This window comes from Deinococcus sp. NW-56, assembly GCF_002953415.1.
In the GTDB taxonomy this organism is placed as follows: domain Bacteria; phylum Deinococcota; class Deinococci; order Deinococcales; family Deinococcaceae; genus Deinococcus.
Map to the genome: position 1 here is coordinate 2474215 of NZ_CP026516.1, position 56460 is coordinate 2530674.

Here is a 56460-nt window from a genome sequence, read left to right on the forward strand (position 1 = left end):
GGCGTGCCGCTGCTGCCCTGGCTCTCGCTGATGGGTGTGGGATTCCTGACCGCCCTGGGCCTGCGCTGGGCGCTGCGCGAGGTGCCCACCCGCGAGCAAGTGGGAGGCTGATCCCACACCGAAAAGCCCCCTCCTGGCGGGAAGGGGGCCAGCCGTTGGGCGGAGGTCAGGGCGTGTTGGGGGTCGCGGGGGCAGCGGGCGCCGTCTGGCTCTGGGCGGTCGCCAGCAGGGTCTGCGCCTCCTGGAAGTGGCGCTCGATCAGCGGGAGGTTCTGGGTGGCGAAGGCCACGACCCCCGCGTCCCGGCCCGCCGTCTGCTCGTTCTGGAAGAGGCTGACGGTGAACTGGTGCCCCAGCACCTGCTCGCGCAGGTAGGCCACGTCGAAGGCCGAGCCGCTGAGGGTATTGAGGGTATTGACCTTGAGCTGCAACTCGGGCGGCAGCATCTTGGGCAGCGGCACGCCCCGGGCAGACGCGAGCGCCGTGACCTGGGCCTGCGCTGCCGTGTGCTCACCGATCATCTGCTGCGCGAAGGCCCGCACCTGCGCGTTCGTCGAGCGGTTCAGCGCCACCTGCGACGACTGGATCTCGAAGAGGTTACTCCCCGTCACCGACTGGAGGAACAGCCCATCCACCGTGGCCGCGTTGGGAGCCATCAGGGTGCAGGAGCCGAGGGCGAGGGGAAGCAGAACCAGGGCTGAGCGTCGGTGCATGTCGTTCCTCCAGGGAAGATCAGGGACGGGCGGCGCCCGTGCTGCCCCCAGTGTGACCGCCCTCCTCACCCGGCTCATGGCAGTCTGCCGAAGGCCTCACCATCCGGCTCTCAGGTGAAGGCCAAGGCTTCTTGAGGTCCCGTTGAGACTGCCGCTGCGCCTACACTTGAGCCATGCTCTGGGTTCACGTCCTGATGCTGCTGCTCGTCGCCCTGCTGGTGGGCTGGCTTCCGGTGCTGGGGCCGCTGGCGCTGGGCTTTCTGGCTGGCCGCGCGGTGCGGGGACCGGGCGCGGTGCTGGTGCTGCTCCCGGCCCTCGCCCTGCAAACCCTGGGGCTGCTGGGCGTGCGCTGGCTGGAGAATGCGGTAGAGGCGCGGGGGCTGGAAGGCGGCCTGTGGACCGCCCTCGCCTGGCTGGGCAGCCCGGTCAACGTGGCGCTGGGAAGGCCGCTGGGCAACCTGATCGGGGACAGCGACGTGCTGGGGTTTCTGCTGCTGTTCACGCTTCCCGCCGTGGTCGGCCTGATCCTGGGATGGGTCACGGGCAAGCCCTCCCGTCGGCTGTGAACCGGGCAGGAGGGCTGGAAAGGGGGACGTTCAGCGGGCGGTCTGGGGGTCCAGGGTCAGGGGCGGGGCCGTCACCAGGGCCTGTACCCCGGCGGCGAGCAGGGTGTCCTGGCCGCGCGTCAGCAGGCGCACGTCCTCCTCGGTCTGCTCGCGAGGCTGGTCGGGCTTCACCCGGTCGGGGTAGAGCGTTCCGCCGGGCTTGGCGTAATTCAGGATGGTGAGTTGCAGGGCGGCGTCCTCGCCCACCGGAAAGACGCGGGTGGCGGTGTTGCCCACGCCCGCCGTCGTCTCGCCGATCACCGGGCCGCGCCCGGCATGCTGAATCTCGAAGGCGAAGAACTCGCTGCACGAGGCGCTGCCCCGGTCCACCAGCACCGCGAGCGGCCCGGTCCACAGTTGCGGACTGCGCACCCCCCCCGCGTTGCGGCCATTTTCCAGGCGCGTCCCCCGGCTGACCACTGTGCGGCTCTCGCCCTGTGCGCCCCGCGCCACCCGCGCGAAGGAGGGCACGAAGGCGCTCACGGCGCTGTCGCACTCCGCGAGGCTGCCGCCCGGATTGCCGCGCAGGTCCACGATCAGGCCGGTCGCCCCGCCCGCGCGGGCCTCGCCCACGAGGTCGTGCACCCGCTGCGCGATGCCGCCGCCCGACAGGAACGTGGGAATCCGCAGCACCGCCACGTTGTTCGCCGCGCCCGCGAAGCTCAGCCGGGGCAGGTCACGGGTGCTGCTCTCGCGCGACTGGAGGGTCAGGGTCAGGGACTGCCCGGCCCGCTCCACGCCCAGCCGAATCTGGCGCCCATCGCGCCGGGCCTGCTGCAAGGCCGCGTAGGTGTAGGGGCGGCCCTCCAACGTCCGCAGCAGGTCGCCGCGCTTCAGGCCCGCCTCCTCGGCGGCGCTCTGGGGAACGACCTCCAGCACCACCCGGTTCTCGCCGTCGAGCCGGGTGAGTTTGACGCCGAACTGCAACCGGTTGCCGCCCGTGGCGCTCGCCAGGAAGTCCTGAAAGTCCTCCGGAGTCTGGAAGAAGCTGTGCTCGTCCCCCAGCGCCGTGAGCTGCGCCTCGATCACCGGATAAGCCTTCTCGACCGGGCAGTTGAGGGGAGTCGGGGCACACACCGCGTCGAGCCGGGCCTGGTACTCGCGGCCCAGCGCGGCCCGGTCGACGGTGGAGAGGCCGCCGTATTCCTCCAGAATCAGGCGGTTGACCTTGTCGAACGCCTCCTGCGCGGGCGAGGGTGCGGGCTGCGCGAGCGCCTGTGCGCCGGGCCACAGGGGCGCGGCGAACGAGGCCGCCACCAGCAGGGTGAGGGCACGGAGGGCCGGGAGGCCGGAAGCCGGGGCACGGCGCAGGGTGGCGTTCATGGGTCCCCCCATTCTGCCCTGGGCAGATGGGAAGTTGGTGGGGCAGGAATGCCGTGCAGGTCACAAAAAAGCGGCCAGCGGTCACCTTCCAGCCGCCAGCGGGAGAGCACCGGAGGGGACGGCAAAGGGGCGGCGGGAGGACAGGGGGAGGGCGGTGGGCGACCCCGTCCCCGTGCGGGAGAGAGCGTGACTCTGGTTGACCGGCTGGCCGCTGGGGGCTGGCGGCTGACCGCGCCCTCAGGCCACCGGGCGCCGCTGGTAGAGCGCAACCACCCGCGACAGGAAGCGCAGGCCCGGCCCCAGGCTGCTGGCCTGCACCCACTCGTCCTCGCGGTGGGCATTGCCGCCCCGGTAGACGCCGAGGGCGATGGCGGGGAGGCCGTGGGGGGCGGCGGCGTTGGCGTCGGTGCTGCTGGACGCCAGCCGCAGTTCGGTGCGCCCCTCGCGGGCGGCCTCGCGGGCGAGGTCGAGGAGGGGGCCAGCATTCAGCTCCCCGCCGGGGCGGTCGCCTACCCGCTCCAGCCGCAGCCCGACGCCCACCGCGCGGGCCGCCGCGTGCAGCACACCCTGTGCCCGGCGGTCGAGGTCGCCCAGCAGCTCCGGGTCCAGCGAACGCAGGTCAAGGAGCAACTCGGCACTTCCGGCGATGGAATTCACGCTGGTCCCGCCCGACGCCAGCCCCACGTTCAGGGTGGTGCGCGGCGCGGCGGGGCGGTGCAGGGCATAGAGGTCGTGGATCGCCATGCCCAGCGCGTGCAGGGCACTCGGCGCCTGATCGCCCCAGGAGTGTCCCCCCGGTCCCAGGAAGGTGGCCCGGTAACGCCGCACCCCCACCGCGCGGGTGACGGCGACCCCCAGGTAGCCGTCCACCGCGATAAAGGCCCCCAACCGCTCGCGGTGCGTGGCGATCAGGTGCTTGGCACCCCGCAGGTCGCCCAGGCCTTCCTCCGCGACGTTGGCGGCGACCCACAACGGGCGGCGCAGCCCTTCCCCGGCCTCCCCGCGCAGGTCGCGCAGCAGGGCGGTCAGCACCGCGAGGCTGGCGCTGTTGTCGCCCACGCCGGGGCCGATCAGCTTGCCGCCCTCCTCGCGCACGGTCACGTCGGTGGCGCGGGGGAACACGGTGTCGAGGTGCGCGGCAAGCAGCAGCGCGGGCTTCCCCTCGGTGCCGGGCGGGGTCAGGCGGGTCAGCACATTGCCCACCTCGTCGCGCTCGGTGCGGTAGCCCAGTTCCTCCCACAGCCCCGCCATCAGCGCTCCCCGTTCCCCCTCATCGAAGGTGGGCGCGGGGGTCTGCGCGATGCGCGTGAGGTAGGAAAGGGGCATGTCGCGGGCGATTGTAGCGGGCGGGGACCGGGACCTGATCTCCCGGCAGCCTTCATGAACCGCTCCACGTCAAAGCGCCCCCGGCAGGGAGGCCAGGGGCGCGGGGGGCGGTCAGGAGGTCAGCGGCGCAGCATCCGGCTGCCGATCATCCCGGCCAGGCCAACCAGCCCCGCCTTGACGAGCGGGTTGCTGAGCGCCCCACCCTGCCCGAAGGCGGCTTCCAGTGGGCTGCGGCCGTCTTGCACCGGGGCCTGCGCGGTGCGGGTGTAGGCGTCGGCCATGTCGTCGGGATCGTCGTAGCGCACGTTCTGCACCGGGCTGTAGGGGCTCTGCACCATCGCGTCGCCCATCTGCTGGCGCTCCTGCGGGCTCATCTGCGAGAAGTACTCGCGCATGATCTGCTGGCGCTCCTGGGGCGAGGCGTGCTGCATGTAGTCCTGGATGTAGGCCGCCGCCTCCTGCGGGCTGACCACCCCGTCCATGTTGGTGTCGCGGGGATCGAGGCGGGCCATCTGCTCGTGGCGGTCGCGTTGCTGGAAGAACATGGGATACCTCCTGGGGAATGGGGGGGAAGGGACCGAGCTGCCTCCCCACCCTAAGCAGCCGGGACCGGACGTGCGTGAGGCGAGGCTGGGGGAAGATTCATGCCGGGGTCACGTTCCGGCGCGGGGCCACAGGAGCGCGGCCAAACCTGAGCCGGAGGGACATTCGCGCGTCGGGAGCGCTGCTAGAGTGCCCGCCGTATGCGTTCGCTCGTCCTGATCGGCCACGGTTCGCACCTCAACGGCGAGTCCGCCGGAGCCGTCTACCGCTACGCGGAGTTGCTGCGGGAGCGCGGGCTCTACGACGAGGTGGTGGAAGGCTACTGGAAGGAGGAACCCTCGCTGCGGCAGGTGCTCAGGACCGTGCGCAGCACCGACGTGACCGTGATCCCCATGTTCATCTCGGAGGGCTACTTCACCGAGACGGTGATCCCGCGCGAGCTGGGGCTGGGCCACCAGGGGCCGGTGCCGCCCCAGGGCGTGGCCCGCGTGCTGGGCGGCAAGACGGTGCGCTACACGCTGCCCTACGGGGTCCACCCCGCCATGAGCGAGGTGATCCTGGCCCGCGCCCGCGAGGCACTGCCCGACCTGAACCCCGCCGACACCGCCCTGATCGTGCTGGGGCACGGCACCACCCGCAACCAGAACTCCAACCGGGTGATCTACGAGAATGCGGGCCGCCTGCGCGAGTCCGGCCACTTCGCGGAGGTCCACGCCCTCTTCCTCGACGAGGACCCCAAGGTGGGCACCTGGCCGGAGCTGGTGCGCTCGCCGCGCGTGGTGGTCGTGCCCTTCTTCGCGTCGGAGGGGTGGCACACGCTGGAGACGATTCCGGAGGACATGGGCCTGACCGGGCAGGTCACCGAGTTCGCGGACACGCCGAATGCCCCGCAGACCGTCTACTACGCCGCGCCCGTGGGCACCCACCCCGACGTGGCCGAGGTGGTGTTGCAGCTCGCGCAGGAGGCGCGGGGGGCGTCGGGCGCGGGGGGCGACGAGGACCACGGCCACGCGGAAGCCTGGACCGCCTTCCTCGCCCTGGCCCGCCGGGGCACCCGACTTGGGGAAGCGATGATCACCCCGCAGGCAGGCATGTTCGAGCTGCGCCACGCCCTGGACGAGGGCCGCCCCGCCGCCGACCTCCAGACGCTGGTGACGGTGGAGGGCCTGCGCGACCGCACCCGCCGCGACGAGGGCGGGCACCACCGCCCGGTCCACACCCTGCGCAACCTCCCGCGCGGCTGGCGGGCCATCCTGACGGAAGCCGAGCTGCCCCGCGCGGTCCACAACCTCTACCCCGCCGTCGTGGAGGAGAGCTACGCCCACCACACCCACAACCTGCGGGCGACCCCCTGGCCCACGACCGCCCGCCGTCAGACCGGCATCTACACCAAGGTCACCCGCGCCACCCCCGAGCAGGTGGAGGAGGTGGCGAAGGACGTGTGCAGCAAGTGCCTCAAGACCCGGCTGTGGGCGGGCGAGCGCCTGGGCTCCACGGTGTTCAGCGGCGTGCCGGGCGCGATTCCCTGCCCGGAGGCCTGCACCCTCTTTATCGCGGAGGTGCGCGAGGAGGTCAGCGGCAAGCGCGGCCAGGGCGGGCACGGACACGACCACTGAGGGGCGGCGGGGACTTCCCCTTCCCCTCACCCGCAGATGAGACAATGCGCCCCATGACCGCCCCCTCGCCCGCCGCCCGCCCGCGCACCGGGGTCCCCAAGACCGTCTGGGACCTCGTCTTCACGCTCATCATTCCCATCCTGATCCTGAGCCCGAACATCTTGACCAGCGGCCTCAGCGTGGCGGACCTGCTGGGTGGGGGCACGGCGGGGAACATCAAAGCCTACGTGATCGCGGCGCTGATTCCGGTCGTGTATGTCCTCGTGGACCTCATCGTGAACCGCAACGTCAGCCCGGTGGCCTTGATCGGCGGGGCGGGCGCGATCTTCTCGGGAGCCCTGGCGTTCTGGTACGTGGACGGCTTCTGGTACGCGATCAAGGACAGTGCCAGGTCGTACCTCGTCGGCCTGTTTTTCCTGATCAGCGCGGGGACGCGGGTGCCCCTCTTCCGGGTGTTTCTGGACGCCGCGAGCCTCGGCGAGAAGCCGGAGGAACGCGCCGCGACCCAGCAGGCGATGCGTGACCCCGTGGTTCACCGGGGGCTGGTCGGGGCAACGGTGGCCTTCGCGGTGGTGGACCTGATCGGCGGGGTGGTCAACAGCGCCGTGAACTACGCCCGCGTGACGGCCAAGTTCGGCTCGGACGCCTTCAACGCGCAGGTCGCCGAGGTGAACGCCCTGATGCGGGTGCCCAGCCTGATCATCAGCCTCGCGGGAGTGGCGCTGGCGCTGTGGCTGGTGCAGAGTGCCGTGAAACGCCGCTACGGTCGCGGCGCGAGCCTGCTGGAGCCGACCAAGCTGCGCGAGGCGATGCGGGAGAAAGGCGAGCTGCCGGTCTGAGCGGAGGAGTTCCCGCGCAAGCAACGCGAAGACCCCGCCTCGTGCGGGGCCTTTGTTTGAGCGGTTCAGGCTATTCCCCCGTCCGCGCTCGCCGTTTCTGGTACGCCCCCGTCAGCAACTCCGCGATGTACTCGCGGGTAAAGGGCATCCCGCTCGCTTCCGCCGCCGCGATCTCCGCGTCGCGGTTGTAGGTCAGCCGTACGAAAGTCGCGCTGTGGGCGGGGCTGTTCGGGTCGAACTCCAGAATCAGGTAGCTGGGCAGGGTGCTGTCGAGGGGATTGCCCACCGACCCCGTGTTGATCAGGGGGCGGCCCTCCACGTCCAGCATCAGCGTCTCGTGGACATCGGCGTAGACGAGGGCGTCGGCGTGCGCCTTCAGGCCGAACTGGGGGTTGGGCAGATAGGCGTCGAGCTGCTCGGCGAGGCTGGAATGGGGGTACAGGCGGTGAAAGAGGCCCTTGCTGGAGGCGTGGACAAACCGCCACCACGCCCCCCCGAACTGTTCCTCGATGCCGTAGGGCAGCCCGGCGAGATACGCGAGCTGCTCGGAGGTGAGCCGGGAGCGCGGCCAGAGGTCCTGCGGCCGGTTGGTGGCCCCGGCGACGCGGGCGTCCCAGTTGCCCTGGATCACGCGGGTGGCGTAGGCCTGGGTCCATTCCACGACCTCGCGGGGACGTGGCCCCTTGCCCACGAGGTCCCCCAGGACCCAAAGTTCGTCCAATCCGCGCTTTTTCACGTCGGCGTGTACGGCCAGCGTCGCCTCCAGATTGGCGTGCAGGTCCGAGAGCACGGCGAGGCGAATCATGCGGGGCAGTCTAGCCCAGCGGGACAGGGAGCCGGGAAAAACTCAAGAAAAGGGTCAGGCCGGGGGGCAGAGCCGCAGTGCCCCCACCTCCCCGGCCCGGCAAAGCCCTTCCTCAGTTGCGGTAGTAGCTGGCAGGCACCTTGAGCAGCAGTTGGTGCACGGCGTCGTTCAGCATCGCGCTGATGGCCGCCTCGATCTGCGGGCTGGACTTCACGCCCAGATTCATCGGGAGCAGGCCGCTCATGCTGAAGCTGTTGCCCTGGGCCTCGCCCTTGACCTGGGTGCCGCCGATGATGCGGCGGGTCTTCACGTCCACGATCCGCAGGTCCATCGCGATGGTGCTCTTTTTCTGACCCAGGGACATGCCCATGAAGCTGACCCCACCGCCCGACGCTTCCGGCTCGTACTGGGTGATCGAGCCGAAGATCAGCAGCTCCGCGCCCTCGAAGGCGGCGCCCCCGCTCAGGAAGGCCTCCTCGGTGAGCTGCCCGGTGTTCTCGCGCTCGTAGACGGCGAACTTGCCGGTGTTGAGCAGGGCGGTCGTCAGGGCGTCGGAGATGCCGTCGCCGAGGTCTGAGGAGCACTTGGCCGCCTTGCAGCGGAAGGTCCCCACGGCGATGTTGACCTGCCCCTGCGGCAGGGCGGGCGCGGCGGTGACCGGGGCGGGCGTGGCCGGAGCCGCCGGGGTGGCCGTGGTCTGGGCGGCGGCGGGCGCGGCGAGGGCGAGGGTCAGGGCGAGCAGACGCAGGTGGGACATGGAAAACTCCTTGAGTTTGGGAGAGGGACGGGAGACGGAGGGGGTCAGAAGTCGCCGCTGGTGCCGGGCGGGGGCAGGGGGAAGCCCGAACCCACCGGAGCCGGGCCACCCGGCAGGGCGGCGCCGCGCGGGGCGGGCGAACCGGCCCCGGCCGAACGCTGATCGAGCGGCAGTTCGTAGCGGGCCACCACACACAGCCCCTGGGTGCCCAGGCTGACGAGACGGTGCCCGGTTATCCGGCCGCCGCGCAGCACGGCCTGGGCACCCGTGCGGATGCTCTCGCGCACGGTCTCCACGGCGAGGTTGGAGAGCTTCAGGTCGCCGCCGTCCACGACGCTGGCGGTGGTGTCCTGGGTGTCCAGGCCCCGCGCGACTGCCGTCCGCAGGCCTCCGAAGAATTCGGCGGCGGCTCCGTTGGCCCGCAGCTCCGCCTTTTGCATGGCGGGAGCCAGTGCCGTGACGCCCCGCGCCTGATACACCTGCGCGGACACGATGCCGAAGCCGTACACGCGCAGGGTGTCGTTGCGCCCGTCGCGGTTGGTGTCGACGGGCGAGGCCCCCGACAGGGTGCACTGCCGCATCAGCGCGAGGGCGTCCACCGGGCTGAGCTGGTCGCCCCGCACGGTGTAGGCCGCCTGCACCCCCTCGGTGGTCACGAACTGCTGGGGGGTGACGGGCGTGTCGGCGGCCTGGGCGAGTGCGGCTCCCGCGCACAGGGCCGCCGTCATCAGAAACTTTTGCATGGGTTCTCCTTGGGTTGGGGCGTCAGCGGTACGAGACGGTGATCTCGCCCGCACTGAGGCCCGTCACGGACAGGCCGAGGTCTTCGAGCAGGCCAGCGAGGTCCTCGGGGGAACCGCTGTACTCGACCTCGACCTGCGCCCCCGCCGCGTCGAAGTGACGGTTAAGGGCCGCCGCCACCCCGGCACTTGCCCGCAGCGAGGCCAGCGTGTCGTTGAGGGCACGGAAACTGGGCACCCCCACCAGCCGCACGCTGAAGGTGCGTCCGGCGGCCTTGCCGCTGCCGCTGAGCCATCCCAGCAGGGCAGCGGGAAGGGCGGGCACCGCCGTCTTCGCGACGTTCTGGAGGGCCGCCTTGCCCGCCACCGCGTCGGTGGGCGCCGTGCCCGTCCCCGTGAAGGCGTCGCTGAAGATGATCTGCCCGGTGGCGAGGTCCACGATCTTCAGTTCGAGGCGGGACGTGTAAGCCCGCTGCGAGAGCACCGTGCCGTACTCCTCCGCGAAAGCTTCCCCGGTGATCAGCAGGTCGGCCCCAAAGCGGGTGGCGAGGTCCCCCAGCGCCTGACTGCTCAGGCTGCCGCCGCGCAGCACGTCGCGTAGGGCGTTCTGCTCGGTCTGCTTGAGGTCGACCACCCGGTACCCGGCAGCGATCAGTGCCCGCTGCACCTCGGTCTCGGCGGCGGGGTCGGGGACGACCCGGCGCAAGATCACCTCGGGAATCGCCACGATGATGCGCGGGTCGCCCTTTTGCGCGAGGAACGCCTTGAGTTCCTGCTCGAGGCTGGGGCGGGCCACAGCCACCCGGACCGTCACGGTGTACAGGCTGCCCTGCGGCCCCTCGGCCAGCACCTGCGTGACCCGGCCGAAGCCGTCCGAGCGCTTCATCAGGCGCTGCTGGAACTGCTCGAACTCGTCGGTGCTGCGCAGGGTGCTCGACGTGCTGATATAGGCGCCGAGCACCTGCTCAATGGCCGCCCGCACCGCGTCGTTGATGGCCGCCTGCCGGGCCGCCGCGACATTCCCGGTAAAGGGAGCTTGCCCCTGCACCTGCACCGACTGCTCGGCCTGGGTCGCCGCAAACGCCACCGCTCCCCCTGGGAGGGGCGACCCCACCGGCAGGACCAGTGCGAATGTCAGGAGGAGGGGGCGCCACGAGCCTCGCTGTGGGCTTCTTAATCTCACATCAGCAGTCTCTCAGACATCGCTTAGCCCCAGGCCACAAATAAGGACCCCCCTGTTGGGGGGTGTGAGCTAGACCTTACCCAAAACTACAACCCTCCCCGCGGATTCACGTCCACCCGCACCCGCGCCCGCCAGGGGCGGTCCAGCGTGGCGAGCAACTCCGAGAGGCGGGTGTCGTTCCGTGCCCGCAGCAGCAGGTGGTAGGGGTAGACGCCGCGCAACCGGGCGACCGGGCTGGGGGCCGGACCCAGGACCTCCCCCTCGGTGGCCCCGGCCCCGTGCAGGGCGTCGAAGACCTCGGCAGCGACCTCCTTGGCGCGGCGGGCCTCGCGGGCGGCGACCTCCACCTGGGCGAGGCGGGCGTGGGGCGGGTAGCCCAGGGCCTTGCGGGCACGCTCCTCGGCGGCGGGGTAGGCCAGGGCGTCCTTGCCGTCCACCATCACCCGCAGGGCGGGGTGCTGGGCCTGGAAGGTCTGCACCACCAGCAGCGGCGGGCGCGTGACGTGCCACTCGCCGAGTTGCCGCAGCAGGCGGTGGTAGCGCTCGGAGGCGCGGAAGTCCGAGACGTTCAGCCAGGTGTCCGCCAGCGTCACCCCGATCAGGGCGAGATTCGGCGGGGCCTCGCCCGAGAGCAGGAGCTGGGTGCCCACGACCACGCCGCCCTCCCCCGCGTGCAGAGGCGAGAGGTCGTCCTGACGGTCGCGGTCGCAGCGGTAGACGGGCAGGCCGGGCACCAGCCGGGCGACCTCGGCGGCGATCCACTCGGTGCCGGGGCCACGGGCCTTCCACATCTGCTCGCCGCATTCGTCGCAGCGGTCGGGGACAGGCTCGTGGTAACCGCACTGGTGGCAGGTGAGCTGCCGGGTGCCCTGGTGAAAGCGCAGCGGCACGTCGCAGTTGCGGCACCCCGGCGTGTGGTCGCAGGAGGGGCAGCGCAGCAGGGCCGAGTAGCCCCGCCGGGGCGCCAGCAGCGCCGCCTGCCGTCCCCGCTCCTGCACCTGCCGCAGGAGGCGCACGAGGTCGTGGCTGAGGGGGTAGCCCAGGTCGCCGGGCGTCAGGTGAACGGACGACAGCGGCCCCAGCTCGGGCTGTTCGGGCGGGTTGGCGTAGTCCACCACATGCAGCCGCAGTCGGGGCGGGGGCAGCACGGCGCCGGGGAGGGGCACGCTCTCGGCGGCGGGGGCCACGCCGACCAGCGCGAGGGCCGCGTCGTGACAGGTCGCCACCCGCGCGGCCACGTCGGGGACGAAGGCCCGCGAGCCGGACTGGAGCTTGTAGGCGTCGCTGCCCTCCTCCAGCACCACGATCAGGGCAGGGTCCTCCAGGGGGGTGACAAGGGCGAGGTAACTCCCGACCACCAGCCGGGCCGCCCCCGTGCGGATCAGGTGCCAGGTGTGCTCGCGTTCCTCCGGGGTCAGCGCCCCGCTGACCTGCACCGCCCGCGTGCCCGCCGCCGCCGCCAGCCCGGACAGGCCCTCCCAGGCGCGGCGCAGGGTGGCGTGGTCGGGCGCGAGGACGAGGACCCCGCGCCCCTGCTCCAGCAACCGAGCAATGCGGGGCGCCAGCGTGCGGAAGCGCGAGGCCGGACGCCCGCCGTGCAGCCGCCACGCGGCGGACTCGGGGAGGCGGTCGGGGTCAGCGGGGCTGGGGGCCGGAACGGGAGGGGCCAGCGTGGGAGGCGGCGCGACCTCCTGCACCGTGTCGGCCCAGCCGCGCAGGGCCAGGGTGCCCGCCGCCGTGGGAGTCAGCCCCACCCCGTCCGCCGAGGCGAGGGAGGCCCACGCACTCAGCGAGTCCACCGGGCCGTGGTCGTGGAGCCAGGTCCAGGCGGGGGGTGGTGGAGCCTGTTCGGCCGCGTAGAACGCCCCGCCCGCGTTCAGCACGCCGTTCACCACCCCGCCGCTCACGCCCGCGCCCCTGGCCCACGCCGCCAGGGTGGGCTGAGGGCCATGCCCGGCCAGCCACGCCCACGCCTCCCGGCCTTTCGGGGTCAGGGTGGGGGGCGGCTCGGCCGAGGCCCGCAGCACGGTCACCGTGCGGGCGGCAGGCGGCACCTCTCCCAGCGGCCGTGCCCGCACCACCCCGCGCAACCGGGGCCGGGGGCGGAAGGCTTCTTCCAGCAGGCCCTGCTCGCGGATGGCGTCCAGCAAGGGAGGCGAGTAGTCGGCGGCATCGGTCCAGGCGGTGCCCGGCACGTGCGACCCGAAGGCCCCCAGGTCCGCGTCGGGCACCGCCCGGACCCGGTGGTCCAGCCGAACCTCCCACCCCACCCCGAGGAGGTCACTCCAGACCAGCCCGGCGGGCAGCCGCGCCTCCCGCGCCCAGGCGGTCACCGCCTCCACGGTGGCGGGGGGGACCCAGGGGCCGTCCTCGTCGTCCAGCAGATGCACGGCCTCGCGCAGGCGGGAGCTTCCGGCTCCGCCCTCGCCCGCCCCCACCACCAGCCCCACCGACAGCCCGCCGCGCCAGGGCACCAGTACCCTGCAGCCCACCGGCACCGCGCCCCCGAAGCCGTGTGGGGCGGCGAAATCCAGCGCCGGAACGGGCAACGGAAGCGCCACCCGCCAGGGCACCGGGGGGAGGGTGGGGGCGGGCAGCATCACGGGGCCGACCCTACCGCACGGGGCCAGGTGGGGGAGGTGGGGCGGGTCGCAGACAACTCCAGACCGGGCCGACCTGCGCCGCGTTACGCTGCCCTCCATGCCCACCCCCGCCCGCTCCGGCCTCCTCCTCGCCCTGCTTGCCGCGCTGAGTTTCGCTACGCTGGGCATCTGGGGCAAGCTCGCGGGGGAGGTGGAGCTGGGGACGTTTGAAGTGCTCGCGTGGCGCTTCGGGCTGGTCGCCGCCGTGCTGCTGCCGTTCGCGGGCCGGGGAATGACCTTGCGGGAGCGGGGGCCGTTGCTGGGGGCCGGGGTGGTCTACGTGCTGGCGACCTTCTGCTATTTCGGGGCGCTGGGGCGCATCACGGCGGGGGCGACGGGGCTGCTGCTGTACCTCGCGCCCGCCTTCGTGATCCTGTTCGGATGGCTGGCGGGGCGGCGACCGGACGCGGCGCGGTTGGGGGCGGTGGCGCTGGCCGCCCTGGGATTGGGTCTCGTCGTGGGGCTGCCGGGGGCAGGCGACCGGGACCCGCTGGGGCTGGCGCTGGGGGCCGGGGCGGGGGCGCTGTACGCGGCCTATCTGCTCGCCTCCGAACACTGGCTGCGGGGGGTCACGCCGCTGGCCGCGACCGGACACCTCGCGCTGGTGGGGGCGGTCGCCTTCGGGGGGCTGGCCGGGGCGCGGGGCGAACTGGGGGTGCCGGACACCGCTGCGCAGTGGGGCGTGGTGTTGGGCATGGCCGTGCTGCCCACCCTGATCGCGGTGCCCGCCCTGTACGGGGCCGTCGCCCGGCTGGGGGCGGCGCGGGCCAGCCTGCTGGGGACGTTGGAGCCGCTGTTCACGGTGGGACTGGCCTTCCTGGTGCTGGGGGAACCCCTGCGGCCCGCCATGCTGCTGGGCGGGGCGCTGATCCTGGCGGGGGCGGCGCTGGCGCAAAAGCCCGAGCCGATCACCGCTTCCGCGCCCTCCCCGGCCCCGTCTCCCCTATCCTGACGGCCTAGACAAAGGAGGCAGGATGCGCTTGATGGGACGGGTAGGCCGGGGCCTGCTCTGGGTGGTGTTGGTCGTGCTGCTGCTCGCGCTGGCGGCGGTGCTGTGGCTGCGGGGCACGTCGCGGCCCCAGGTGACGGGCGAGATGCGGCTCGCGGGCCTCTCGGGGCCGGTGACGGTCACGCGCGACGCGTGGGGGGTGCCGCATATCCGGGCCGAGGCGTCGGACGAGGACGCGATCTTCGCGCTGGGCTTCACCCACTGGCAGGACCGGGCGTGGCAGATGGACTTTCAGCGCCGGGTGACCCAGGGGCGGCTCTCGGAGGTGCTGGGCGAGGCGGCCCTCTCGCAAGACCGCTTTCTGCGGACGTGGGGCTTTTACCGGGCGGCGCAGTCGGCCCTCCCCGCCCTGTCGGAGCGCTCTCGGCGGATGATTCGGGCGTACACGGCGGGCGTGAACGCGGCGATGCGGCAGGGGAAGGTGGCCCCCGAATTCCGGATTCTGGGCTATGCGCCCGAGCCCTGGACCGAGGTGGACGCCATCGCCTGGAGCAAGCTGATGGCCTACGACCTCGGCGGCAACTGGGACGAGGAACTGCTCGCGGCGCGGGTGCAGGAGAAGCTCGGGGAGGGCAGCCTGGACGCTATCCGGCCCCCCTACCCCCAGGGCGCGACCACCATCCTGAGCGGGAACGAGGTGGGCGAGGAGAACGCGGCCCCGGCGGGCGCGAGCGCCGTCACCCTGCCGGACGCGACCCTGGCCGCCCTGCGGACCCATCTGGAGGCGGCCCGCTCGCTGGGGATGGAGCGGGTGCCCGGCAAGGGGAGCAACAACTGGGTGATCTCCGGGAGCCGCACCCAGAGCGGCAAGCCCATCCTGGCCGACGACCCGCACCTCGCGCTCAGCAGCCCGATGCTGTGGTACCTCGCCGACCTGCGCGGGCCGACCCTGCGGGTGATCGGGGCGAGCATTCCGGGCCTCCCCAGCATCGTGATCGGCCGCAACGACCGCATCGCCTGGGGCGTGACGAACGTGAACCCCGACGTGCAGGACCTCTACGTGGAATCGGCGTCGGCCCGCCTGACCGAACGCACCGAGATCATCAAGGTCAAGGGCGGCGAGGACGTGCGCCTCGTCGTGCGCGAGAGTGAGCACGGGCCGATCATCTCGGACGTGGGGGCGGGGGCGCTGGGGCCACGCGTGGCGCTGAAGTGGACCGCCCTGCAACCCGGCGACACCACCCTGGACGCCTTCCTGGGGCTGAACTACGCGCAGAATTGGCAGGACTTCCGGGCGGCGCTGCGGCCCTACGTGGCTCCCAGCCAGAGCTTCGTGTATGCCGACGTGGACGGCAACGTGGGGTATGCGGCGCCGGGACGGGTGCCCGTGCGCGAAGGCTGGGACGGCTCCCAGCCCGTGCCCGGCGACGGCTCGCGCGAGTGGCAGGGCTTCATTCCCTACGAGGAACTGCCCGCCACCCTCAACCCGCAGGACGGCCTCGTCGTGACCGCCAACAACAAGGTGCTGCCGGGCGGGGCCGATCCCCTCGGCAACATTCGCAACTGGGCCGAGCCGTACCGCGCCGAGCGCATCACCGCGCTGCTGACCGCCAAGCCGCAGGGCCTGACGCTGGACGACGTGAAGGCGGTGCAACTGGACACGGTGAGCCTGGTCTGGCGCGACCTCCAGCCCCTGCTGCTCGCCACCCAGCCGGACGGGGACCTCAGCCGGGCGGCGCTGGAGCAGTTGCGCGGTTGGAATGGGAACCAGACCACGAACAGCGTGCCCAGCACGATCTACGAGGCGTGGCTGGCCGAGTTGCAGGCGATGGCGGGGGATGAACTGGGCGACGACACCCGCCTGAACTCGCTGGCGGTGCGCGAGCAACTGCGGGAAGACGGCGAGCTGTGCCGCTCGCAGGCCACCCGCGTGGAGAATTGTGCCGACCTGCTGCGCGTCAGCCTGAAGGCGGCGGTGGACGGCCTCGCCGGGCGGCTGGGGGGCGACATGGACGGCTGGACCTATGGCCGGGTCCACACGGTCGCCAGTGACCACGTGATGGGCGAGGACGCCCGCGTCGCGTGGCTGTTCAACCACGCCGCGCCCACCCCCGGCGGCACGAACACCGTGAACGTGGCCCGCCCCGATCCCCAGACGCTGCGCCAGACGCACGGCCCGAGCTACCGCCACATCGTGGACCTGGCCGACATGAACCGCAGCCTCTATATCGGCAGCCTGGGCCAGGGGGGCAACCCGCTGGGCGAGCACGTCAGCGACCAGCAGGGCAAGTGGGCCTCGGGCGAGTACCTCCCCATGAGCACCGACGAGGGGGACTGGGGCCGCACGGTGACGCTGACGTTGCAGCCGGGCGAATAACACTCCCAGAGCGGCGGCGGAGTGGCGCTTCAGTCCGCCGCTGCCCCTTGCAGCCTCCCGGTAAAGGGGCAGACGGCCTCCACTCGTTCCTCCTGCCACGCGGGGGGCTGGGGAAAGAAGCCGGGCCGTTCCTCCCGGTCGGTGTACTGGCGGTGCCACACCGGGGTGGTCGCGGGCGAGAGGGGCGGAATCAGCCACGACCAGCGGCCCCGCACCGCTCGCCCGGCCCGCTCCTCCTCGGCCTCGAAGCGGACGAATTGCCGGGTGACCGCGTGGTGGTCGGTGATGCGGACCCCCGCCCGGTCAAAGGAGTGCAGCACCGCCACATTCAGTTCCACCAGCGCCCGGTCCCGCCACAGCCGCCGGGGCGAGAGGTCCAGCCCCAGCGCCCGCGCCACCCCCGGAAGGGCGTCGTAGCGCCCCTCGTCCGCGAGGTTGCGGGCGGCGATCTCGGTCTGGAGGTACCAGCCGTTGAAGGGGGCGGCGGGAAAGCTCAGGCCCCCGACCTCCAGCGTCATGTTGCTCAGGACCGGGAGGGCGAACCAGCGCAGCCCCAGCTCGCCCACGCCGGGGCAGTCGGGGTGGGTGATGGGCACCTGACAGGTCGCGTCCCCCGGCAGGCAGTAGAGCTGCACCCGGCCCCGGCCCTCGATGGCGAGCGGCAGCACATCAAAAGCGGTGCCGGGGCCACCCGCCCACCCCAGGCGACGCAGGTGCCCCGTGAGGGGCACGTTCTGCGGGTCGCCCACCACCGTACCGTCTGGCTGGCGGTAGCCTGCGTAGCGCAGCAGTTGGTCGTTGTGAACGCGCACGCCGGGACCGAAGATGCTGATAACCGGCCGGATGCGCCCACCCCCCAGCGCGTCGTGCAGGTGCGCCATGAGGTAGGCGAACACGTCGTCGGGGTGGGTGACGTGCCGCAGGTCGCGCACCTCCAGCGCCCGCCAGGGCAATCGGCCCACGCAGCGGCTGCTGTTCCGCCACGCCACCCGCGCCCCGTGCGCGAGTTCCGCCGTGCGGAGGGTGTACGCCCCCGTGCGGGCCACCTCCGCCTGGACCTCGGCCAGCCGCGCCTCCCGCTCGCGGGGACCGTGCCCGTGCTCGTCGGCATAGAGGCGCAGGAAGCGTTCGGCCTCGGCCAGCAGCGCGTCCGGGGCCGGTCCAGTCGGCGGGGAGACAGCGGCGGCAGACATGGCCCCATGCTGCGGCCCCCGCCTCCCGCCGAATGTCCCCGCCCAAGTGGCTGGCGGCTCCGGTTCCGCGCATCCGAGAAAGGCACCCGAATGCTCTCCACCTTCGCCGCCAGCCACTCCCTGCTTCTCGCTTCGCTCGGGGTGATGACCGAATCATCACCCGCCAGCTCCTTACCCCTCCTCGCCCTGCAAGGTCAGCACCAGCCGCCGCGCTCCCCCGTCGTCCCGGTGCTCGCACAGGTAGATCCCCTGCCACGTCCCCAGCGCCAGCCGCCCCGCGCGTACGGGCAGGGTCAGGGACGGCCCCAGCAGGCTGGCCTTGATGTGCGCGGCCATGTCGTCGGGGCCTTCCAGGGTGTGCTCGAACTCCGGCCAGCCGTCGGGCACGAGATGATTGAAGTACCGCTCGAAGTCCCGCCGCACGTCCGGCGAGGCGTTCTCGTTCAGGGCGAGGCTGGCCGAGGTGTGCTGAACGAAGACGTGCAGGAGGCCCGCCCGCACCCGTGCGAGTTCGGGCACGGCGGCGACGACCTCGCGGGTGACCAGGTGAAAGCCGCGCGGGAGGGGGCGGAGGCGCAGGTCGTGTTGGGCCCACATGCCCGCAGCGTAGCCGTTGCCTGTGGCCCGGCGCTCATGGCCCGGCCCTAGCCTGAACCCCACCCCATGCGACGCCTTCTCATCCCCCTGCTGTCCACTGCCCTGATGACTGCCCCTGCCGAAGCCCAGAGCGTGCCCCGTTCCTCGCTGGTGCTGCCCGTCACGGTGCCGCTCTCCGGCGTGCAGGCGGCGGCCAATGCCCGTGTTCCGGCCGAGTTCGCCCGGCTGGACGAGACGCGGCCCCTCGCGGGCGGGCTGCTCACCGTGCGGCTCACGGGCACGGTGACGCGCACCGGGCACGTGCGGGTGGGGGCCGCGCCGCAGGGAGACGCCCTGATCGTGCGCGTGCCGCTGCGGGCCGCCTTCCGTGCCGAGGGGCAGGGCCTGGGATCGGCGCTGGGTCGCGACTTCGGCGGCGAGGCGACCGTGAGCCTGCGCCTGACGCCCACCCTCGGGGCCGACTGGCAGGCCGGGGTGAAGGTCGCGGGGACGGTGGAGTGGACCGACCCCCTGAACGTGGAGCTGACGCCCGGCGTGCGGGTCAGCGTGCAGTCGCTGGTGGACGGGCAGGTGCGGGCGGCGCTGGACCGCGTGACTGCCGACATCGAGCGGGCGGTGCGCGAGGGGGCCGACCTGCGGGACCGGGCCGGGGCGCTGTGGGCACGGGCGGGGCAGCCCTGGACGCTCCCCACGCCTGAACCCGCCTACGCCCGCGTGACGCCGCGCACCCTGACCGTCAGCCCGTTCCGCTTCACGGGGGACGCGCTGAAACTCACCGTGGGCGCGACCTTTGACCTTTCCGCTGGGCTGGGCCGCGCCCCGGCTCAGGCCCCCGCGCCGCTCCCCCCGCTGCGGGTGGCCGAACCGCCGCAGCCGGGCGTGGCCCTTGCCCTCCCCGTGCGCCTGCCCTACCCGGACCTGTCACGGGCGGCCACCCGCGCCGCCGCGCGGACGGTGACCCTGCCGCTGCCCCTCTCCCCCACCCTGCGGGTCGAGAATGTCGTGGTGACGGGCCGGGGACCGCGCCTGAACGCCGCCGTCACCGTGCGCGTCTCCGGGCCGCTGGGGCTGAACGTGCGGGCCACCGCCGATGTGTCGGGTGTGCCCACGCTGGATGCCTCCGGTCGGGTCGTCACCCTGCAAGGCGCCACCGTCGTCACCCGCCGCGAGGGGCTGACCGGGCGGGTGGTGGGTTGGCTGGCCGATGCCCGCGCCCAGGCGTACCTGCGGCAGGCGGCTCGCTTCGACCTCAGCCCGCAACTCACCCAGGCGCGGGGGCAGGTGCAATCCCGGCTGCCCTTCATGCCCGTCCCCGGCGTCACCCTGACCGGCAAGGTGGGCGAGTTGCGGCTGACCGGACTGAGCGTGACGCCAGACGCCCTCGTCGTGACGGCCGCCGCCGGAGGACAACTCGCGGCGGCGGTGGATGCGGGGAAGGTGCGGTAGGCGCGGGACCTCAGCGCCGCCCGAACTGCGTCTGGGTCGTGCCCGACTGGGTCGTGGTCGTACTCGTCCCCGTCGCCGTGCGCCCGAGCGCCGCGCCTGCGGGCTGGGCGGGGGCAGGCGCCGCTGGAGCCGTCGGCGGCGTGTAGGTCGCGCCGCCCACCCCCGCGTTGGGGTCGTTGGCGAGGCGGGCGAATTCCTTGGGGTCCACCGCGCGGGCCACGCCCGTCTCGTAGGAGATGACCCGGCGGCGGTAGAGGTTGGCCAGGAAGGCGTCCATCGTGACCATGCCCTCCCGCGCCCCGGTCTGCATGGTGGAGACGATCTGGAAGGTCTTGCCCTCGCGGATCAGCGCCCGGACGGCCGGGTTGGCGATCAGCAGTTCGTAGGCGAGCACCCGCCCCGGCCCGTCCGCACGGGGCAGAAGCTGCTGGGTCATCACGGCGACGAGGTTGTTGGCGAGCTGCACCCGGATCTGCTCCTGCTGCTCTTCGGGGAACACGTCCACGATGCGGTCGATGGATTCGGGCGCCGAGTTGGTGTGCAGGGTGCCCATCACGAGGTGCCCGGTTTCGGCGGCGGTCACGGCGGCGCGGATGGTCTCGTAGTCGCGCATCTCGCCCACCAGAATCACATCGGGGGCCTGCCGCAGCGAGGCCCGCAGCGCGTCCGCGAAGCTCATGGTGTCCGACCCGATCTCGCGCTGGTTCACGATGCTCTGCTTGTGCGAGTGCATGAACTCGATGGGGTCCTCGATGGTCACGATGTGCAGCTTCTTGGTGACGTTGATGTGGTCGATCATCGCGGCGAGGGTGGTCGACTTGCCCGAGCCGGTCGGCCCGGTCACGAGGACCAGCCCGCGCGGCGCGTTGGCGATGTCGGTGATGTTCTGCGGCAATCCCATCTCGGCGGCGCTGCGAATGGTGGTGGGAATCAGGCGCATGACCCCGCCCACGAATCCGCGCTGCATAAAGGCGTTCACGCGGAAGCGGGCTTTTTCCCCCAGGGCGAACGAGAAGTCCAGCTCGCGCTTTTCCTCGAAGGTGCGCTGCTGGCGCTCGTTCATCATCGAGTACATCAGCTTGCGGGTCTCGGTCGCGGCGAGCGGGGCCATCCCCTGCTGCACCTCGTAGTTGCCGCTGAGCTTGAACTGCGGGGGCAGGCCCACCGTCAGGATGATGTCGGACGCGCCCTTCTCGGCGGCGAAACGCAGGATGTCGGTGATGTCGGGGGCAGCTAGGGTCATGGGGTACCTCGGGGAGGGAAGGGAGGGAGGGGAGGCTGAGGGCGGCTTAGCCCGCCGTCACTGCGAGCACTTCTTCCAGGGTGGTCATCCCCGCGAGCGCCTTGTCGATGCCGTCCTGGCGCAGCGTCTTCATGCCGCTCTCGGCCAGGGCCACGTCGCGCAGTTCGGAGGCGGTCTGCCCGGCCCCGATGGCGCGGCGCAGGGGGTCATCGATCACCATCAGCTCGTGAATCCCCATGCGGCCCTTGTAGCCGGTGCCGCCGCAGCGGGGGCAGCCTGCCCCGCGCACGAGCGAGGCGCCGCGCACCTCCTCCTCGGCCAGCCCCAAGCGGCGCAGCACGTCGGGGTCGGCGTTGGTGGGCTGCTTGCACTCGGAGCACACCCGGCGCACCAGCCGCTGCGCGAGCACCCCAATCACCGAGGCTGAGATGTTGAACGGCTCCACGCCCATCTCGTCGAGGCGGGTGATCGCTCCCGGCGCGTCGTTCGTGTGCAGGGTCGCCAGCACGAGGTGGCCGGTGAGCGCCGCTTCGGTGGCAATCTTGGCGGTCTCGGTGTCGCGGATTTCGCCCACGAAGATGATGTCGGGGTCCTGACGCAGGAAGGCGCGGAGGGCACGGGCAAAGGTCATCCCCGCCACCGAGTTGACCTGCGACTGCACGATCCCCGGAATCTCGTACTCGATGGGGTCCTCGATGGTCGTGGTGTTCTTCTCGGGCCGGGCGATGCGCTTGAGGGTCGAGAAACTGGTAAAGGACTTGCCCGACCCCGTCGGCCCCGTCACCAGGAAGATGCCGTTGGGCTTTTCGATCACGTCGAGGTAACGCTGGAAGTTGTGCGCGGAAAAGCCGAGCTGCTCGACCTCGGGGATGTTCTCGGCCTTTTGCAGGAGGCGCATCACGGCCTTTTCCCCGTACACGGTGGGCAGGGTCGAGAGCCGGAGGTCGATGTCGATCGAGCCCTTCTTGAAGCGCACGCGGCCGTCTTGCGGCAGGCGGCGCTCGGAGATGTCGAGGTTCCCCATGATCTTGATGCGGGCGAGCACGCTCTGGGCGCTGCCGCGCGGCAACTCGGGCTGTTCGCGCAGCACGCCGTCGATGCGGTAGCGGACCCGCAGGGCCGTCTGGGTCGGCTCGATGTGGATGTCCGAGGCGTCCTGCAGGGCCGCCTCCCGGATGATCTGGTCCACCACCCGCACGACGGCGTTGTCGTCGAGTCCGGCGGAGAGGTCCACGTCCTCGCGCTTGGCCTCCCGCGCCTTGCTCTCGGCGGCGAGCTTCTGGTTCAGGGCCGCCATGTCCTTGTTGCCGTGGTAGCGCTCCAGCAACCGGGTGATGTCCTTTTCCGCCATCACGGCGGGAACGATCTCGCGGCCCGTCATCAGCTTAAGGTCGTCGAGCGCGAAGACGTTGCGCGGGTCCTTCATCGCCACGATCAGCGACTCGCCCTGCAGCCGCACGGGCACCACCCCGTAGCGCCGGGCGGTCGCCTCCGGGATCAGGAGGGCCACCGCCGCGTCGGGCGGGTTCTGGCCGGGGTCGAGGTACTCGTAGCCGAGCTGCGCGGCCAAGGAGCGGGCCAGCATCTCGGGGCTGAGCTTGCCCGACTGCACCAGCGTGTCTTCCAGCCGCCCGCCCCCCGCGTTCTGCTTTTGCAGCGCCGTGTCAATGTCGCCGGGGTTGGCGAAGCCCAGTTCGACGATCACCTCACCCAGTGGTTTGACCTTGCCGCCCCGCGCCTGCACCTGTAGGGCCTCGCGCAGTTGTGCCCGCGAGAGCGTCCCCTGCTGCACCATCTGCTCGCCCAGGCGGGTGCGCTGGGGATAGCAGCGCTCGATCAGGGCCTCGACATCACGCGGGCGGGCCAGGATCAGGCTGACCGGGCGACCGATCAGGGCTTCGAGTTCCTCGCGGCGGCGGGGATCGCTCGTCAGGACCGTCACGGCGGCGGCCGTCTCCTCGACCGGGACCGCCGAGAGCCGCAGCGCGTCTGCCCGCAGCAGCGCTCCCAGCACGTCTTCCGGGGGCTGCAGGCCGCGCGTGTCGGGGAGGTAGGGGGCGCCCGCCTGCTCGGCCAGCACCTCGTACAGCCGCTCCTCGGTCAGCGCCCCCTGCGTCACCAGCGTCGCCCCCAGCGACTCGCCGGTCTGCTGCTGGGCATCGAGTGCCACCTGAAGTTGCGCGTCGGTGATCAGCCCCCGTGTGGTGAGCAACCGGCCGAGTTGCCCGCCGTTCGCGTCGCCGCCCTCCTCGCCGGGCAGGGGCACGTCCAGCCCGAGTTCGGGGTAGTAGGTCCCGATGGCCCACAGCACCTGATCGCGCAGCGCCTGATACGGCTCGATGTTCAGGCCCGAGTCGTCCTCCAGCGCCTCGATGGCAAGGCTGGACAGGGGATCCACAAAGGCCACCCGCAGCGTGTCGCCCTCCCGCGCGAAGGGAAAGGCCGCCATCGCCTGCGCCGTCTGCGCCCGCACCGCCGACACCGCCCGGGCCTCCGGCGTGACCACCAGCAGGTTGACGAGGGGAATGCCCAGCGCTTCCTCGATGGCCCGCGCGATGCGCTTCTCGCCGACCTGCCCGGAGTCGATCAATATGTCGGCCAGCCGCCCGCCGACCTCGGCGTGCCGGACGAGCGCCTTTTGCAGTTCGGTGTCACTGACGTAGCCCTGTTCGAGCAGGATCGCTCCGAGTCTCCGGTCGCCGATGGAAAGTGCCACTGTGCCTCCTGGGTGGGGTGAGAGCGGGGTCAGGCCCGCCAGTCGTGTCCGTAGCGTTTGAGAACCGCGCGTTCGAGCTTGCGGGTCACGCGGGTGTGCGGCAGGGCGTTGTCGGCCAGCGGGTGAACGAGGATGGTGTGCATTCCCGCGAGATTGCCGCCCAGCACGTCGGTGAAGACCTGATCGCCCACCATGCCGACCTGATAGGGCGGCAGCCCGAGCTTGGCGAGCGCCTGACGGAACGCGCGGGGATTGGGTTTGCCCGCCATCCCGACGCCCTCGAAGCCGAGCTTGTCGAGCCAGAAGCGGGCACGCCTCCCCGTCGCGTTGCTCAGGAGGTAAAGCCGGATGCCGGAACGGCGCAGGTCGGCGGCCCAGGCCATCACGTCGGCCCGTTCCTCATAACTGCCGTAGGGAATCAGGGTGTTGTCGAGGTCGAGCAGGAGTCCACGCAGGCCCCGCGCGGCCAGGAACTCGGGGGTGATGTCGTGGACGTGGGGCAGCACGTCGCGGGGGCGCAGCAGGCTCACGCGTCCACCCCCGCCGAGCCGGACGCGTCCGGCAACCCGATCACGGCCCACATTCGCCCGGTGCGGCCCGCGTCCCGGCGGTAGGAGTAGAAGTCTCCTTCGGTCGAGCAGCGCCCGCTGACCCAGAGGTGCTCGGGATTCAGCCCCGCCGCGAGCAGCACCGCCCGGTTCGCCCCGGCGAGGTCGAGGTGCGGCCCTCCCTCCCGCTCCAGCACGAAGTCTCCCAGCCCCGCGTCCCGGAACTGCTGCGCCACGTCCCCGCCGACCGCATACCGCTCGCCGCAGATGCCGGGGCCGACGGCGGCGCGGATACTCGCTGGATTGGCTCCCCGCTCCACCATCGCCTCCACCACCTTGGCGGCGATGCGGCCCAGCGTGCCGCGCCAGCCCGCGTGCGCGGCCCCGACCACCCCGGCCCCCTCGTCCGCGAGGAGGATGGGATAGCAGTCGGCGGTCCCGATGGCGAGGAGCAGCCCCCGCTCGGTGCTCACCAGCGCGTCGCCGTCCTGCACGCCGGGCTGCGCCTCGCGCACGTCGGTGCCGTGAACTTGATTCAGCCGGGCTACCCGCGAGGAGGCGAAGCCCAGGGCCTCGGCCACCCGGCGGCGGTTTTCCGCCACGGCCTGCGGATCGTCCTCGCGGTCGTCGAGGTTCAGGCCCTGGTAAGCCCCCAGCGACACGCCGCCCGCCCGCGTGGTGAACGCGTGGGGCAGCGGCAAGGCGGGGGAACGCAGGAACATCAGGGGGTCAGTATCGGGTCGCATGTCTCACCGAAGTCTGACGGGTGTACCCCCGGCGGGGGTGTGGAGGGGTCAGGGGGCCAGGACTGTCATCTCAATGGTGAGTGATCCGGTCCGGCACTGTGCTCCCTGGGCACGCGTGATCACCCCAAAGGAAGAGGTGCCGGGCCGGGCCGTCTCAGGCACCCGCACCCGCACCGTGACCTGGGGACCGCTGAAGCTCAGCGAATCGCGCAATACGTCAACGGGCTGAATCACGCCCCCCGTGAAGAGTGCCCCCGGAGCAGAGCTAGAGCGTATAAAACTCACTTCGCCCTGGTTGGGTTGACCATTGACCAGCACCGATAGGGTGACCTCGCGGGTCTCGCCGGGGCGCAGGGTGACCGTCCCGCCTCCGCTCACCGTGCGCTCCTGGCCTGTCGGGATGCAGACTTCCGAGTCGGGAATGGGAATCCGCAGGGGCTGCGAGCAGGCGGGTAGGGCCAGCAACAGGACCAGGGGAAGCCAGAGGGGGCGAGGCATGGCTGGGAGTATAGGTGTGTCCGACGCGGGCGACCTGACCACTTTTGCACCCACTCCAACCCGCACCCCCCCCACGTTGCTACAGTCCCCCCCATGAGTCTGACGATTGACCTCTCCGGCAAGACGGCCCTGGTGATGGGCGTGGCGAACGCCCGCAGCCTGGGCTGGGCCATCGCCGAACCCCTCCTTCAGGCCGGGTGCCGGGTGGGCTTTTCCTACCAGGGGGAGCGCCTGAAGGGCGAACTCGACAAGCTGCTCGTGGGCCGTGAGGGCGTGTGGACCCAGCAGGCCGACGCGACCAGTGAGGACGACCTGACGGCGCTGTTCGCCCGCGTCCGCGAGGAATTCGGGCATCTGGACTACCTCGTGCATTCCATCGCCTACGCGCCCCGCCCCGCGATGGAAGGCCGCTTTATCGCCACCACGCCGGAGGACTGGAACACCGCGCTCAATGTCAGCGCCTACACGCTGGTGAGCGCGGCCCGCCACGCCGAGGGGCTGCTGCGCCCCGGCGGCAGCATCGTGAGCCTGACCTACCACGCCTCGCAGCAGGTCGTGCCCAAGTACAACGTGATGGGGGTGGCCAAGGCGGCGCTGGAGGCCGCCACCCGCTACCTCGCCGCCGATCTGGGCAAGGCGGACGTGCGCGTCAACACCATCAGCGCCGGGGCGATGCGGACGGTCGCGGCCCGCTCCATCCCCGGCTTCAGCGGCCTGTACGACGAGGCCGGACGCCGCGCCGCCCTGGGCCGCCACGCCACCCCCGAGGAGGTGGGCAAACTGGCCCTCTTCCTGCTCTCGGACCTGGGCAGCGGCGTGACCGGGCAGACGGTCTATGTGGACGCCGGGGCGAACATCATGACCATGCCGCTGGAGTAGTCCCCCCGCCGCGCCCAGCCTCAACCCTGCTTTACTTCCCACAGTGGCCCCCGGTTCACGCGCTACAGTGGCGGGCGTGACGTGGCTGAAGCCGGTGAGCATCGATGGAGACGCGCAGGCCGCGTATAACGAGTTTCTGCGGAATCTGGAATCCAGGCTCGCGGACCCGGCGACCGACCGCAACGTGGTGGCCCGCGAGGTGCTCGCTCAGGCGATGTACGGGCGCGAGTACGGGCAACTCCTCGCGGACGCGCCTCTCGCGGCCCTGAACCTCGACGCGCGGAACGTGACCTTTGAGGCCGAGTATTACCTCGCCACCGACGCCGAGCAGTTTGCCCGCGTCAAGCCGCTGCTGTGGCTGTGGAAGAACCTCGACCTCACGCCGGTCGGGCAGAATCCGGTGACCGGCATCCCGGTGCGCCGGATTCTCGCCGGGCACATCTTCCGGCGGGTCGGGCGCGACTTCAAATGCTGGCAGAACGTGGAGTTCAGCGTGGGCTACAACATGGAGGTGGGGGACAACGTGGTCGTTCACCGCCACGTCCTGCTCGACGACATCGGCGGCATCGAGTTGCAGGACAATGCCTCGGTCAGCGACTACGTGAATATCTACAGCCACACGCATTCCGTGCTCGACGGCCCGGACGTGACCCTGCGGAGGACCGTGATCGGCCGGGGAGCACGGATCACGTACCACTCCACCATCCTGGCCGGGAGCGTGGTCAGCGACGACGCGATGCTCGCCACCCACGCCCTGCTGCGCGGGGACATCCCGCCGCACGGCATCGCGATGGGGCTGCCCGCCCGCGTGACCCGCTTCAAGGAGCGGCCCCGGCCGGAAGCCTACGGGGTGGACTCGCGCACCCATCCGCACGACGCGGGGCGCAAGGCCAACCCGCAGTTTCCCGACCCCACGCCCAACCAGACCCGCGTGCCGGGAGACGGCGACCGCTAACCCCGCGCCGTGACCCTCCCCGGTGCCCACCGTGAGGCCATCTGGACGCGGCTGCTGCGCGAGCGGGCCTGCGCGTACCCGCTGCCACCGCATGGGCACCACCCCAACTTCATCGGGGCTGCCCAGGCGGCACGGTCACTGCTCTCGCACCCGGAGGTCGCCGGGCACCGCACGCTGATCGTGGGCGGCGACCGGGTGCTCTATCCGCTGCGAAAGCTCGCGCTGGAGGCAGGCCTGACCCTCTACGTCCCGCACCAGACGCGCGAGGGGTGGTACTGGCGGCTGACCGACCCGGCGGGGGCGCAGCTCCGGGCCATGCCCCGCGTGGGCGAGCCGAGGCTGCATCCGGAGGGGGCGGGGGCCGTCGTCCTCGCCTGCGTCGCTGTGGACCGGGCGGGCGGGCGGCTGGGCAAGGGCTTCGGCTGGGGGGCGCGGGGCCTGGGCCTCGGCCTGCCCGAATACACGCTGGCGCACCCGCTGATGCTGGCGGACGCGCTGCCGTGCCCGCCCGACTCGCGAGTGAGGCTGATCGGGTTACCGGGAAGGGTGCTCGGCGTCTCGGCGCAGGCGGGCCAGCAAACTCTAGACTGAGTTCATGACCAAGCGCAGCAAAGTGTTCGTGCCCGCCGTCGTCACCGTGGCGACGGTCGGGGTGGCCGCCGGGGCCGCCTACGTCGCCCGGTACCGCAAGGACGACGTGAAGGACCTGTTCGTGGCGCAGGCGCTGGAGCGCCCTGCCGCCCGCCAGAGCTATACGGAACTCGCGCAGGGGCTGGAGCGTTCCGGCATCGCCCTCTTCCAGCGGGCGGGCCGCGCCGCCGACACCCAGGCCAACCGTGCCGTGCTGACCCACATCATCGGGATCGAGCGCTGGGGGCAGGAGCGGCTGCGGGTGGCGCTGGGCGAGCGCGCGTTCGTGCGCGACGACCACCACCCCTACAAGCCCGGCGCGGGCACCACATTGCGTGAGCTTCAGGACCTCCTCTCCCAGACCCGTGCCCGCACGGTGGACCTCGCCCGGCGCCTGAACGCTTCCCCACCCGCCGAGGGCACCACCGTCGAGCACAACGGGCTGGGGCCGCTGACGCCCAAGGGCTGGCTGCGCTACCTGACCCAGCACGCCGACCTCGAAAGCCGCAAGGTGCGCGGGGCCAAGGAAGCCAAGGCCCTGGGCGAGTGACCCCGCCCACGCTCTGGACGGTCGGCTATGAGGGAGCCGACCAAGGCGCTTTTCTCGCCACGCTGGAGGCGGCGGGCGTGACCCTGCTCGCCGACACGCGGGAGCGGGCACAGAGCCGCCGCCGGGGCTACAGCAAGACACCACTCTCGCAGGCGCTCGCGGAGCGCGGCATCGGCTACCGCCACCTGCGGACGCTGGGGACGCCGCCCCCGGTGCGCAAGGCGTACAAGCTCGACCACGATTTCCAGGCGCTGGAGGCGGCCTACACCCTGCACCTCGCCACCCAGGGGGAGGCGCTGGAGGAGCTCGGCGCCCTCGCGGGGCGGGAGCGGGTGGCCCTGCTGTGCTTTGAAGCCGATCCCAAAGCGTGCCACCGCTCGCTGATCGCCCGCCGCCTGCGGGCGCTGGGGCTGGTGGGCGAGGTGGTGGACCTCGACATTCCGGGCCGCCAGGGAACGTAGCCCAGCGCCGTAGAAAGCTGTAAGACCCTCTCCCCTACCCTGGGCGGCGATGAGCGTGCTGCAAGCCCTCTTGGGCGTGATCGTGAAGGCCGGGGCCAGTGACATCCACCTGCGGGCGGGGAGTGCGCCTGCCGCGCGGGTCAACGGCGAGATCGTGCGCTTCGGCGAGGACCGACTGCTGCCCGAACACGTCGAGACGTTCGCCCGCGAGATGATGGGGCGCCCCGGCCTGTGGGACGAGTTCCTGACCCGCCGCGACGGCGACTTCGCCTATGGAGTGCCCGGCGTGGCCCGCTTCCGGGTGAACGCCTACTACCAGCGCGGCACGGTGGGCCTGATCATGCGCGTGATCGAGGACAAGCCCATTCCCGGCTTCGCGGACCTCGGGCTGCCGGTGGGCACCTTCGAGGAACTCGCGGGGCACGAGCGCGGCTTGGTGCTGGTGACCGGGCCGACTGGGTCGGGCAAGACGACCACGCTGGCCTCGCTGCTCGACCACATCAACGCCACGCAGCCCGTCAACATCGTGACGCTGGAAGACCCCATCGAGGTGCTGCACCGCGACAAGCGGGCGCTCGTCTCGCAGCGCGAACTCGGCACCGATACGCTGAGTTTCGCGGCGGGGCTGCGGGCTGCGATGCGCCAGGACCCCGACGTCATCCTGATCGGCGAGATGCGCGACAAGGAGACGGTGGAAGCCGCGCTCTCGGCCGCGCAGACGGGGCACCTCGTCTTCTCGACCCTGCACACTCAGGACGCGATTCGCACGGTCAACCGCATCATCGATTTCTTCGCCCCGCACGAGCGCGACCAGATCCGGCTGGGGCTGTCGGAGAGCCTCGTCGGGGTGGTCAGCCAGCGGCTGCTGCCGCGCAAGGGTGGCGGGCGGGTCCTGGGCATGGAGATTCTGCTGGGCACGCCCACCGTCCGCGAGTGCGTCAAGGACCCCGAGCGCACCGACGAGATCAAGCAGGCTCTGCTGGAAGGTGGGGCGCGGGGAATGCACACCTTCGACCAGCACCTCGCCCAGCTCGTGAGCGAAGGGCTGATGACCGAGGAAGACGCCATGCAGACCGCCACCAGCCCGCACGAACTGAAGATCATGCTGATGAAGGCGCAGTTCGCCTGAGTCGCGGCACAAAGACCCGGCACGCCTTGACGTTGGGCGTGCCGGGTTCGCCTGAAAGAGGTCAGTAGGGAGGCCGCACCGCCCGGCGCAGCACCGACGCGGGCGTCTCGCGGACGGTGCGGTCCACCCCCGCCACCGGGGAGCGGTAGATCAGTTCGGAGACGAGGCTGCGCTGCTCGTCCAGCGCGTGGCACACCTGCCGCGCGAGCGAACGCCACAGGACCAGCGTGAACCCGGTCACCAGCATCAACCCCACCAGCACCGCGATCATGGGCTGGAGCTGCTCAGCCAGCACCTCGTCGAAATTGGTGATGAAGTACTCGGCCGTCGTCATCCGGAACAGGGTCGCGGGCAGCAACCACAGTCCCAGGCCCAGCAGCAGGGCGGCGGCGTATTTCAGGGGTGAGGTCGCGTCCCGCAAGGCCCGGTGCAGTGCCCCCGAGGGGCCAGGCTGCCGCTGCCACGGTCCCACCCGGCCCGCCCAGCGCGACAGCCCCCCGAAGCCCCGCCACAGCAGTCCCAGGATCGGTACTGTCAGCGTGACCGCCAGCACCACCGTGATGAAGGCGTACAGCCCGGCGGGGAGCAGTTGCATGGTGGGATCAGGCTGCCCCGCCACCCAGATGCGGATGACCACGAACGCCAGCACACCCAGCCCCAGCACCCAGCGAAAGCCCTGCGTCGCCCCGATAAAGGCCCGCCTCGCCCCCTGGTCGTCCCGGTGCGGCAAGCCCGCCGCCCACGCCCGGAAGCCCACCAGCCCCAGCGCGAGCAGCCCTGCCAGTAGTCCCAGGGTCACCTCCAGCGCGAGGTGCGGCAGAATCCGGGCCAGATGCAGGGCGGGAATGCCGATCTCCCGCGTGTCCTCCGGCATTCCGGCCCACGCCCGCAGCAGGAAGAACACCAACGCGCCGCACACCGCGAACAGGGCGAGGGCAGCGGCGGCCAGCACTCGCAGGGCCAGGTCCTGACGCGGCGTCAGCAGGGGTGTCATGGTGGGGGCAGCGTACACTGCCCGGCTGACCGGTGTGGGCAACAGTGCAGCTCTACGCCTGCATTCCCCGGCCCTTGTTCATCCATGCGGGCGGCTTGGGCGCGAAGCGGCCCAGGATGGTCCCCTGGTCGTAGGCGAGGTAGGCGTCCGCCCAGGGAAAGGTCTGGTTGAGCACCCGGATCGCCTCCGGGCTGCCCATGTTGTGGTCGAGCTGGTAGAGCACGAACTGCTCGGGCGTCTCCAGCCGCAGGTAGGTCGGCATGGCCCCGGCGTGTTCGTCCAGCACGCTCTGGAACTCGCCCACCGCGTCGGGCGTGGCCGTTTCCAGGTCGATGGTCACGTACATGACCTTGGGGACCTCGGCGAGCTGCTCGATGCTCACGACTTCCTCCGCGATGGCCCGCAGCCCGCCGTCTTCCGATTCCAGCTCCACGATCACCAGGGCGGGCGTGTCGTTGACCAGCTTCTCCTGAATGCGGTCGTAGGCGCGGGAAAAGGCCACCAGCTCGGTCTGTCCCGACTCGTCCGCGAGGATGAAGCGGGCCATCATGCCGCCCGACTTGGTGGGCTTCTTGACCACGCTCTCGATCATGCCCGCCAGCACCGCCTTGACCCGCTTGCCCGGCGCGACGTTCTGGGTGGTGAACCAGGCGTCGAGGTCCGAGATGCGGCAGCTCGCGGCCTCGCGCAGCCCCTCGTGCTGCTCCAGCGGGTGCCCGGAGATGTAGAGGCCCAGCGACTCCTTCTCGACGGCGAGGCGCTGGAGGTCGGTGTACGGCTCGACGCCTGATTTGAGCCTCGGCTCGGGGGCGGTCTCGTTCATGCCGAACAGGGCGTCCATGCCGCTGTTCGCCATCGCCGCCGCGCCCTGTGCCCAGGCCATCGCTTCTTCCAGGCTCTCGGAGAGCTGCCGCCGCTCCCCGAAGCGGTCGAAGGCCCCCGACTTGATCAGCGACTCCATCGCCTTGCGGTTGCAGACCTTGTTGCCCAGGCGGGAGCAGAAGTCGGCGAGGGACTTGTAATGGCCGCCCCGCTCGCGTTCCTCCAGAATCCGCTGCACGGCCGCCTCGCCCAGGCCCTTGATCGCGTACAGGCCGAACAGAATCTCCTCGCCCTGCACCGCGAAGTCGGGCGCCGAGCGGTTGATGTCGGGCGGCAGCACCCGCACGTCCATCTTGCGGGCGTCGGAGACGTACTCCGCCACCTTGTCGGAGTCCCGGCGCTCCACAGTGAGGAGGGCGGCCATGAACTCGACCGGGTAGTTGGCCTTCAGCCACGCGGTCTGGTAGGTGATGACCCCGTAGGCGGCCGAGTGCGACTTGTTGAAGCCGTAGTTGGCAAAGGCGTCCAGCAGGTCGAACAGGCGGTTGCCCTCGTCCTCGGGCACGCCGTTCTCCCTGGCTCCGGCGACGAAGATCTGCCGCTGGCGTTTCATCTCCTCGGCGTCCTTCTTGCCCATCGCGCGGCGCAGCAGGTCGGCTCCGCCTAGCGAGAATCCGGCGACCTCGGAGGCGATCTGCATGATCTGTTCCTGGTAGACGGGGATGCCGTAGGTTTCCGCCAGGATCTTTTCCAGCCATTTCGCGCTGTTGGGAAAGCCGTCCTTGACGTAATCCACTTCCTCGACGCCGTGGTGACGGCGGACGTAGGTGGGGATGTTCTCCATTGGGCCAGGGCGGTAGAGGGCCGAAAGGGCAATGATGTCGGCGAGGCGGCGGGGCTTGAGACGGCGGGAGGCGTCCGCGATGCCTGCCCCTTCAAGCTGGAAGACGCCTTTGGTGTCGCCCCGGCTCATCAGCTCGTAGGTCCGGGCGTCGTCGAAGGGAATCGCGTCGAAGTCGATCTCGATGCCCTTGGACTCGCGCATGATGCGCTTGGCCTCGTCGAGGAAGGACAGGGTCCGCAGCCCCAGGAAGTCCATCTTGATCAGGCCGATGTCCTCCACGGCCTTCATGTCGTACTGGCAGACCATGCCCTCGCCGGAGGTGTCGCGCATGACGGGCACGAGGTCGGTCAGTTGCGTCTTGCCGATTACGACGCCTGCCGCATGGACCGAGGCGTGGCGGGTCAGGCCCTCGAGCTTCTGCGCGAACTCGTAGGCTTCGAGCAGTTGGGCGTCTTCCGCCAGCATCTGCTGGATGTCCGGCACGGCCTCCCGCGCCTGCTCCAGCGAGTAGGACTTGCCGAACTTGATGGGGATCAGCTTGGAAACCTTGTCCACCTTGGCGTATTCCAGGCCCATCACGCGGGCCACGTCCTTGAGGCACGCCTTGGACGCCATCGTCCCGAAGGTGGCGATCTGCGCGACCTTGTCGTCGCCGTACTTCTGCTGCACGTAGCCGATGACCTCGCCGCGCCGGGCATCGTTGAAGTCGATGTCGAAGTCGGGCATGGAGATGCGGTCGGGATTCAGGAAACGCTCGAACAGCAGTTCGAATTCCAGCGGATCGAGGTTGGTGATGCGGATCGCGTAGGCGACGAGCGACCCCGCGCCCGACCCACGCCCCGGCCCCACCGAGATGCCCTGGTCCTTGGCCCAGTTGATGTAGTCCGCGACGATCAGGAAGTAGTCGGGAAAGCCCATGTTGTTGATGACCGAGAGTTCGTACTCGGCCCGGCGCAGGATGACGAGGGCGTGGGTATGGTGCGCCTTCGTGGTCTCCTCGCCGTCCGCTTCAGGGTCGAGTTCGATGGCCGTGTCGCTGTCTCCCTGGCGGGCCTGGCGGCAGTCCTCGTGGGCGTAGGGGGGCAGCTTTCCGGCCTCAGCCTCGGCTTCCATGACCTCCAGCGCCGGGTATTTCGTGTACTTCTCCCCCGCCGCCTTGCCCCGCGCCTCCCACTCGCTGCCCATGAAGGCGAGCAGGGTGAACAGCGTTTCGAGGTCGCAGGTCGTGGCATCGCAGCCCTTCACGCGGGCAAGGACTTTCGCCCGGTCCTCCGCCCCCAGCGCCTCCAGCGAGCGCAGGGCGTAGTCGCGCAGCAGCCCCTCCGTCGCGTGGGCCGGATACCGCTTGACCGTGCCCCGGTACGTCTGCACCCGCAGTTCCTCGGCCATCGTGCGGCCTTCGGGGATGGGGAGGGCGGGCATCTGGTACCGCCGCTTCTTGCCGACGGGCAAGTCGACATTGCAGATGGACGCGATATGGGCCGTGTTGTCGAAGGGCTCCTCGCCCCACTCGGAGACGGGGAGGGCCGCCTGCATCTCGTCGAGGCCCTTCACGTAGAACTCGTCACAGGGGAACTTGAAACGGTTCTCGTCGGCCAGGGTCGCCTTGGTCTGGATGGCGAGCAGCGTCTCGTGGGCGGTCGCGTCGGTCTTCTTGACGTAGTGGCCGTCGTTCGTGGCGACCATCCCGATGCCGAGTTCCTGCGCCCAGGCCTTCAGGATGGGGTTGTTGCGCTTCTGCTCGGGCAGGCCGTGGTCCTGAATCTCGATGAAATAGTTCTCGCCGAACAGGTCGCGGTACCACAGCAATCTCTGCTTGGCCTCGTCCTCGCGGCCCTGAAGCAGGAGTTGCTGCACCTCCGACCCCAGGCAGCCGGAAAAGGCGATCACACCTTTGTGATGCTCCTGCAAGAGTTCGTGGTCGATGCGGGGCTTGTAGTAGTAGCCCTCGGTGTAGCCGCGCGAGCTGAGGCGGCAGAGGTTCTGGTAGCCCTCGAAGTCGCGGGCGAGCAGGGTCAGGTGGAAGATGCCCTTTTCTCCGTCACCTGCGCGCGTGCGGTCGCGGCGGGTTCCCAGGCCCGGCACCACGTAGGCCTCGTAGCCGATGATGGGCTTGACGCCCATGCCGGTCGCGTAGTTGTAGAAGTGCACCGCCCCGTGCATGTTGCCGTGGTCGGTCATGGCGAGTGCCGGTTCGCAACCCTCGGGCGTGACCTCCTTGGCCCATTTCAGGAGGTCCTTGAGCTTGGCCGCGCCGTCCAGCAGGCTGTACTGGGTGTGCTGGTGCAGGTGCGCGAACTTCTTCGGGCCGCAGCAGGAGCCGTCCGGCAGGTGGATGTGCGGTTGAGCAGCGTCGGCGGCGGTCATGTCCAGAGTCTAGAGGCTGAGAGTATGGGTTTTGAAGCGTGACAGAACTTTTCTGCCCTGAGCAGAGAGGAGTCCTTTTTCCGCGTTCAGATCGATAATCCGAGGATGGACCGGCGAGCCTACCCCAGCGACGTTGACGACGAGATGTGGCTGTTCATGCGCCCGTACCTGACCCTCGTTCCAGAAAACGCACCCCAGCGCAAGTATTCGCTCAGGGAGATGCTCAATGCCACGTTATGGGTCGCTCGCACCGGGAGCCAGTGGGCGTACCTACCGCACGATTTCCCGCCGTACGAGCTGGTGTACCAGCAGGCCAGGCGGTGGATGGAGCACGGGTGCTTCGAGAACATGGCGCACGATCTACGTGCACTCAAACGAGAGGATGCCCTCAGAGAGGGCATTCCCACGGTGGCCATCATCGACAGCCGGACGCTACAGAGCACCGCTGAAAGCGGTGCAAGGGCCGGGTATGACGGGGCCAAACGACGCAAAGGCAGCAAAATTCACGCCGCTGTCGACACGCTCGGGAACGTGTTGACACTGCTCGTGACCCCCGGGAATGAGCAGGATCGAGACCAGGTGTATGACCTGTGCCGGGAGGTGCAGGCGCTCACGGGTGGAAGCATTGACGTGGTGATTGCAGACCAGGGCTATACCGGGGATCAGGCGAGCACCGATGCAGCGGTGAACGACGTCGAGCTGGTGGTCGTGAAAAGGCCGTCTGGGGCGCATGGATTTGTCTTGCTCCCGAGGAGGTGGATTGTGGAGCGGACCTTCGCCTGGACTGCGCGTTTCAGGCGGCTGGCACGGGATTTAGAGCGGTTACCCGAGATGTTGCTCGGCTTTCACTGGTTGGCCTTGTCGGTTCTGTTACTGCACAACCTCAGTCCCATTCTTGGGATGGGTTCCTAGCACGCTCTAGGCCGGACCTCTCCTGCGGGTCAGTGGCGCCCGGCCTTGACGGCCCTAAGTGGCCGGAGGTCACCCTCATGAGCGGCAAAGGTCGCGCTTCTCACTCTTAAGTATTACAGTGGGCGCACACATGAAGCCGCATACCATCTTCCTCTCATCCGTCTTGTGGTGCGGTGTGGCGGGGTGCTGGGCGGGGGCGCAGGCCGACCCCTTCCAGCGGACGGCCCCGGCCCAGTCTTTGCCCAACCTGCGGACAAGCGCGTCACCGACTCCTCCGGCGGCGCCCCGCTCGGCGGCGACGGCAGCTCCTGCCACGACCTCAAAGGCTCCGGCACCGGCTGAAGCGACTTTCGGCACCCCGCGCACGAGCAGCGACGGCTCGCAGACGCGGGTGGTCTTTGACCTGACGCCGGGCGTGTCGTACACGCTCAACCCCACTTTCGGGGGGCTGCGGCTGGACGTGAAGGGCGCCCGCGTGATGCCCGCCGTCACCACCCGGCTGGGGGCCAGCGTGAGCGAGTACCGCGCCGGAAACGGCTCGGTGACCCTGTTCACCCCCTTTCCGCTCTCGCTGACGGACGGCTGGCGGGCCTCGGAGGCGACCCTGGCCTCCGGGTCGCGGGTCCTGATTCTGGAGTTCGGGCCGACCCTCTCGGGCGGGGCGAGTGCGTCCTTGAAGGCGCTGGTCCGCACGGCGACCACGCCCGCCACGCCCGCGCTGGCGCTGACGGCCACCCCCCCCGTGCCCAAGGCCCTGGCCGAACAACTGCCGCCCGGCGACGCGATTGCTCCCGCGAACCGGGCGGCGTTGCCGTCGCCCCCCGCCCTGCCCGGCCACGATCCGAACAAGCCCAGTGCGCTGGCGGGCCGGGTCAGCCCCGGAGTCACGTCGGGCACGGCGCTGGGCACCCCCCGCGTCGGTAAGAATCCGGGCCTGACGCGCATCGTGCTGGACCTGCCGCCGGGCACGACCTACCGCCTGGTGCCCGGCGGGCTGGGCCTGCGGGTCGAGCTGACCGGGGTGACGGCGGCGGCCCTGAGCGCCCAGAACGTCAGCCCCGAGGTGCGCGGGTGGCGCTATGAACCCAGCCCGAACGGCGTGACGGTCACGCTGCTCACCGGCACCCCCCTGACCGAGCGCAGCGGCTGGCGGGCACTGCTCGTGCCGCCGCTGGAGGGCAGCACGCTCTCGCGGCTGGCGATCGACCTCTCGCCCGCGCTGGCGAACCTGACGCCGCTGGCCCCGCGCGAGAAGGTGGTCGCGGCGGTGCCCGCCACCCCGGTGAGCCGGGGCACGGCGCTGCTGGCCCTCAGCACCAGCCTGGTGCAGCCGCGCGTGGTCTTGGACGCCGGGCACGGGGGCAAGGACCCCGGTGCGGTCGGCTCGGTGATCGAGAAGCAGATCACGCTGGACGTGGCCCTGCGGGTGCGCGAGCTGCTGCGGGCGGCGGGCGTGGACGTGGTGCTGACCCGCGACGGCGACCGCGAGCTGCATTCCGACAAGGTCACCGACCTGAACCTGCGGGCCGGGGTGGGCCGGGCGCAGGGAACCCAGTTGTTCGTGAGTATCCATGTCAATGCGCTGGACGCCAAAACGGCGCTGCGCGGCTACGGCATCGAGACGTGGTGGAATGGCAACCACCCGCTGTCGAGTTCGCTGGCGGGCCTGCTGCAGCAGCATATGGTGGACGTGACCGGGGCCTACTCGCGGGGCCTGCGCAGCAACCGCTCGCTCGCGGTCTTGCGGGAGAACAGCGTGCCTGCCGCCCTGGTGGAAATCGGGTTTGCCAGCCACCCCGTCGATGGCCTGAACCTCAAAGACACCCACTACCTCGACCGGGTGGCGCTCGGCATCGCCCAGGGCATCCGCGCGGCGCTGGTGGGCGGCGTCTCGGCCAGTGGGGCGGTCGCAGGTAGATAAGCCAGGCCCCCAACACCAGAAGGACCCCGCGCGGCTGGCGGGGTCCCTCCGTTTTTCCGGTGCCGGGTCATACGGGATTGCTCTGATTCCAGAACATCCGGGAAAGCACCATAGGGTCTTCCATCGCCGCAACCCCGTACTTTTTGCTTCTCGCTCTCCTGCGGAGCTGTGCCAGTCCGCTCGGATGATTCCAAGGAATCATCGCAATTTGGTATCAGTCCCGCTCGCGCTCGCGCTCGGCGTTGAGCTGGGCCTGAAGCTGGGCTTGGCGCTGGCGCACGTAGTCCTGATGGAAACGCGATTCGTCCATCAGCTCGGTGCCAACCGTGAGCTTGCCGGTGGCGAGTTCGCGCATGGCGAGCGTGACGAGGTTGCGGGTGCGTGCCCGCTGCTCGTTCGAGACCACGCTGGGTGCTCCGGAGCGCAGTTGCAGCGCCCGCTTGGCGGTCACGACCGACAGGCGGTACTTGCTGTCGGTCAGGGAAAGAAGCTTGTCGATATCCTGTTCGGCCATGTAAGAACCCCTTTCATCCGGCGCCTGCCCCGGCTGGGGCGGGAAGCGACGGGCATCCGGCCTGCCCCGGGTGGGCGGGCGTACTCAGCCGCTCAGTCTAGCCCACCGGGGCCAGGGAGAGGCGGGGCAAGCCGGGCAGGGTTCAGCGCAGGGCGCTGATGGGTGCAAAAGTGCGGTCCTGCTCGGCCCGCAGGCGCACGGCGAGGCGCCCTTCCGGCAACTCCACATCGTCGTAGGTGAGCACGGCGTCTCTCGGGACCGCCCGGCGCAGGCGGCCGCCCTCGGCCAGGCCCATCGGGAGCAGGCGCTGGGCCGCCGTCACGTCCGCGTTCTCGCACTGGCCGTAGGTGAGGTAGCCGCCCAGACCGTCTATCGTCTCCCCCGCTGCCAGGTCACGCTTGGCAGTGGCGACCACGTCCACGACGGGAGCGCCCAGCGGCTGCAGCACCGGGTCCCCGAACAGCACCGCGCGGGCCACCGACAGCGGGACCTCGAAGTGGCACAGGTGGTAGGGCGTGTAGAAGCTGTAGAGCGGCCCTTCCCCCAGCTTGTAGAGGTTGAGGTAATGCCGCTGCTTGGGGTCGTCGTGCGTGGCGTACACGAAGACGCCGGGGCCGGGCTTGGCACCCACGACGTAGTCCACGACGCCCCCGAGACGGCGCAGCTCGTCCGCGTCGTAGAGGTGGCGCAGGTCGTCCACGTGCCCGGTGAACTCCAGCCCGCGCATCCCGCGCTGGGCCACCCGCATCCCGGTGCCGTTGGCGACGATGGCCTGCTCGAAGGAGATCTTGGTGCCGTCCGCGAAGCTGGTCACCATATGGGGGTTCTGGCCCCAGCGCTCGGCAAAGGCCCGCTGGGTGGTCGGCGTGCGGTAGGGGTCTTGCAGACCCTTGATGTTGCCGCACAGCAGCGGCGTCAGGCCCAGGCTGCGGACATAGCGGTAGAGGTTCATCTCCACGCCGGGCTGGTCCCCGTCGGCGGCGGTCAGGATCACGCCCGCCCGGTCGGCCATCTGCTTGAGCAGCGGCCCCACCGTCGCGTCGAGTTCGGCGTTCATGGTGACCATGTGCTTGCCGTGCGCGATGGCCTCGACCGTCACCCCCGCGCCGAATTCCACGTCCCCGGTCACCTCGATCAGGCAGTCGATCCCGGCGGCGCGGCACAGGAGAAGCGCGTCCTCGGTGACCGCCGCATGGCCCGTGTGGACAGCGTCCTCCAGGGCGGCCAGGGTGCTCACCTCGCGCACGTCCTCGACCCCGGCCTCCGCGTAGGCGCGGCGGGCGTTCTCCAGGGTGCGGTTGGCGACCGCCACCAGCCGCATCCCCGGCACCGAGTTCACGATCTGGTTGGCGACCCCCCGGCCCATGAAGCCCGCGCCGATCATGCCGACGCGGATGGGGTTGCCCTCCTCCTCCCGCGCCCGCAAGGCCCGGTCCACGATGATCACGCGGTCACCTCCTCGGTCGTCAGCAGCGGCCAGGCGGCGTCCTTGTCCGAGATCACGGTGACCGGCAGCGGCCAGGTGATGCCCAGGCGGGGGTCGTCGTAGCGCAGGCCCCCCTCGGCGCCGGGGGTGTAGAACTCGCCCACCTGATAGGTCACCTCCGCCCCGTCGGTCAGCGTCTGATAGCCGTGCGCGAAGAGTTCGGGCACGTACAGGGCGCGGCGGTTGTCCTCGGAGAGTTCCACCGCGACATGCTGGAGGTAGGTGGGCGAGCCGGGGCGCAGGTCCACGATCACGTCGACGATGGCCCCGCGCGTGCAGCGCACCAGCTTGGTCTCGGCGGCGGGCGGGCGCTGGAAGTGCAGCCCGCGCAGGGTCCCGGCCCGGTGGTTGAAGCTGAGGTTGGCCTGCGCCACCTCCACCTTCAGCCCGTGCGCGGCGAACTCGTGCTGGCAGAAGGTGCGGGCGAAAAAGCCGCGTTCGTCCTCGCGGAGTTCGGGCTCGACGATAAACGCGCCGCCCAGTTTCGTCTCGGTGAAAATCACGTCAGGCTCCCTTCGCGGGCGACCTGGCCCTGCGGCGCGGGTGCGGCAAAGGGGTCGGTCCAGAAGAAGTCGTGGTCGATCTGCCCGGTGGCGAGCAGGTACTCGAGCTGCTTGAGGCGGGTGTAGCCGCGCGACTCGAACTCGTCCCGCGTCAGCCCGATGCGGGCGAAGAGGGCCGCGAGCTGCGCCGCCCCCCGCGCCGCGTCCCACTCGCAGCGGAAGCCGGGCAGCTCCGAGGCGATCTTCTTGAAGGAAACCCGGTAGCTGCGGTTGTCCCCGCCATTCTCCCCGAAGCTCAGGCCGCAGCCCGGAAAAGCCGCCGCCACGACCTCCGCGATGTCGCGCACCCGGTAGTTCTGCTCGGTGCTCCCCACGTTGAAGGTCTGGTTGTGAATGGCCTCCTGGGGCGCCTCCAGCGTGCAGAGAATCGCCCGCGCGATGTCGTTGGCATGCACCAGCGGGCGCCAGGGGGTGCCGTCCGAGGTCATGCGGATCTCCCCGGTGGTCCAGGCCAGCCCCGCGAGGTTGTTCAGCACGATGTCGAAACGCATCCGGGGGGACGCCCCGAAAGCCGTCGCGTTGCGCAGGAAGGTGGGCGAGAAGGTGTCGTCCGCCATTGCCCGCAGGTCGCGCTCGACGAGCACCTTGCACTCCGCGTAGGCAGTCTGCGGGTTGACCGGCGAGGTCTCGTCCACGTGGTCCGCCGAGGCCACCCCGTACACGCTGCACGAGGACATGTACACGAAGCGCCGCACCCCCGCCGCCTTGGCGAGCTGGGCGAGGCGCACCGACCCCGCATGGTTGATGTCGTAGGTGATGGTGGGGAGCAGTTGCCCCAGCGGATCGTTGGACAGCTCCGCGAGATGAACGACCGCGTCCACCCCGGCGAAATCCTCCGGCGTCATCTGCCGGATGTCCTTGAACTGGGTCGGAGCCGTGCGGTCGGTGCCGTGGTACAGCCAGCCGCTCCGGAAGTAGCCGGTATCGACCGCGACGACCTCCATTCCCGCACGCAGGGCGGCGGGGGCGACGATGGAGCCCAGGTAGCCCTCGGTGCCGGTCATCAGAACCTTCATGCGGACACTCCTTGACGGGGAAAGGCAGCGAGCATGGGCCGGGGCGCGGCCGGGACCCGCGCGGCGACGGCCCGGCCGATCTCCAGGCTGGAGGTGGCCGCCGGGGAGGGGGCGTTGCAGACGTGCAGGGCGTTCGGGCCGTCCACCAGCAGGAAATCGTCCACAAGCCGCCCGTCGGGCGCGAGGGCCTGCGCCCGCACCCCGGCCGCGCAGGGCACGAGGTCCTCCGAACGCACCTCCGGAATCAGGCGCTGGAGGCTGCGGACAAAGAGCGTCTTGGACCACGACCGCAGCATCTCGGCGGCCCCCTCGCGCAGGTGCCGCCGCGCCAGCGCCCGGAAGCCGGGGTCGGCCAGCACCTCGCGCAGGTCGCGCAGGTTCACGTCGGACTTGCGGTAGCCCTCGCGCCGGAAGGCCAGCACCGCGTTCGGCCCCGCGTGGACCGAACCGTCGATCATGCGGGTGAAGTGCACCCCCAGGAAGGGGAAGTCGGGATTGGGCACCGGGTAGATCAGCCCGCGCACGAGGTGACGACGGTCCCCCCGCAGCTCGTAGTACTCGCCCCGGAAGGGCACGATGCGGCTGTGCGGATCGGTGCCCGCCAGCCGCGCCACCCGGTCGCTGTGCAGCCCCGCGCAGTTCACCAGCACCCTCGCGGCGAAGTCCCCGGCGGTCGTGCCGATGTCGTAGCCCTGCGCGGTGGGGCGCAGCCGCGTGACCCGCGCCCCGAAGCGCACGTCGGTGCCGCGCGAGCGGGCCAGCATCACGAGCACGGCGCTGACGTGGCGGTAGCTCACGATGCCGGTGGACGGCACCCGCAGCCCGGCCAGGGCCTGCACGTGGGGTTCGTACTCGCGGACCTCATCGCCGGAGAGCCGCTGCACGCTCAGGCCGTTCTGAAGCCCGCGTTCGTGCAGCCGCTCCAGGAGGGGGAGTTCCCCCGGCCCGGTCGCCACGATCACCTTGCCGCACTGCTCGTACTGGATACCGTGTTCCTCGCAAAACTGGATCATGGAGCGCACGCCCGCCGCGCACAGCCGCGCCTTGAGGCTGCCGGGGGCGTAGTAGATGCCCGAGTGGATCACCCCGGAGTTGCGCCCGGTCTGGTGCCGCGCGGGGCCGTCTTCCTTTTCCAGCAGCAGGATGGACGCCCCCGGATGCCGCTCGGCGAGGGCGTGTGCGGTCGCCAGCCCCACGACGCCGCCGCCGATCACCGCGTAGTCGTAGCGCACCGGGCTCACCACACCTTCCAGGGGGCCTGGTGCCCGCGCCACATCTCCTCCAGCACGTGCTTGTCGCGCAGGGTGTCCATGGGCTGCCAGAACCCGCTGTGGCGGTAGGCCGAGAGCTGGCCGTCCCGCGCGAGGTGGCGCAGCGGCTCGGCCTCCCAGGTCGTGTCATCCCCCTCGATATAGTCGAGCACCCCCGGCTCCAGCACGAAAAAGCCCCCGTTGATCCAGGCGCCGTCCCCGTTGGGCTTTTCCTGAAAGCTGCGGACCCCGTAGCCTTCCTCCAGCGCGACCGCCCCGAAGCGCCCCGGCGGCTGCACCACCGTCATGGTCGCCAGCCGCCCGTCGCGGCGGTGCAGGTCGATGGCGGCCTGGATATCCACGTTGCCCACCCCGTCGCCGTAGGTCAGGCAGAAGGTGCCGCCTTCCAGGTAGCGCTGCGCCCGCTTAAGACGCCCGCCGGTCATGGTCTCCTCGCCAGTGTCCACCAGGGTCACGCACCAGGGTTCGGCGTGGGCACAGTGGATGCGGGTCGTGTTCGTCCGCAGGTCGAAGGTCACGTCCGACATGTGCAGGTAGTAGTTGGAGAAGTACTCCTTGATCATGTACTGCTTATAGCCGCACAGCACCACGAAATCGGTGATGCCGTGGGCGGCGTAGATTTTCATGATGTGCCACAGGATGGGCCGCCCGCCGATCTCGATCATCGGTTTGGGGCGGACGGTGCTCTCCTCGCTGATGCGCGTGCCTAAGCCTCCGGCGAATATCACTGCCTTCATGGGAGCACCTCACGGAACGGGGGAGGGTGGGGCCGGGGGCCTGGGAGCACCGGGAAACCGCGCGGGGGAAGCGCGGACCAACGGCTCGGGACCTGAGCGGAGCGTGCATCTGAGAGGGACGTGACCGTACTGTACTGGCCCGCCGCCCAGGGGGTGCGCGAACCACGCTACGACCCGGTCTCGTCCCACAACGGGAGCGTGTGGCCGCACGACACCGCCGCCGCCACGCTGAGCTTCGAGCACTACGGCCTGCACGCCGGGGCGGCGCAGGTCGTCCGCGCCCTGTTCGACGTGGCCCGCTGGGCACCCGATCACCGTCTCAGCGAGCTGCTGGCGGGCTTTCCCTGCGACGACGGCCCGCCGGTCCCCTACCCCGCCGCCTGCCACCCCCAGGGCTGGGACGCCGCGATCCCGCTCGCGCTCGCGCACCTGCTGCCGGAGGTCTCTGGCCCAGAAGCCGCCACCCCCGCCCGGCAGGAGTGGACGCCCGCCTAGCCACCCGCCGCTGCCCATAAGAAAAAGTCCCGCTTAGCGCGGGACTTTCCTCTGGAGCCAGAGGTCGGATTTGAACCGACGACCTACTGATTACGAACAACTTGAGCAGGGGTCTGACCGGGTAGGGGCTGCCGGTAGGGGTAGGCCAAGAAACCGCGCCCAGTGCGTGAAAGCCAGTCTAACGCATTACGCCCGGTTACTACCCAGGGGGGGCACTTTTGCCCCGTGCGTTTGCAAATCGTTTGCAACCGGGACCGCCCTGCTACTTCCCGAACGTACTAGCGCGTAAGATGTTTGCCATGACCGGCCCCCGCCCCCTGCCCCTGACTTCCCGCATGAACGTCGGGGGTTATGGGGGGTACACGGTGCGGATGCTGGAATGTGTCGCCCCGGAAGTGCGGACCAGTTACCAGGGGCAGCCGCTTACCATCGCTGCCGCCTGGGCGTCCCTCTATCTGGGCAAGGTTGCTGCTGACGGGCGCTTCTCTGTCTCCCCGGAGCATTGGCGGCCACGTCACTACCGCCGCGCGGTCATGCGGGGCGCTGGGGTGTATCAGGCGGGCCTCTGGGCGCTTATTGCATCACGCCGAAAGACAACCCCGCTCAAGCACAGCTTAGGTGCGCCTGCATGGAATAACACCCAAACATTCTGGGCGATCCAACCTGAGAGCGAGTTTTGGGGATATTCCGCTGTCGGTGCTACCGCAGAAATGAGCGAGAAGCGCGTACGGCGACGTAGAAGAATCATCTTTGCTTCCCGGACCGGGCTACCTTTCGGCGCGAGCGCCCACCTTCCCTATATGCCCCGTCCAGCCCTAGACGCCGAATTGGGCCGAGCGCTCACAGTGCTTGAAAACCCTGTGTTTGGCCTGGGCTGGGCTAGTGCAGGGAGTTACTCAGGAGTTGCACCTGCATAACGACGGGGAAGCGCTCCCAGCCGAGAAAATCTGGGAGTGTCTACGTCACAGATTCTGGGGGAGCGCGTCCGCATTCTGGCAGATGAGTTCCTGGCCGTTCCAACCACGTCCTACCAACAGCGCAGCCTGGAGGCTGCGCTGTCGATGTTCCTGGACACTGCCACCAAAACGGCGTTGCACCGCGCTGAGTTGGTCAGCAAAAGTGCGCTGAGCCGCCTCCTGAACGAGTACCCCTGGGATACGGCACAGGGTTGGGCCATCTTGCAGCGCGCCCAGTGGGACGCGCTGCTTGTCGCGGCCCGACGAAAACACCGCCCACTCCTGCGGCTGAGTGTCGACCTGACCAGCATCGAAAAAAAGGGCAGCACGCTGCCCTTCGTTCGCGTCTACAACGAGGTTCACGGCATCCATCTGGTCGTGTTGTTCGCCGAATACGGAGCGGTGAAGTTTCCCGTGGGGTACCGGGTCTACCGGGGCAAGGGGACAGCGACCCCAGTGACTCTGGCACGAGAACTTCTGCGAACCGTCCCAGACGCGATCCGTCGTCGATTCCGGATTCGCGTGTTAGCAGACAGCGGATTCGAATCCGCTGTCTTCCTGGATGAAGTCAGGCAGCTGGGCTTCGAGTTTGTGGTGGGCGTTCGGTCAACCCGGCGGACGATGCACCCAGGCGAGGTCACGGTGGCTGACTGTCCGCATGGAGGCTACATCGAATTGAAGAACTGGCCGCATGACCCGCTGGTGCTGGGTCGCGTCGACCGTGGAGACCGGGTGTTTCACGCGGTTTCTTCGGAACTGATGGAAGGCGACGAGGTGGTCGCCGAGGGGGCAAAGCGGTGGAGTGAGGAATCGTTCTTCAAGGAGGGCAAGCACCAGTTTGGTCTGGCGCAGTTCGCATTGCGAACTGCTGTGGGCCTGGATCGCTGGGTCCTGCTGGTGTTCCTGGCCTGGACACTGGCCATCCTGCACCGAGAGACCGGGATGACCCTGGAGGCGTGTGCTGCTCTGGCACTGATGACGGTCATGCCAGACGTTCATTTGAACCGCCTGCTCCTGACGTTCAGCAGAAACTCGGAATTTCTCCGCCAGCACGGCTATTCACTGCGCTATGCGAGGTGCAACTCCTGAGAGTTATGTTCGTGCGGCGAGGGCGACAAGCCGAAGAGAAGCCGTTGATTCTCAAATCGTCAAAAGTCATGCCTACAAACTTGCCCTGAGAAGGCTGAGCCTACAGGCAGACGCCTACCGCGCCCACCTCGCCCGGCGCATCAAACCCCAGCGCCCCCCGCGCCGTCTCCCCCGCCCGCTCTACTCGCGGGCCATACCCCCAGCCGCACCCCTCGCGCCCCCTGCCCTCGCCTGAGCTGGCAGCGCTCCCCCTGACCTTTCAGGCCTGAGCGCTCGCGGGCATCTGAACAGCACCCCCAGCGGTGCCCAGGTGCCACAGGCTCTCCCCCCTCGCCCCCATGACGCGGGGCAGGGCGGATACAGCGCGAGGCAACACATGACGCACCCCCAGGCGGTTAACCCCCTGACGGCACCCCCCCAGCGCAAGGGCGGGCGGCAACGGACCACCCTCACCCCCGAACAGCTCGACGCCCTGCTGATGCTCGACGTGGTAGAGGCGGCGGCCCTGCTGAGGGTCGGGACTGACCTCATCCGCCGCGAGATACGCGAGGGCCGCCTCATTGCCGAGAACTACGGCACCCCCGCGCGGCCCCTGTACCGCATTCCCCGCCCCCAGCTCGACGCATGGCGGGCAGAGCGCCGGGCCGCCCAGGCGGTCAAATGAAGCCGCCCCGCGTGACGGCGGGGCTGGGGCAGGGCCGGGGGGGGCTTGCCCACATCCTACCGGGAAAGCCCGCGAGCAGGGCCGCGTGTTTTTCTCTCTCGCTCCAATCGCCCCAGAAACCCCTAGAACCTCTGCGCCACTCACAAACGCTGTCCAGCACGGCGAAAAAGAGTAGAGGTTTCGTCCCAGTGGTTCTACTCGATAACCCCCCCGGAACCTCTGTCTACTCCTCCCCCTACTCCCCCGCGCACTGGGGGCAGAGGGAAAACCCCACGCCCAGCGCTGAGAATTGCCGCACCCCCTCCCCCGCTGGGGGTAGGAGTAGGGCCGGAGGTTTTAGGGGGGTGCCGGGTTCTACTCCTACGCCTACTCGCCCGCGCACCTGGGGCAGCGCTGGGGGTCCGGCATGACCGCCGCTACCCTGCCCCGCCCCGCTGACCGTATCGCCCAGGCGGAGGCCCTGACCGCTGGGGGGTTCGTGCTGGTGCCGGTGCCCAGGGGCACCAAAGGCCCCAGGGAAACCGGCTGGAACTCTGACCCGGCCCAGTGGCTCACCACCCCCAGCGCTGCCCGCGCGTACCTCACCGCGCACCCCGGCGCCGGGGTGGGGTTGCTGCACTCGGAAAGTCAGACGGCGGCGCTCGACCTAGACCATGACGGTGCGGCCCTCGCGCTCGCGGCAGTGGGCGTAGACCTCGCGGCCCTCATGGCGGGCAACCCCTACCGGGTCCGGGGCAAGAAAGGGGAAAAACCCCTCTACCGGGTGCCGGACGGGCTGAGCCTGGGGCGCGTGGCGCTGATCTGGCCGGACCCCAGCGGCAAGAAAGGCCCCGGTGGGCGCCCCGCCCCCCTGACCGTCTTTGAACTGCGGGCCGGGCAAGTGCAGGACGTGATGCCGCCCAGCCTTCACCCGGACACCGGGCAGCCCTACGCCTGGGCCGGGCCGGTCCCGGAGCGCGTGGCCGATCTGCCGGAGCTGCCCCCGGAGCTGCTGAGCCTGTGGCAGCGCTGGCGGGGGCTGGAAGGGGTCATGAAAGCGGCCTGCCCCTGGGCGCCGGGCGAGCTGCCCGCCCCCAGTGAGCGTGACCTGGGCCGCCTGGGCGGCGCGGCCTCGCGGGGTGAGGGTGGGTCCGTCATAGACCAATTCAACGCCGCCCGCTCGCTCGCTGAGGTGCTGGGCGAGCACGGCTATAAAGGCCCGCCGCGTGGCCCCTGGCTCTACCCCCATTCGTCGAGCGGTCAGGCGGGGGTGAGGTTGCGCCCGGAGCGCACCCCCGCCGGGGCAGAGGTGGTGATGAGCTGGCACGCTGCCGACCCGCTGGGCGACGGCCTGCCCCGTGACGCCTTTGGGGTGTGGGCGCTGCTGAGTGAGGGTGTGGACGGCTACACGGCCACCCCTGAGCAGTGGCGCGAGGTGGTGAAGAAGGCGGCGCGGGTGCTGGGGTTGCCGGAGCCGGAGCGGGCCAGCGCTGGGGGTCAGGCGAGCACCGCCCGCCCGGCGCCCGCTGCCGACCTGCCCCCGGTGGCCTGGGGGGACGTGACCCCGCTTCCCCCGCTGACTGAGCCGGTGCCCCCCCTGCCTGCTGAGTTGCTGCCCCGCCCCCTCGCGGACTGGATACAGGCAGAGGCGCGGGCGGCGGGGCTGCCGCTGGAATCGGTAGCGGCGCCGGTACTCGCGGGGGCCTCTGGCCTGATTAACAGGCGGCTCGCCCTGCGGAACGTGCTCAGCTATCCCCCCGTCACGGGCGCGGCATGGTGCGGGATTTGCGCCCCACCTGGGGCTAAAAAGTCCTGGGCGGTGAGCCTGGGGGCCGCGCCGCTGGAACGGGCAGAGCGGGCAGAGTTTGACCGTATCGCGGCTGAGCGCTCGATGTTGGAAGCGCGGCGAGACATGGCAGAGGCCCGCCTAGACGCGCTTCAAACCCGCATGAAGGCGGCCTATAAGAGTGGCAAGGGCGAGCTGCCCAGTGAAGATGAGCTGGCAGAGGCCCGCGACGAACTCAGCGCGGCCCAGGCGGCTCTGACCCCTGAGCGGTTCACGGTCCGGGACGTGACCATAGAACGCCTCGCGGTGCTGGCGAGCCAGAACCCCCAGGGCCTCATGTTGATTCGTGATGAGCTGGTGGCCTTCATCGGAACCTTTGAAAAGCCGGGGCGCGAGTCTGACCGCGCCCAGTGGCTAGAGCTGGCAAACGGTGACGCGGTGCTCCAGGTAGACCGCATGAGCCGCGAGGCCCTGTATGTGCCCGGCGTGGCCGTGGGGATTCTGGGCGGGATTCAACCGGGGCCGCTCGCCCGCTTGCTCGACGGCGAGAGCCTGGGCGGTGACGGGTTTTTGCAGCGCTTTCAGTTGTTCGTCTGGCCGGACCGCTGGCCGGAGTTTGACCAAGCGGCCCAGCATGAGGGGGCGAGCCGGGAGTTACGCGAGGCGGCGGCGGCCCTCCTCGACACCCTGCCCAGCCTGACCGCTGAGGCCCTGGGCAGCGTGTACCCCAGCGGGGACGGGGCACCCCTGACCTACACCCCAGAGGCCCAGGCCCTTTTCAACGCCTGGGAAGTGGGACACGAACAGCACAAGCGCGACCTCAGCCGGGGCGAGGCGTACCGCTCGCACATCTCCAAACAGCCCGGCACCTTTGCGCGGCTGGCCCTGATCTTTCACGCGCTCGACGTGGCAGCAGCGGGGGTCGGGGGACACCCTCACCCCGCGCGGGTGGGCGTGGAATCTGCCGCCCTCGCGGCGATGTGGTGTGAGTACCTGGGCGCCCACGCCCGCAAACTCTGGCGCGAGGGCCGCCGCGCTGACGTGCTCGACGCCCGCGCCGTGCTCCGGTTCGTCGAGCGTGGGCGGGTACTCGACGGGCAGAAAGTCGCAGACGTGCGCCGGGTGCTCAGCGAGGCCCGCGAGGCCCTGACCGGCCCCCGGCTAGAGGCGGCGCTCAGGGTGCTGGAAGGGTGCGGGGCGGTGCGGGTGGAAGTCAGCGCCCCCCCAGGCGGCAAGGCAGGCGGGCGGCCCGTGAAGACGCTCCGGGTGCACCCGGACGCCCTCGCGGCACTCGACGGGGCAGAGGGCGAGGTGAGCGCATGACCTTTACCTCTCCCTTTCTTGCGCACCTCCGGGCGGCCCGTGGGCAGGCTGAGTCGCCCCCCAGCCCGGCCCCCCAGCCTCAGACTCAGGCGGCCCCACCCCCAGCCCCAGCACCGGCAGCGCTGCCCCCTCGCCCGGTGCCTCGCCCCCGCCCGGCGCCCAGCTCGCCCCCACCGGAGGCCCCGCCCAGGGAAGCGCCGCGCCCCCAGGCTCGCCCGGTGCGGCCCAGCATGGCGGCCCCCCAGGCTGACCCGTGCCCGGTGCCCGATCTGGGGGACATGCCCTCACACCTCGCCCGCATGGTGGCAGCGGCCCAGCGGGGCGAGCTGCCGCGCGGGGTGCACCTTCTAGAAAGCGGGTTGGTCATGGACCTTGCCGGGTACGTGCTCGCCTGGGCGGAATGCTGGCCCAGGGACCGGGCGCACCTGACGCGGCGGCTGGGCGAGGCTTACGCCGCCCTGGGGCAGGCATGACCGGCCCCAGAATGAACGCCGTCACCTGGGCCGCGCTCGACGTGTACGCCCAGACGCTAGAGGGGCAGGCGGTGCCGGGGTTGCGCGAGCTGCTGAGAGACGAGGCCCCCCGGCTCGCCCGGCTCAGGAACGCGGCCCGCTCGACGGCGGCAGCGCTGGGGGTGCTCGACGAACGCGGCGGGCTGACGGCTCAGGGCCTCACCTCCGCGCGGGCACGGGTGGCCCGGCTGGGCCTGGGCACCGCTACAGAGGAATCAGATACGGGCGCAGCCCCAGCCACATTGAGAGGTACGCCCCCCCTAAGGAAGTCACGATGACGCCTAGACGGGAAAGCGGCCTCAGCGTGCCGGTGAGCTGGCGAGTAGCACCCCAGAGGTATGAGGGAATGACTGTTAAGAATAGGGCCGTGCCCAGCACCCCCAGCCAAAAACTGGGGAATGCAAACAATGCCCACAGCGGGACAATGACCACGAACAGGACAAAGAGCAGCCCTGCCTTTATCGCGGCCCACAGTCTGAAAAACGCCCACATGACTGCCGCTCAGTATGGGGCGCCGTTTGCCGGGCGGGGGCAAATATGACGCCCTGGCCTGACCTCGCCTCTGGCCTGCTGAGGGCCTACGCGGCAGCCCTCACGGCGAGCGGGTACGGCCCGGCAGCGCTGCCGGTGCTCGCCCGTGCGGCGGCCCTGGAACACTCCCCCAGCGCGGCCCAGTGGCAGGCCCTCCGCGCGGCGGGCCTGCTGACCGGCGCGGGCACCCTGACCCGTGAGGGGTGGGCGGCACTCGCGGGGGTGCTCGACGAACGGGGCGGGGCGTGAGCCGGTTCAAGTTGCGGCGGCCCGCCCAGGTTGACCCCCTGGCCTGGGAGCTGGCCTCACGTGGGGTCCGGCTCGCCCTGATGGAAGCGTGCGCGAGCACCCCGGAGGCGGCGCGGGCGGCAGAGGTTCAGAGGGTGAAGCACTCAGCCCGCGAGTTACGGCGGGCGCTCAGCCTGCTAGAGGGGCGCGGCCCCAGGGGTGAGGAATGAGCAGCGAAAACTACGAAACAACCCCGGCCCCACTCGCCCAGGTGGAAGCGGCAGACCCCCAGGTGCTCCCCCCACGTGACCCCAGGGGCGGCAACGCCCAGCGGCACGGGATTCTCAGCGAGCACGTGCCCCCCAGTGAGCGGGCAGAGTACGCGGCGCACGTGGCCCACATCCGCGAGGGCGCCGGGGCGAGCACCTACCTTGAGCAGCGCCTCGCTGACCGCGCGGCCCTCGCCCTGTGGCGCCTGGACCGGGTGGCCCGCTATGAGGCGGCCCAGGTGAGCACGGCCCAGCGGGGGGCACGGGCAAGCATCGAGAAAGGCAGCGAGTACGGCCCGGAGGGGCAGGCGGTGAAAGCCTGGGCGCGGCTCGCCAAAGTGTGCGGGCTGAGCGTCGAGCAGCTCCGGGCTGACCCCCAGTGGGTAGAGGCTGAGGCCCAGAGGTTTGAAGGGTACGCGGCCCACTTCCTGCGCTGGGCGTCTGGGGGCAGCGCTGAGGGGCTGACAGACGGCGAGGCCCTGAACCTGGGCGCGGCGCTGGGAGCTGAGCTGGAAGACCGCGAGGCCCGCCCGGCTGACATGGTGCGGGCCATGATGGGCCGCCCGGCGCGGCGGGGTGAGGCGGCGAGCATCGAGGAAGGCGAGTGGACCTATGAACCCGGCGAGCTGCCCGGCCTGCTGACCTTTGCCCGCGAGTACCTGGGCGCTGAGGCGGGGGCGGTGCTGGGCGAGCTGGCCCAGGCAGAGGGGCGCCGGGCCGCCCGCATCCGCGAGGGATTGCGCGAGGCCCTGGGCGCCCAGGCGGACGCGCTCGCCCTGGCCGCGCTCCCCCCGCCCCAGACCCTAGTACAGCGTTCATTTAATACGAATGGCTTCGTAGTGCCGTCCTAGCGTCCGGCGGGCGACCTGGGTGGAGAACTGCCAGTTGAGGGTGACGCCCGCGCGTGAACGCGCTGCCACCCAAGCCTCGACTTCCGACCGAAGCCGTTCCAGCACTGGAATACGCCGGTTCAAGCACTGCCGCTGAAGGGCACTGAATTCCAGTTCTGCCATGTTCAGCCACGAGGCATGTTTGGGCGTGTAGACCCACTCGAAGCGGCCCACCAACCGGTGGGCCGCCTGTGGCGACATGAACTTGTAGAAACTGCCGCCGTGATGCGTATTGAGGTGGTCCTGAACCAGGGTGATCTGGACGGCTGCTGGATAGGCCCGTTCCAGGTTCTGCATGAAGGCGGTGTACTCCTCGGCGGTCCGTCGGGCACAGACCTGGACAAACCGTCGGCCTGTTTTCGGCTCGACGGCCAGCAACACAGCCGCGCTCCCAAAGCGCTGGTATTCGTAGTCTTGTTTGGCGACTCGCCCCGGTTCCGATGGAACCGGGGCCATGACGTCACCGATCAGGAAGCAGGGTTGCTCATCGAAGCACAACACGGGAAAACGGTCGTCGTAGGGCCGAGAGTACACGTCCAGAACGCGTTCCATCTCGCAGAGGAAATTCGCCGTCAGGTGCGCGATGCACCACTGCCTTTTGCGGTGCGGCTGGACCGCGTTTTTTTCAGAATGTAGAACACCGTCGACGGAGCGATGTGGTCGACCAAGTTCAGCTCTACAGCCTTCTCTGCCAGCAAGCGAATACTCCATTGTGCGTGACCTTCGGGCGCCTCACTGCACGCCAGCGCGGTGATGGCCGCCCGGTCTTTGCCGTCGAACTTCGCGGGTCGCCCCGTATGCGGCGCATCGAACAGCGCCGCGTCCAGTCCCCCCAGGGCAAAGCGTTTTCGGGTCGCTTGCACCATCTGGACGCTGATACCGAGGGCGTCCTTGATGGCCGAGTCCGTGACCTGTCGATGGGCCAGCAGCAGAATCCGGGCGCGGGTCATGACCCGCGCCTTGCCACTGCCCTTCATGGTCATGCCGTGCAGAGTCTGTTCTTGCTCAGCACTCAAAGTCACTGGATAGCGAAGAGGACGGCTCATACCTCACTATGACAAATTCAAAAACGCTGTACTAGAGAAGGTCACGCGCTATGAGGCGCACCTAGAGCGGGTGCTCTACCGGGCATTACACGATCTGGAAGCGGCCCGCCGTGAGCGCGAGGGCAAGGCCACCCCGGCCCCTCTGCGGGGCGTGCTCGACGAACACGGCGCCCACTGACCCCCAGCGCGGCCCGGTCATGTTGCCGGAGTCCGCACCGTGACCCGCCCCTGCCCCCCCTCGCCCCGTGCGGGGGGCGTTTGCTGCCGTGCTGAGATGCTCCCCCGATCTGGGGAGCAAGGGACCGGAAAGGGGGTCCGGCGTTCCCGGCATTTTCCCGGAGAGGGTCGGGAACGCCGCGCCCAGTGGGCTTTCCTTTCCCAGGGGTTTTCCCGGCGAGAGTCACGCCGGGTGGGAAGCGGGGGCGGCCCCTGTGACACACCTGGGGTTTTACTCAGCCGCGAGTAAAACCCGGTGAGGGGGTGTCAGGCCCGCTGACACCCTGGGCGCAATTCGTGGAGCTGGCTCCACGCGTTCCTTTCTCCGGCGCCAGACAGTGCCAAAAGGCCGGGGAGATTCCGCCTACATCACCCCCTCTCACCCCGTCCCCCGGCCTGGTTTCCTGCGCTGGGCGGGCGGTTTTCCGGCGTGAGCAGTGACTCACCGTGAATCACGGTTTCCGCGCGAGGTATGGGGATTTGGTGCACCTGGGCGGCCCTTTGCCCCCCGCTTTCCCGTCTCTGTGGCAGCGCTGGGGTGTGTGGTGTGCCCCTGCCTGGGCACTTGCCGGGTGGGTTTTCGCCGAAGGTGGAGAAAAACCCCCCTCTGACCCCTACGCTGAGGCATGGCAGCGGGGCGGAACTATCAGCGCACGGGCGACCCCTTCACCGGGAAAGTCAGGCGGGGCGAGGGACCGCCCACGGTGCGGGCATGGCGGCGGCCCGGCACCGGGCGGGAGTGGTTTACACGGGTGCCGGTGCACCTGTGCTCACGGCTCGACGCGGTGACGGTGGCCGCGAGTCTGCGGGAGCACGGCCACACCCTCGCGGCGCACGTGGGCGAGCCGTGCGAGCTGCCCCGGCTCGCGGCGGTGCTCGCCTTTGACTGGGATACGGCGGGGCACACCCTGACGGCCACCCCCGCCGATCAGCCCCTCACGCCGGGGGCAGCCGCGCGGCTGAGGGTGAGCACCTCCCCCACCGGCCCCCGTGGCGCTGGGGTGCGGGTGTGGCTGACATGCCCCCGGTGCGGGCGGCGGTGCGGCGTGCTCTACGCCTCGCGCTGGGGGGCGGCGGGCGAGCGCCTGGCGGTGCCCCTCGCGGGGTGCCGCGAGTGCCTGGGGCTGACCGATGAGAGCAGGCAGCGGCACAAGTGCCCGGACTGGGCCGGGGCGGTGCTGGGAGCGCGGCCCTACAAAGAGGGGCGGCGGGGGGTGTACCACGCCCGCACCTGGGGCACGGCCCGCGAGCGGGCCACCTACCACATGCAAGCCGGGTGTGCCCGCGCCCTGCCCGGATTCTTCGACCGGCCCGCCCGCCCGGAGCGCTGGGGGCTGGGGCCGTGCCCCTGGGGAAAGGGGGCGGAGTTTCAGGGCAGCGCTGGGGCTGAGGGTGGCCCGGAGCCGGTGCCGGTGCTGGGCGGGGGCGAGTGGGGGGCCTGGGAATGAGCCGGGGGACCGGGGCGGGTCATGCGGGGGTGTGCCGAGCTGCTGAGCGGGTGGGGCCGGGCGAGCACCTGGGAGCTGAGCGCGGCCCTGACCCCAGGCGGCGGGCGGGCGGCCCAGGTATCCACGCGCCGGGCGCTCCGGGTGCTGGAAGCTCGCGGGGTGGTGACGTGTCTGGGGTTTGACCTGCACGGGCACCGGGTCTACTGCCTGAGCGGGGACCGCGCCGGGATGCTCGCCCCCTGGCTACCGGGCAGCGAGCACGCGGCCCTCACGGGCGGGGGGTTGTTGCCGGGGTACATGCGGCCCGCATTGGTGCGCCTCTGGAACACCTCGCGCCTTCCCCTGACCCGTGAGCAGCGAGAGGCGAGGCGGGCAGGCTGACCCCAGGCGGCAGAGGGAAAGGGCCGCGTTTCAAACGTCACCCTACGGTGAGGGGTGCCCCCGCGAGGTGGGCCGCGCTGGGGGCACTGTTGCAAACAGCGGGCGGCGAGCGGCCCCGCCCGGTGAAGGTGGGGGCCGCTCGCTGAGGGTTTTTTCTGGCTTACAAGTCCTTGCAAGTCAGGGGACCGGGTGAGGGTTCCTCCGGCGTTGCAGGGCGGCGAGATGCTGGGGGTCAAACCCCAGCGCGGGGGCGGCGGTGTCGAGCTGGGCCGCGCTGAGGGTGTAGGCGCACACCTGGGGGGTGCCGGGGTGATCTATCAGCCACCCGCCCCCACCCTCGCGCACGGTCAGGAACAGAAAGCGCTCGCGGGGCACGGTCACGCGCTCGCCCGCCGTCAGGGTCAGCGTGACCCCGCTGGGGGTGGGGGTGACGGCGAGCACGTCACGCGGGTGGGCCTGAACCGGGGCGCGTTTGGGCCGGACCTGGGCGGCGAGCGAGAGGGCCGCGTCTGCCGCGCCCATGTGCTCCGCCTGGGCGTCCCGGTCCCGCGCGGCGAGGGCGGCCCGGACGTGCTCGCGGGCCTGGGCGACGTGCGCCCCACCGGGGCCGCCCAGCTCGCCGGTCAGGGCGTCGAGCATCTGGGCGAGGGCCTGGGGAATGCCCAGGTTGCTGAGGGTGTAGGGGTCCGGGGTGTGCCCCTCCGGGATGGGGGCCGCGCTGGGGGGGGCAGGCGTCATGGTGTGCCCCCTCCCCCTCGCGTATGGCCTGGGCAAGCGGAAAGGACCGGGCGAGGGCCTGGGCGAGCGGGGCGGGCAGTTCCAGGGCGCGGGCCTGGGGCGTGTGGGGGTGAAGGATGAGCAGCGGCGAGGGGGCGAGCCGGACAGCGGCGCGGGTGCCGTCTGTCAGGATGATGACCTCACCGGAACTCAGCCCCAGGGTGATGACCCCGGCCCCAGGGTCAGGCGAGCACGTCACCACGCGCCCCGAGCTGGGGGGGAGATCGGGCGGGGCCTTCACGCGGGCCGCCCCAGCCGGACCGGCTCGCCGTCATAGGTGCCCAGGGCCTCGACCACTTCCCGGAGCACGCGCACGGCGGGCACGTCGAGCACCGCGCGGCGGCCCTCATGCTCAAGGGTCAGCCGGGCACCGCCCAGGCGGGCGAGGGTCAGCCCCTCGCGTTCGTCCCGTTCA

Annotated in this window: 51 protein-coding genes and 1 pseudogene (2 of these 52 cut by a window edge); 24 read left to right on the plus strand and 28 right to left on the minus strand. The window is 70.5% G+C overall.

Annotated features, from left to right (window positions below; genetic code table 11):
- Window positions 1-111, plus strand: partial view of an MFS transporter gene (locus C3K08_RS12425; protein ID WP_234009232.1) — the final stretch only. It extends 1023 nt beyond the left edge of the window; only the last 111 of its 1134 coding nucleotides appear in the window; the start codon falls outside the window, past its left edge; its stop codon occupies window positions 109-111.
- Window positions 112-166: 55 nt separating this feature from the next.
- On the opposite strand, the gene C3K08_RS12430 is transcribed toward C3K08_RS12425, so the two are convergent.
- Window positions 167-712, minus strand: a complete 546-nt coding sequence (locus tag C3K08_RS12430; protein ID WP_104991583.1) for a DUF4142 domain-containing protein — start codon at window positions 710-712, stop codon at window positions 167-169.
- A 173-nt stretch (window positions 713-885) separates the two neighbouring features.
- Here C3K08_RS12430 and C3K08_RS12435 point away from each other — a divergent pair, with 173 nt between their 5' ends.
- On the plus strand, window positions 886-1278 hold the full coding sequence (locus tag C3K08_RS12435) for a hypothetical protein (protein WP_104991584.1): 393 nt from the start codon (window positions 886-888) through the stop codon (window positions 1276-1278).
- A gap of 30 nt (window positions 1279-1308) precedes the next feature.
- On the opposite strand, the gene C3K08_RS12440 is transcribed toward C3K08_RS12435, so the two are convergent.
- The 3 genes from C3K08_RS12440 to C3K08_RS12450 all read right to left on the minus strand — a co-directional run bounded on the left by C3K08_RS12440 (window position 1309) and on the right by C3K08_RS12450 (window position 4511).
- Window positions 1309-2640: a S41 family peptidase gene (locus C3K08_RS12440; RefSeq protein ID WP_104991585.1), complete on the minus strand. Its 1332-nt coding sequence runs from the start codon at window positions 2638-2640 to the stop codon at window positions 1309-1311.
- A gap of 237 nt (window positions 2641-2877) precedes the next feature.
- Window positions 2878-3966: a M20/M25/M40 family metallo-hydrolase gene (locus C3K08_RS12445; protein WP_104991586.1), complete on the minus strand. Its 1089-nt coding sequence runs from the start codon at window positions 3964-3966 to the stop codon at window positions 2878-2880.
- A 119-nt stretch (window positions 3967-4085) separates the two neighbouring features.
- Window positions 4086-4511 carry a hypothetical protein gene (locus C3K08_RS12450; RefSeq protein WP_104991587.1) on the minus strand — a complete coding sequence of 142 codons (426 nt, stop codon included), beginning with the start codon at window positions 4509-4511 and terminating at the stop codon, window positions 4086-4088.
- Window positions 4512-4709: 198 nt separating this feature from the next.
- Between C3K08_RS12450 and C3K08_RS12455 the strand changes: the two genes are divergently transcribed.
- Together C3K08_RS12455 and C3K08_RS12460 are read left to right on the plus strand one after the other, a co-directional pair.
- Window positions 4710-6125: a DR2241 family protein gene (locus C3K08_RS12455; RefSeq protein ID WP_104991588.1), complete on the plus strand. Its 1416-nt coding sequence runs from the start codon at window positions 4710-4712 to the stop codon at window positions 6123-6125.
- Window positions 6126-6178: 53 nt separating this feature from the next.
- Window positions 6179-6964 (plus strand): VC0807 family protein, encoded by a 786-nt coding sequence (locus C3K08_RS12460; protein WP_234009077.1) that lies wholly within the window; start codon window positions 6179-6181, stop codon window positions 6962-6964.
- A 70-nt stretch (window positions 6965-7034) separates the two neighbouring features.
- Here C3K08_RS12460 and C3K08_RS12465 read toward each other — a convergent pair whose 3' ends face one another.
- The 5 genes from C3K08_RS12465 to priA all read right to left on the minus strand — a co-directional run bounded on the left by C3K08_RS12465 (window position 7035) and on the right by priA (window position 13049).
- Complete coding sequence (locus tag C3K08_RS12465; RefSeq protein ID WP_104991590.1) at window positions 7035-7769, minus strand: metallophosphoesterase; 735 nt, start codon at window positions 7767-7769, stop codon at window positions 7035-7037.
- Window positions 7770-7881: 112 nt separating this feature from the next.
- Window positions 7882-8526, minus strand: a complete 645-nt coding sequence (locus C3K08_RS12470) for a CsgG/HfaB family protein (protein WP_104991591.1) — start codon at window positions 8524-8526, stop codon at window positions 7882-7884.
- A 44-nt stretch (window positions 8527-8570) separates the two neighbouring features.
- On the minus strand, window positions 8571-9269 hold the full coding sequence (locus C3K08_RS12475; protein WP_234009078.1) for a hypothetical protein: 699 nt from the start codon (window positions 9267-9269) through the stop codon (window positions 8571-8573).
- A 22-nt stretch (window positions 9270-9291) separates the two neighbouring features.
- The gene (locus C3K08_RS12480; protein WP_234009079.1) at window positions 9292-10353 is read right to left on the minus strand and encodes a flagellar assembly protein T N-terminal domain-containing protein; all 1062 of its coding nucleotides are present in this window, start codon (window positions 10351-10353) and stop codon (window positions 9292-9294) included.
- A gap of 182 nt (window positions 10354-10535) precedes the next feature.
- On the minus strand, window positions 10536-13049 hold the full coding sequence (gene priA, locus C3K08_RS12485) for a primosomal protein N' (protein ID WP_104992069.1): 2514 nt from the start codon (window positions 13047-13049) through the stop codon (window positions 10536-10538).
- A 100-nt stretch (window positions 13050-13149) separates the two neighbouring features.
- Here priA and C3K08_RS12490 point away from each other — a divergent pair, with 100 nt between their 5' ends.
- Window positions 13150-14043, plus strand: coding sequence for a DMT family transporter (locus C3K08_RS12490; RefSeq protein ID WP_104991592.1), 894 nt, complete (start codon window positions 13150-13152; stop codon window positions 14041-14043).
- A gap of 22 nt (window positions 14044-14065) precedes the next feature.
- Window positions 14066-16417, plus strand: a complete 2352-nt coding sequence (locus tag C3K08_RS12495; RefSeq protein ID WP_104991593.1) for a penicillin acylase family protein — start codon at window positions 14066-14068, stop codon at window positions 16415-16417.
- A 29-nt stretch (window positions 16418-16446) separates the two neighbouring features.
- On the opposite strand, the gene C3K08_RS12500 is transcribed toward C3K08_RS12495, so the two are convergent.
- Complete coding sequence (locus C3K08_RS12500) at window positions 16447-17610, minus strand: nitric oxide synthase oxygenase (RefSeq protein WP_104991594.1); 1164 nt, start codon at window positions 17608-17610, stop codon at window positions 16447-16449.
- 171 nt (window positions 17611-17781) lie between these two features.
- The gene (locus C3K08_RS12505) at window positions 17782-18207 is read right to left on the minus strand and encodes a secondary thiamine-phosphate synthase enzyme YjbQ (protein ID WP_104991595.1); all 426 of its coding nucleotides are present in this window, start codon (window positions 18205-18207) and stop codon (window positions 17782-17784) included.
- Between the two features lie 66 nt (window positions 18208-18273).
- On the opposite strand from C3K08_RS12505, the gene C3K08_RS12510 reads away from it, so the two are divergent.
- Entirely contained in the window at window positions 18274-19653 is a 1380-nt protein-coding gene (locus C3K08_RS12510; protein ID WP_104991596.1) for a DUF4403 family protein, read from the plus strand.
- 10 nt (window positions 19654-19663) lie between these two features.
- Here the strand turns inward: C3K08_RS12510 and C3K08_RS12515 are convergent, their stop codons facing one another.
- From C3K08_RS12515 to C3K08_RS17960, 5 genes are read right to left on the minus strand one after another with little or no spacing between them, the layout of a single operon-like run.
- On the minus strand, window positions 19664-20896 hold the full coding sequence (locus C3K08_RS12515; protein ID WP_104991597.1) for a type IV pilus twitching motility protein PilT: 1233 nt from the start codon (window positions 20894-20896) through the stop codon (window positions 19664-19666).
- A 46-nt stretch (window positions 20897-20942) separates the two neighbouring features.
- Window positions 20943-23612 carry a type II/IV secretion system protein gene (locus C3K08_RS12520; RefSeq protein ID WP_104991598.1) on the minus strand — a complete coding sequence of 890 codons (2670 nt, stop codon included), beginning with the start codon at window positions 23610-23612 and terminating at the stop codon, window positions 20943-20945.
- Between the two features lie 29 nt (window positions 23613-23641).
- A complete protein-coding gene (locus tag C3K08_RS12525; protein ID WP_104991599.1) occupies window positions 23642-24142 on the minus strand; it encodes a YqeG family HAD IIIA-type phosphatase in 501 nt (166 codons plus the stop codon).
- Window positions 24139-24906, minus strand: coding sequence for a peptidoglycan editing factor PgeF (gene pgeF / locus C3K08_RS12530; RefSeq protein ID WP_104991600.1), 768 nt, complete (start codon window positions 24904-24906; stop codon window positions 24139-24141). Before pgeF ends, C3K08_RS12525 begins: the two co-directional genes overlap by 4 nt.
- Before the next feature lie 48 nt (window positions 24907-24954).
- The gene (locus tag C3K08_RS17960; RefSeq protein WP_158679927.1) at window positions 24955-25140 is read right to left on the minus strand and encodes a hypothetical protein; all 186 of its coding nucleotides are present in this window, start codon (window positions 25138-25140) and stop codon (window positions 24955-24957) included.
- Window positions 25141-25497: 357 nt separating this feature from the next.
- On the opposite strand from C3K08_RS17960, the gene C3K08_RS12540 reads away from it, so the two are divergent.
- The 6 genes from C3K08_RS12540 to C3K08_RS12565 all read left to right on the plus strand — a co-directional run bounded on the left by C3K08_RS12540 (window position 25498) and on the right by C3K08_RS12565 (window position 30008).
- Window positions 25498-26283 (plus strand): enoyl-ACP reductase, encoded by a 786-nt coding sequence (locus tag C3K08_RS12540; RefSeq protein WP_104991602.1) that lies wholly within the window; start codon window positions 25498-25500, stop codon window positions 26281-26283.
- 76 nt (window positions 26284-26359) lie between these two features.
- The gene (locus C3K08_RS12545; RefSeq protein WP_199776934.1) at window positions 26360-27238 is read left to right on the plus strand and encodes an acyltransferase; all 879 of its coding nucleotides are present in this window, start codon (window positions 26360-26362) and stop codon (window positions 27236-27238) included.
- 9 nt (window positions 27239-27247) lie between these two features.
- The gene (locus C3K08_RS12550; RefSeq protein WP_234009080.1) at window positions 27248-27829 is read left to right on the plus strand and encodes a 5-formyltetrahydrofolate cyclo-ligase; all 582 of its coding nucleotides are present in this window, start codon (window positions 27248-27250) and stop codon (window positions 27827-27829) included.
- A 4-nt stretch (window positions 27830-27833) separates the two neighbouring features.
- Entirely contained in the window at window positions 27834-28418 is a 585-nt protein-coding gene (locus tag C3K08_RS12555; protein WP_104991603.1) for a DinB family protein, read from the plus strand.
- Complete coding sequence (locus C3K08_RS12560) at window positions 28415-28879, plus strand: DUF488 family protein (protein WP_104991604.1); 465 nt, start codon at window positions 28415-28417, stop codon at window positions 28877-28879. Before C3K08_RS12555 ends, C3K08_RS12560 begins: the two co-directional genes overlap by 4 nt.
- A gap of 49 nt (window positions 28880-28928) precedes the next feature.
- The gene (locus C3K08_RS12565) at window positions 28929-30008 is read left to right on the plus strand and encodes a PilT/PilU family type 4a pilus ATPase (RefSeq protein ID WP_104991605.1); all 1080 of its coding nucleotides are present in this window, start codon (window positions 28929-28931) and stop codon (window positions 30006-30008) included.
- A 61-nt stretch (window positions 30009-30069) separates the two neighbouring features.
- Here C3K08_RS12565 and C3K08_RS12570 read toward each other — a convergent pair whose 3' ends face one another.
- Both C3K08_RS12570 and dnaE read right to left on the minus strand, forming a co-directional pair.
- Window positions 30070-31002 (minus strand): hypothetical protein, encoded by a 933-nt coding sequence (locus tag C3K08_RS12570; protein ID WP_104991606.1) that lies wholly within the window; start codon window positions 31000-31002, stop codon window positions 30070-30072.
- Window positions 31003-31054: 52 nt separating this feature from the next.
- Window positions 31055-35035, minus strand: coding sequence for a DNA polymerase III subunit alpha (gene dnaE / locus C3K08_RS12575; RefSeq protein WP_104991607.1), 3981 nt, complete (start codon window positions 35033-35035; stop codon window positions 31055-31057).
- 105 nt (window positions 35036-35140) lie between these two features.
- Here dnaE and C3K08_RS12580 point away from each other — a divergent pair, with 105 nt between their 5' ends.
- Window positions 35141-35947 carry an IS5 family transposase gene (locus C3K08_RS12580; protein WP_104991608.1) on the plus strand — a complete coding sequence of 269 codons (807 nt, stop codon included), beginning with the start codon at window positions 35141-35143 and terminating at the stop codon, window positions 35945-35947.
- Window positions 35948-36077: 130 nt separating this feature from the next.
- Window positions 36078-37868, plus strand: coding sequence for an N-acetylmuramoyl-L-alanine amidase (locus C3K08_RS12585; protein ID WP_104991609.1), 1791 nt, complete (start codon window positions 36078-36080; stop codon window positions 37866-37868).
- A gap of 214 nt (window positions 37869-38082) precedes the next feature.
- Here the strand turns inward: C3K08_RS12585 and rpoZ are convergent, their stop codons facing one another.
- The 6 genes from rpoZ to rfbF all read right to left on the minus strand — a co-directional run bounded on the left by rpoZ (window position 38083) and on the right by rfbF (window position 43455).
- A complete protein-coding gene (gene rpoZ, locus C3K08_RS12590; RefSeq protein WP_104991610.1) occupies window positions 38083-38382 on the minus strand; it encodes a DNA-directed RNA polymerase subunit omega in 300 nt (99 codons plus the stop codon).
- A gap of 142 nt (window positions 38383-38524) precedes the next feature.
- Window positions 38525-39829, minus strand: a complete 1305-nt coding sequence (locus C3K08_RS12595; RefSeq protein ID WP_104991611.1) for an NAD(P)H-dependent oxidoreductase — start codon at window positions 39827-39829, stop codon at window positions 38525-38527.
- Window positions 39826-40371, minus strand: coding sequence for a dTDP-4-dehydrorhamnose 3,5-epimerase (gene rfbC, locus C3K08_RS12600; protein ID WP_104991612.1), 546 nt, complete (start codon window positions 40369-40371; stop codon window positions 39826-39828). The genes C3K08_RS12595 and rfbC overlap by 4 nt, the downstream gene beginning before the upstream one ends.
- A complete protein-coding gene (locus C3K08_RS12605; protein ID WP_104991613.1) occupies window positions 40368-41447 on the minus strand; it encodes an NAD(P)-dependent oxidoreductase in 1080 nt (359 codons plus the stop codon). Before C3K08_RS12605 ends, rfbC begins: the two co-directional genes overlap by 4 nt.
- Window positions 41444-42688: an L-2-hydroxyglutarate oxidase gene (lhgO, locus tag C3K08_RS12610; RefSeq protein ID WP_234009081.1), complete on the minus strand. Its 1245-nt coding sequence runs from the start codon at window positions 42686-42688 to the stop codon at window positions 41444-41446. The genes C3K08_RS12605 and lhgO overlap by 4 nt, the downstream gene beginning before the upstream one ends.
- Entirely contained in the window at window positions 42685-43455 is a 771-nt protein-coding gene (gene rfbF / locus C3K08_RS12615) for a glucose-1-phosphate cytidylyltransferase (protein WP_104991614.1), read from the minus strand. The genes lhgO and rfbF overlap by 4 nt, the downstream gene beginning before the upstream one ends.
- Before the next feature lie 120 nt (window positions 43456-43575).
- Here rfbF and C3K08_RS12620 point away from each other — a divergent pair, with 120 nt between their 5' ends.
- The 7 genes from C3K08_RS12620 (at window position 43576) to C3K08_RS12665 (ending at window position 52138) form a co-directional block, all read left to right on the plus strand.
- Window positions 43576-43950: a hypothetical protein gene (locus C3K08_RS12620; protein ID WP_234009082.1), complete on the plus strand. Its 375-nt coding sequence runs from the start codon at window positions 43576-43578 to the stop codon at window positions 43948-43950.
- A gap of 953 nt (window positions 43951-44903) precedes the next feature.
- Window positions 44904-45995 carry a transposase gene (locus tag C3K08_RS12625; protein WP_102128614.1) on the plus strand — a complete coding sequence of 364 codons (1092 nt, stop codon included), beginning with the start codon at window positions 44904-44906 and terminating at the stop codon, window positions 45993-45995.
- Between the two features lie 376 nt (window positions 45996-46371).
- A complete protein-coding gene (locus C3K08_RS12635) occupies window positions 46372-46659 on the plus strand; it encodes a helix-turn-helix domain-containing protein (RefSeq protein ID WP_199776935.1) in 288 nt (95 codons plus the stop codon).
- Between the two features lie 406 nt (window positions 46660-47065).
- A complete protein-coding gene (locus C3K08_RS18830; protein ID WP_104991616.1) occupies window positions 47066-49747 on the plus strand; it encodes a DUF3987 domain-containing protein in 2682 nt (893 codons plus the stop codon).
- A 469-nt stretch (window positions 49748-50216) separates the two neighbouring features.
- On the plus strand, window positions 50217-50537 hold the full coding sequence (locus C3K08_RS12650; protein WP_199776936.1) for a hypothetical protein: 321 nt from the start codon (window positions 50217-50219) through the stop codon (window positions 50535-50537).
- Window positions 50538-50796: 259 nt separating this feature from the next.
- Window positions 50797-51039: a hypothetical protein gene (locus tag C3K08_RS12655; RefSeq protein ID WP_104991618.1), complete on the plus strand. Its 243-nt coding sequence runs from the start codon at window positions 50797-50799 to the stop codon at window positions 51037-51039.
- Between the two features lie 205 nt (window positions 51040-51244).
- Entirely contained in the window at window positions 51245-52138 is an 894-nt protein-coding gene (locus tag C3K08_RS12665) for a hypothetical protein (protein ID WP_104991620.1), read from the plus strand.
- Here the strand turns inward: C3K08_RS12665 and C3K08_RS12670 are convergent.
- A complete protein-coding gene (locus C3K08_RS12670; protein WP_104991621.1) occupies window positions 52103-52888 on the minus strand; it encodes an IS630 family transposase in 786 nt (261 codons plus the stop codon). The genes C3K08_RS12665 and C3K08_RS12670 overlap by 36 nt on opposite strands.
- A pseudogene (locus tag C3K08_RS18555) lies at window positions 52876-53223 on the minus strand (helix-turn-helix domain-containing protein); the annotation flags it as partial. The gene C3K08_RS12670 and the pseudogene C3K08_RS18555, both read right to left, overlap by 13 nt.
- 842 nt (window positions 53224-54065) lie before the next feature.
- On the opposite strand from C3K08_RS18555, the gene C3K08_RS12680 reads away from it, so the two are divergent.
- Both C3K08_RS12680 and C3K08_RS12685 read left to right on the plus strand, forming a co-directional pair.
- Window positions 54066-54887: a hypothetical protein gene (locus tag C3K08_RS12680; RefSeq protein ID WP_104991622.1), complete on the plus strand. Its 822-nt coding sequence runs from the start codon at window positions 54066-54068 to the stop codon at window positions 54885-54887.
- A 21-nt stretch (window positions 54888-54908) separates the two neighbouring features.
- A complete protein-coding gene (locus tag C3K08_RS12685) occupies window positions 54909-55268 on the plus strand; it encodes a hypothetical protein (RefSeq protein ID WP_104991623.1) in 360 nt (119 codons plus the stop codon).
- A 177-nt stretch (window positions 55269-55445) separates the two neighbouring features.
- On the opposite strand, the gene C3K08_RS12690 is transcribed toward C3K08_RS12685, so the two are convergent.
- Entirely contained in the window at window positions 55446-56006 is a 561-nt protein-coding gene (locus C3K08_RS12690; RefSeq protein WP_199776937.1) for a hypothetical protein, read from the minus strand.
- 276 nt (window positions 56007-56282) lie between these two features.
- On the minus strand, window positions 56283-56460 hold the 3' end of the coding sequence (locus C3K08_RS12700) for a hypothetical protein (protein ID WP_104991625.1). 215 nt of this gene lie beyond the right edge of the window; 178 of the gene's 393 nt are visible here — the last part of the coding sequence; the start codon falls outside the window, past its right edge; its stop codon occupies window positions 56283-56285.

Coding starts and splice junctions, on each gene's coding strand:
- C3K08_RS12430 (WP_104991583.1), bottom strand. CDS start 712: ATGCACCGACGCTCAGCCCTGGTTCTGCTTCCCCTCGCCCTCGGCTCC.
- C3K08_RS12435 (WP_104991584.1), top strand. CDS start 886: ATGCTCTGGGTTCACGTCCTGATGCTGCTGCTCGTCGCCCTGCTGGTG.
- C3K08_RS12440 (WP_104991585.1), bottom strand. CDS start 2,640: ATGAACGCCACCCTGCGCCGTGCCCCGGCTTCCGGCCTCCCGGCCCTC.
- C3K08_RS12445 (WP_104991586.1), bottom strand. CDS start 3,966: ATGCCCCTTTCCTACCTCACGCGCATCGCGCAGACCCCCGCGCCCACC.
- C3K08_RS12450 (WP_104991587.1), bottom strand. CDS start 4,511: ATGTTCTTCCAGCAACGCGACCGCCACGAGCAGATGGCCCGCCTCGAT.
- C3K08_RS12455 (WP_104991588.1), top strand. CDS start 4,710: ATGCGTTCGCTCGTCCTGATCGGCCACGGTTCGCACCTCAACGGCGAG.
- C3K08_RS12460 (WP_234009077.1), top strand. CDS start 6,179: ATGACCGCCCCCTCGCCCGCCGCCCGCCCGCGCACCGGGGTCCCCAAG.
- C3K08_RS12465 (WP_104991590.1), bottom strand. CDS start 7,769: ATGATTCGCCTCGCCGTGCTCTCGGACCTGCACGCCAATCTGGAGGCG.
- C3K08_RS12470 (WP_104991591.1), bottom strand. CDS start 8,526: ATGTCCCACCTGCGTCTGCTCGCCCTGACCCTCGCCCTCGCCGCGCCC.
- C3K08_RS12475 (WP_234009078.1), bottom strand. CDS start 9,269: ATGCAAAAGTTTCTGATGACGGCGGCCCTGTGCGCGGGAGCCGCACTC.
- priA (WP_104992069.1), bottom strand. CDS start 13,049: ATGCTGCCCGCCCCCACCCTCCCCCCGGTGCCCTGGCGGGTGGCGCTT.
- C3K08_RS12490 (WP_104991592.1), top strand. CDS start 13,150: ATGCCCACCCCCGCCCGCTCCGGCCTCCTCCTCGCCCTGCTTGCCGCG.
- C3K08_RS12495 (WP_104991593.1), top strand. CDS start 14,066: ATGCGCTTGATGGGACGGGTAGGCCGGGGCCTGCTCTGGGTGGTGTTG.
- C3K08_RS12500 (WP_104991594.1), bottom strand. CDS start 17,610: ATGTCTGCCGCCGCTGTCTCCCCGCCGACTGGACCGGCCCCGGACGCG.
- C3K08_RS12505 (WP_104991595.1), bottom strand. CDS start 18,207: ATGTGGGCCCAACACGACCTGCGCCTCCGCCCCCTCCCGCGCGGCTTT.
- C3K08_RS12510 (WP_104991596.1), top strand. CDS start 18,274: ATGCGACGCCTTCTCATCCCCCTGCTGTCCACTGCCCTGATGACTGCC.
- C3K08_RS12515 (WP_104991597.1), bottom strand. CDS start 20,896: ATGACCCTAGCTGCCCCCGACATCACCGACATCCTGCGTTTCGCCGCC.
- pgeF (WP_104991600.1), bottom strand. CDS start 24,906: ATGCGACCCGATACTGACCCCCTGATGTTCCTGCGTTCCCCCGCCTTG.
- C3K08_RS12540 (WP_104991602.1), top strand. CDS start 25,498: ATGAGTCTGACGATTGACCTCTCCGGCAAGACGGCCCTGGTGATGGGC.
- C3K08_RS12555 (WP_104991603.1), top strand. CDS start 27,834: ATGACCAAGCGCAGCAAAGTGTTCGTGCCCGCCGTCGTCACCGTGGCG.
- C3K08_RS12565 (WP_104991605.1), top strand. CDS start 28,929: ATGAGCGTGCTGCAAGCCCTCTTGGGCGTGATCGTGAAGGCCGGGGCC.
- C3K08_RS12570 (WP_104991606.1), bottom strand. CDS start 31,002: ATGACACCCCTGCTGACGCCGCGTCAGGACCTGGCCCTGCGAGTGCTG.
- dnaE (WP_104991607.1), bottom strand. CDS start 35,035: ATGACCGCCGCCGACGCTGCTCAACCGCACATCCACCTGCCGGACGGC.
- C3K08_RS12580 (WP_104991608.1), top strand. CDS start 35,141: ATGGACCGGCGAGCCTACCCCAGCGACGTTGACGACGAGATGTGGCTG.
- C3K08_RS12585 (WP_104991609.1), top strand. CDS start 36,078: ATGAAGCCGCATACCATCTTCCTCTCATCCGTCTTGTGGTGCGGTGTG.
- rpoZ (WP_104991610.1), bottom strand. CDS start 38,382: ATGGCCGAACAGGATATCGACAAGCTTCTTTCCCTGACCGACAGCAAG.
- C3K08_RS12605 (WP_104991613.1), bottom strand. CDS start 41,447: ATGAAGGTTCTGATGACCGGCACCGAGGGCTACCTGGGCTCCATCGTC.
- rfbF (WP_104991614.1), bottom strand. CDS start 43,455: ATGAAGGCAGTGATATTCGCCGGAGGCTTAGGCACGCGCATCAGCGAG.
- C3K08_RS12635 (WP_199776935.1), top strand. CDS start 46,372: ATGACGCACCCCCAGGCGGTTAACCCCCTGACGGCACCCCCCCAGCGC.
- C3K08_RS18830 (WP_104991616.1), top strand. CDS start 47,066: ATGACCGCCGCTACCCTGCCCCGCCCCGCTGACCGTATCGCCCAGGCG.
- C3K08_RS12650 (WP_199776936.1), top strand. CDS start 50,217: ATGACCGGCCCCAGAATGAACGCCGTCACCTGGGCCGCGCTCGACGTG.
- C3K08_RS12655 (WP_104991618.1), top strand. CDS start 50,797: ATGACGCCCTGGCCTGACCTCGCCTCTGGCCTGCTGAGGGCCTACGCG.
- C3K08_RS12665 (WP_104991620.1), top strand. CDS start 51,245: ATGAGCAGCGAAAACTACGAAACAACCCCGGCCCCACTCGCCCAGGTG.
- C3K08_RS12670 (WP_104991621.1), bottom strand. CDS start 52,888: ATGGAGTATTCGCTTGCTGGCAGAGAAGGCTGTAGAGCTGAACTTGGT.
- C3K08_RS12680 (WP_104991622.1), top strand. CDS start 54,066: ATGGCAGCGGGGCGGAACTATCAGCGCACGGGCGACCCCTTCACCGGG.
- C3K08_RS12685 (WP_104991623.1), top strand. CDS start 54,909: ATGCGGGGGTGTGCCGAGCTGCTGAGCGGGTGGGGCCGGGCGAGCACC.
- C3K08_RS12690 (WP_199776937.1), bottom strand. CDS start 56,006: ATGACGCCTGCCCCCCCCAGCGCGGCCCCCATCCCGGAGGGGCACACC.